Origin of the sequence: Saccharothrix sp. CCNWYY140 (assembly GCF_037401995.1) — a bacterium.
Taxonomy (GTDB): domain Bacteria; phylum Actinomycetota; class Actinomycetes; order Mycobacteriales; family Pseudonocardiaceae; genus Actinosynnema.
This window is the reverse complement of sequence record NZ_JBBEGC010000033.1, coordinates 1-57671: the sequence shown is the minus strand read 5'-3', so window position 1 is coordinate 57671 and position 57671 is coordinate 1. Positions and strand designations below refer to the sequence as shown.

Sequence of the window (57671 nt, the reverse complement as noted above, 5' to 3'; positions counted from 1 at the left end):
GTGCCGGTCAACGCCACGCCACCATCGGGCAGCTCGACGACCGCGCCGAGCAGGGGGTGGTCAGCCGGATCGAGCCCCGCACCGGCGACATCGGCCGAGCCACCGGGCGACAACCAGAACCGCTCACGCTGGAACGGGTACGTGGGCACGTCAACCGGCGGGACCGGGTTGCGTCCCCACTCCACTTCGACGCCGAGCAGGAACGCCCGTGCGGCGGCGAGGTCGAAGTCGCTCTGGTCGCGTCGCAGCGTGCCCACGGACGGGACGTCCAAGGCGGGCACCAACACCGGATGCGGACTCACCTCGATGAGAACGTGCCCCGCCAACGCCTCCACAGCCCGGTCGAACCGCACCGGCTCCCGCAGATTCCGATACCAGTACTCCGCGTCGGCTCGCTCCACCAACCCGTCCACCACGGTCGAGTAGAACGGAACCCGAGCCTCCAACGGCTTGACGTCCGCCAGATCGCTCAACAACCGCTCTCGCAGCACCTCCACCTGCGCCGAGTGTGCCGCATAATCCACCGGAATCCGCCGGGCTCGTACTTCCTCCCGCGCCAACAACTCGTCCAACGCGGCCGGCTCACCCGACACCACCACACTGGTCGGCGAGTTCACCACCGCAACCGACAACCCAGCCAACACCGGCGAATCCGGCGGCAACGCCACCGACACCATCCCACCAAGGCCGGAAATCGCCACCAAAGCTTTGCTCCGCAACGCAACCACTCGCGCCGCGTCTTCCAGCGACAACGCCCCAGCCACATAAGCCGCCGCAATCTCGCCTTGCGAATGCCCCACCACCGCATCCGGCTCGACACCACGAGAACGCCACAACGCAGCCAAGCCGACCATCATGGCGAACAACGCGGGCTGAACCACATCAACACGGTCCAAGTCGCCGCCATTCAGAACCTCTACCAGCGACCACTCCACGTGCGGCGAAAGAGCCTCGGCGCACGCATCGATCGCCTCGCGGAACACCGGCTCCTTCGCATACAGATCCCGGCCCATCCCAACCCACTGTGCGCCCTGACCCGGGAACACGAACACCGTCCGCCGCTCCTCAGCGACACCGGTCACCACGTCATCCCCGAGAATCACCGCCCGGTGCGCGAACCGGGGGCGCGTAGCCAACGCCTGACCGATTCCCACTGCGTCGGTATGGCTTGCGGCGAACTCGCGGATGCGCCTGACCTGCTCGTGCAAAGCCGATTCCGTCTTCGCCGACACCACCCACGGCAAGTCCGCCGAAGTCACGGGCACTTCCGGGGCCTGCTCCAGGATCACGTGGGCGTTCGTCCCGCTGATCCCGAAGGACGACACCGCCGCCCGGCGCGGACGACCCGTCTCCGGCCACGGCACGGCATCCGTGAGCAGTCGGATGTTCCCGGTGTCCCAGGCGACGTGCGGACTGGGCTCGTCCACGTGCAGCGTCTTGGGCACGACCTCGTACCGCATCGCCTGAACCGTCTTGATCACACCGGCGACCCCGGCAGCGGCCTGCGTGTGCCCGATGTTCGACTTCACCGACCCCAACCACAACGGCTCGGCCCGATCAGCCCCGTACGTGGCCAACAACGCCTGCGCCTCGATCGGATCACCTAGCGAAGTCCCAGTCCCGTGCGCTTCGACGACGTCCACATCGGACGGTCGCAAACCCGCGTTGGCCAACGCCTGCCGGATCACCCGCTCCTGCGAAGGACCGTTCGGAGCCGTCAACCCGTTCGACGCGCCATCCTGGTTCACCGCCGTCCCGGCCAACACCGCCAACACCCGGTGGCCACGCCGGCGTGCGTCCGACAGCCGTTCCAACAGCACCAAGCCCGCGCCCTCACCCCACCCGGTGCCATCGGCGGAGGCCGAGAACGCCTTGCACCGACCGTCCGGAGCGAGCCCGCGCTGACGCGAGAACTCGGTGAACCCCACCGGCGTGGCCATGATCGTGACGCCACCGGCCAACGCCAGGTCGCACTCCCCCGACCGCAGCGCCTGCGCCGCCAAGTGCATCGCCACCAACGACGACGAGCACGCCGTGTCGATGGACACCGCGACGCCTTCCAGCCCCAGCAGGTAGGCGATCCGACCGGACACCACACTGGTCGCCGCGCCGGTGCCGAAGTAGCCCTCCGCGTCCCGCGCGCCGACCCCGTAGCCGGAAGCCCAAATGCCCGTGAACACCCCGGTCTGACTGCCCCGCAACGACGTCGGGTCTATGCCGGCGTGCTCGAAGGTCTCCCAGGCGGTCTCCAGCAACACCCGCTGCTGCGGGTCCATCGCCAACGCCTCACGCGGCGAAATCCCGAAGAACTCGGCGTCGAACTCCGCCACACCATCCAGGAACCCACCCGACCGGGTGTAACTCGTCCCCGCATGATCCGGATCCGGGTGGTACAGCCGCTCCAGGTCCCACCCGCGATCCGCGGGGAACCCGCCGATCGCGTCCACACCATCCGACACCAACCGCCACAAGTCCTCGGGCGACTCCACACCACCCGGCAGCCGGCACCCCATGCCCACGATCACCACCGGGTCGTCGTCCACGGCCTTCGCCACGGTGACGACTTCCTTGCGGGTACCGGCGATCTGGTCGAGCAGGTGGTCGACCAGGCGTTCCGGTGTCGGGTGGTCGAACGTGAGGGTGGCGGGCAGGCGCAGTCCGGTCGCCGACGCCAGCCGGTTGCGCAACTCCACGGCCGTGAGGGAGTCGAACCCGAGGTCCTTGAACGGCCGCCGGGCGTCCACGGCGTCGGGAGAGGCGTGGCCGAGGACGGTCGCGGTGGTGGCGGTGACAAGGTCGCGCAGCGCGGTCCGTCGCTCGGACTCCGGCAGGGACCGCAGGCGGTCCGCGCCGCCGAGGGGCGTGCGCCTGGCCTTGCGCCCGGTGAGGCCGCGCAGGGCGGACGGTCCCGCCGGGGTCCGGGCGGGGTTGAGGGCGACGGGCGCGACCACGGCCCGGTCGGTAGCCAGAGCCGCGTCGAACAGTTCCAGCGCGTGGTCGGTGGCCAGGGGGACGACACCGGACCTGGCTAGGCGCTCTCGGTCGTGGTCGGCGAGGTGCCCGGTCATCCCGCTGCTCTGCGCCCAATATCCCCACGCCAGCGACACCGCGGGCAGGCCGAGCGAGCGCCGGTGCACGGCCAGGGCGTCGAGGAACGCGTTCGCGGCGGCGTACCCGGCCTGGCCGGGGCTGCCCAGGAGTCCGGCGGAGGACGAGAACAGGACGAACGCGGCGAGATCGGCGGTCAGCTCGTGCAGGTGCCAGGCCGCGCGCACCTTGGGCTCGAACACGCGGACCACCTGCTCCGGCGTCAACGCCTCCACCACGGCGTCGTCGAGCACGCCGGCCGCGTGGACCACAGCGGTCAAGTCCGGGATCGACGCCACCAACTCCGCGACCTGCGCACGATCCGACACGTCACACGCCACCACTCGAACATCAACGCCCAGCTCAGGCGCGGTGCCACCACTGCGGCTCACCAGCACCAGACGCCGAACCCCGTGCCGGGCGACCAAGTGCCGAGCCAACTCCAGCCCCAGCGTCCCGGTGCCACCGGTGATCAACACCGTGCCGCCGGACAGGTCGGCGGGTAGGTTGAGGACGATCTTGCCGACGTGCCGGGCCTGGCTCATGTGCCGGAACACGTCCACCGCGTCCCGGACACCGCGGACGTCGATGGGCAGCGGGGTCAGCGTGCCCTCGGCGAACGCGGCCACGGTCGCGGTGAGGATCTCGCCGAGCCGCGCGGGGCCGGCGTCGGCGATGTCGAACGCCGTGTAGGTGATGTCGGGGTGGTCGGCGGCGTCGCGGATGTCGGTCTTGCCCATCTCGACGAACCGGCCGCCCGGGACGAGCAGCCGCAGCGAGGCGTCGGTGAACTCGTCGGCCAGCGAGTTGAGCACCACGTCCATGCGCGGGAACCGCTGCTCGAACTCCAAGGTCCGCGACGACCCGATGTGGTCGTCGTCCAACCCCAAGCCCCGCAACACGTCCCACTTGCCGGGGCTCGCCGTGGCGAAGACTTCCGCGCCCAGGTGGCGCGCCAGTTGGATAGCCGCCATGCCGACACCGCCGGTGCCGGCGTGGATGAGCACCCGGTCGCCGGCGCCCAAGCGGCCCAGGTCCACCAGGCCGTACCAGGCGGTCAGGAACACCACCGGCACCGCCGCGGCCTGCCCGAACGACCAGTCGTCCGGGATCCGTGCCAGCAACCGGTGGTCCGCCACCGCACGCGGCCCGAACGCACCCGGCACCAACCCGAAGACCCGGTCACCAGGCCGGAAAGCCACCCCAGGCCCGACCTCCAGAACCACACCGGCGGCCTCGCCGCCCATCAACGCCTCGCCGGGGTAGACGTCGAGCGCGATCAGCACGTCCCGGAAGTTCAACCCGGCGGCACGCACGGCGACCCGCACCTGACCTGGTTCCAGCGGCGTCTCCGCCACCGGCACCAGCGCCAGGTCGTCGATGCTGCCGGTGCCGACATCCTCCAGCCGCCAAGGGCCGTCCGGAGCGGCGAGCGCCCGGTCCACGCGGGTCAGGCGGGGAGCGAGCAGCACCCCGGCGCGCACCGCGACCTCCGACTCGTCCGCCAGGCTTCCGTCCCACGACCCGTCCGCGTCGACCAGGACGAACCGGCCGGGGTGCTCGGCCTGCGCGGAGCGGACCAGCCCCCACACGGCGGCGTGAGCGGGATCGACGACGTCGCCTGGCACAGCGGCCACCGCACCCCGGGTGACGACGACGAGCGGCGCATCCCCTTGGTGCGCCTGGATGGCCGTCAAGACCTCCAAGGTGCTCCGCAGCGCCGCTTCGGCCGGGTCACCCTCGTGGTCCTGCACGTGGTGCACCACTTCGGCACTCGTCTCCGCGTCCACGGGGTGCCAGGTGAGGTGGTGCAGGTCCTGGGTGTCGGTGAACGCCCGCACCGACAGGGAGTCGATCACGAGGACCGGGTTGCCCTCGGGGTCGGCGGCGGCGATCCGGTAGTGATCGGGGCCTCCTGAAATCTTCACGTGCAGACTGCGCGTGAAGGTTGCACGGAGAACACTTCCGGAGAAGGCGAACGGCAACCGGGCCGGGCCGTCCGGGGCCAGCAGCGCGATCGAGTGCAGGGCCGCGTCCAGCAGGGCGGGGTGCACCGGGAACCGGTCGCCGGCGGGGACCTCCACCTCGGCGTACACCGCGTCACCCGCGCGCCAAGCGGCGGTGACGCCCTGGAACGCGGGTCCGTAGTCGAAGCCCAGGGCGGCGAAGGTGTCGTACAGGTCGGTCACGTCGAGCGGTTCGGCATCCGCGGGGACGACCGGACTCGCCGACACGGGAGGGGCGTCGCCGAGCATGCCGGTGGCGTGCCGGACCCACTCGTCGCCGTGGGAGTGCACGGCGACGGAACGCCGGCCGTTGTCATCGAGGGCTCCCACCACGACCTGGAGTCGCACAGGGGTGTGGTCGAGCACGAGCGGCGCTTCCAGCACGAGTTCGTGCACCGCGCCCGCGCCGACCACCTCGGCGGCGTGCGCGGCCAGCTCCAGGAACGCGGTCCCGGGCAGCAGGACCCGGCCGCGCACGGAGTGGTCGGCCAGCCACGGGTGGGTGGACAGCGACACCGTGCCGGTCAGCGCCGCGCCGCCGTCGGGCAGCTCCACGGCCGTGGTCAGGACCGGGTGGTCGCCGGTCGCGGCGGTGCTCGGGCGCAGCCAGAAGGGCTGCCGCTGGAACGGGTAGCCGGGCAGCGTCGCGGGTGTGACGCCGGCCGGGACCAGCGGGCGCCAGTCCACCTCGACACCCTGCACGTGCAGTCTGGCGAGTGCAGTGTGCAACTCGCGCGGTCGGTCGCGGCGCAGGGTCCCGGTGACCAGGACGTCCCGCCCGTCGGCACTCTCCTCGACCGCCGCTGTCAGCACCGGGTGCGGGCTGACCTCGACGAACACCCCGTGCCCGGTGTCGAGCAGGGTGGTCACCGCGCGGTCGAACAGCACCGGTTCCCGCAGGTTGCGGTACCAGTACTGCGCGTCCGCCCGCTCCACCACCCCATCGCTGACCGTCGAGTAGAACGGGATCCGAGCCTCCAGCGGCGTGATCCCCGCCAGATCGCTCAGCAGCCGGTCCCGCAGCACCTCGACCTGAGGCGAGTGCGCTGCATAATCCACCGGGATCCGGCGAGCCCGCACATCCTCCCGCGCCACCAACGCGTCCAACGCCGCCGGCTCGCCCGACACCACCACACTCGTGGGCGAGTTCACCACCGCAACCGTCAACCCGCTCAACAACGGCGAGTCCGGCGGCAACGCCACCGACACCATCCCACCCAGACCCGAGATGGCCACCAACGCCTTACTCCGCAACGCAACCACTCGTGCGGCATCTTCCAGGGACAGAGCCCCGGCCACGTAAGCCGCCGCGATTTCACCCTGCGAATGCCCCACCACCGCGTCCGGCTCGACACCGCGAGACCGCCACAACGCGGCCAAGCCGACCATCATCGCGAACAACGCGGGCTGGACCACATCCACCCGATCCAAGTCGCCGCCGCTCAGAACCTCCACCAGCGACCACTCCACGTGCGGAGCAAAGGCTTCCGCGCACGCGTCGATCGCCTCGCGGAACACCGGCTCGGCCGCATACAGCTCACGGCCCATCCCGATCCACTGCGCGCCCTGGCCAGGAAACACGAACACCGTCTTGCCGGGCACGCCGACCTCGCCGGTGACCAGGCCGGGCGCACTCGCGCCACGGGCCAGGGCGGCCAGGCTGTCGACGTGGTCGTCCAGGATGACCGCCCGGTGTTCGAAGTGGGTCCGGTTGAGCAGCGCGGCACCGATGCTCACGGCGGGCGCGTCGACCGTGGCGAGGCGTTCTGCGTGCGCGGCGAGCGCCTGCGGCGTGCGGGCGGACAGCAGCCACGACACGTCGCCGTCCACAGTGGACTCGGGCTCGGCCGGGACCTGTTCCACGATCACGTGCGCGTTGGTGCCGCTGATGCCGAACGACGACACGCCCGCGCGGCGGGGCCGGTCGGTGTCCGGCCACGGGGTCGGCTCGGTGAGCAGGGAGACCCGTCCGGCGGTCCAGTCGACGTGGGTCGTGGGCCGGTCCACGTGCAGGGTGCGCGGGAGGACGCCGTGCCGCATCGCCATGATCACCTTGATCACGCCCGCGACACCGGCGGCGGCCTGGGTGTGCCCGAGGTTGGACTTGACCGACCCCAGCCACAGCGGCTCGGCGCGGTCGGCTCCGTAGGTGGCCAGCAGGGCTTGGGCCTCGATGGGGTCACCGAGGGTGGTGCCGGTGCCGTGCGCCTCCACGACGTCCACATCGGACGGTTCGAGCCGGGCGCTGTGCAACGCCTGGCGGATCACGCGTTCCTGCGCGGGACCGTTGGGCGCGGCCAGGCCGTTGGACGCGCCGTCCTGGTTCACCGCGCTGCCCCTGACCACGGCCAGCACGCGGTGGCCGTTGCGCCGGGCGTCGGACAGGCGTTCCAGCAGCAGCAGTCCTGCGCCCTCGCTCCAGCTCGTGCCGTCGGCGGCGTCGGCGAAGGCCTTGACCCGCCCGTCCGGGGCCAGGCCGCGCTGCCGCGAGAACTCCACGAACCCGGCCGGGGTCGCCATCACGGTCACCCCGCCGGCCAGCGCCAGCGTGCACTCCCCGGCGCGCAGGGCCTGCGCGGCGAGGTGGATCGCGACCAGCGACGACGAGCACGCCGTGTCCACCGACACCGCCGCGCCTTCCAGGCCCAGCAGGTAGGACACCCGGCCGGACGTGGCACTGGTGGCGATCCCGGTGGCGAGGAACCCTTCGAGGTCCGGCGGCGGCTGGGCCGCGTACCCGGAGGACCACACGCCGGTGAACACGGCGGTTCGGCTGCCGCGCAACGAGGTCGGGTCGATCCCGGCGTGCTCGAACGTCTCCCAGGCGGTCTCCAGGAGCACCCGCTGCTGCGGGTCCATCGCCAACGCCTCACGCGGCGAAATCCCGAAGAACGCGGCGTCGAAGCCGGCGCCGTCGTCGAGGAACCCGCCCCGGTTGGTGTAGGTGGTGCCAGGTCCGCCGTCCGGGTCGAGGGTGACCTCCCAGCCCCGGTCGGTCGGGAACTCGCCGGTCGCGTCCACGCCCTGCGACACCAGCCGCCACAGGTCGTCGGCCGACCCGACACCGCCGGGGTAGCGGCAGCCGATGCCGATCACGGCGATCGGTTCGCGGGCGGCCTCCTCCACCTCGGCCAGCCGCCTGCTCATCACCCTCAGGTCGGCGGTGGCGCGCTTGAGGTAACCCCGGAGCTTGTCTTCGTCGGCCATGCCCTACTCCCCCGCCTCGCGGTGCTCGCCGGATCGGATGACCTGGGTCTTGCGGTGCTCGTCGTCGAGGATGTCGAACAGCTCGCTGTCGGTGACGTCGTCGAGGTCGTCGTCGGACGAGCCGCGCCTTGCCGTCCACGACGCCAGCAGGTCCGCCAGGCGCGCGGCGATCTCGTCGTGGTCGGCGGTCGTCGCGGTGTCCAAAGTGGACTTGAGCCTGTCGAGCTCGGCCAGCACCGGGTCCGGTGCCGCCGCGCCCAGGCGGTCGCGCACGTGGTCGGCGAGGCGTTCGGGGGTCGGGTGGTCGAAGACCAGCGTGGCGGGCAGCGGCAAGCCGGTCTCGGCGGTGAGCCGGTTGCGCAGCTCGACGGCGGTCAGCGAGTCGAACCCGAGGTCCTTGAACGGCAGGCGCGGGTCGATGGCCGAGGTGTGGCCCAGGACGTGGGCGACCGCGCGCAGCACCACCTCCCGCACGTCCGTGGTCGGGTCGGCGGTGCGGTGGCGCGGGCGGACCATCGAGCGCAGCACCGCGGGCGGGTCGGTGACGCGGCGCAGGGCCGGCAGGTCGAACCGGATCGGCACCAGCGCGGGTTCCCCGGCCGTGATGGCGGCGTCGAACAGCTCCAGGGCGGCGTCGATGTCCAGCGGCGCCACACCCGCGCCGGCGATCCGCCGCCGGTCGACGTCGGTGAGCTTGTCGGTCATGCCGCTGTGCGCCCACTGGCCCCACGCCAGCGACACCGCCGGCAGGCCGAGGGCGTGCCGGTGGGCGGCCAGGCCGTCGAGGAACGCGTTCGCGGCGGCGTAGTTGGCCTGCCCCGGTCCGCCGAGCACCCCGGCGGCCGAGGAGAACAGCACGAACGCCTCCAGGTCGCCGGCCAGCTCGTGCAGGTGCCGGGCGGCGTCGGCCTTGGGTGCCCAAACGGTGGCCAGCCGGTCGGCGTCCAGGGCTTCGACCACACCGTCGTCCAGCACGCCCGCCGCGTGCACGACCGCCGTGACCGGGTGTTCGGCGAGCAGCCGGGCCACGGCGTCGCGGTCGCCCACGTCGCAGGCGACGACCACGGCACCCAACTCGGCGGCCAGTTCGGCGGCACCCGGTGCGTCCGGCCCACGCCGACTGGCCAGGACCAGGCGGGTGACGCCGTGGTGGGTGACGAGGTGGCGGGCGATCACCGCGCCCAGGCCGCCCGTGCCGCCGGTGACGAGCACCGTGCTGTCGGGGCCGAAGGTGGAGGGCAGGGCGGCGAGTTCGGCGCGTTCCAGGCGGGGGACGTGGGTCCGGCCGGCCCGCACCGCCACTTCCGGCTCGTCGCCCACGGCCGGCCTCGGGTCCGCGCTGCCGGCAAGGTCCGCACTGCCGGCGAGGGCAGCGGTGTCAGCGAGGGCAGCACTGCCGGCAAGGTCCGCACCGCTGGCTAGGGCAGCGGTGCCGGCGAGATCCGCGCTGCCGGCGAGATCCGCGCCGCCGGCGAGATCCGCGCCGCCGGCGAGATCCGCGCCGCCAGCAAGGTCCGCGCTGCCAGCGAGGGCAGCGGTGCCGGCAAGGTCCGCGCTGCCAGCGGGGGCGGCGGCGGTGTCGGCGAGGGCGAGACGGCCCGGGTGTTCGGCGGCGGCCGAGCGGACCAGGCCCCAGATGGCGGCGGCCTGCGGGTCCACGTCCTCGCCGTGCACCGATACGGCGTTGCGGGTGACCACCACCAGGCGGGTGTCGCCCGGTGTGGCGAGGAAGTCCTGGAGGGTTCGCAGGGTTTCCGCCGGGTCCGTGGCGTGGTGGTAGTGGTCGGACGTCCGGGCTTGGGGGGTGGGGATCTCGGGCCAGGTGACCCGGTACAGGGCGTGGTCGCGCCGGGCCGCGGGTGCGCGCAGGGTCAGCGACTCGATCGCGGCGGCCGGTTCGCCGGACGGGCCGACCAGGCTGACGCGGTAGGAGTCGGGGCCGGTGGCGGTCAGCCGGGCGCGGGCGGTGGTGCGGCCGGTCGCCCACACGGCCACCCCGGTGAACGAGAACGGGACCTTCGGGCGGTCGTCGGCGATCGTGACGGCTTGCAGGACGGCGTCCAGCAGGGCGGGGTGCAGCGTGAACCGGTCGGCGTCGGCGGGCAGCTCGACCTCGGCGAACAGGTCCTCGCCCGCCCGGCGGACCGCGCGCAGCCCGCGGAAGGTCGGCCCGTACTCGAAGCCCGCGTCGGCCAGGGTGTCGTGGAACCCGTCGAGGTCGACCGCCTCACCGGCTTCGGTCCACAGCTGCGGCGGCGTGCTGTCGGTGGTCAGCGTGCCGGTGGCGTGCCGCAGCCAGTCGCCGTCGGTGTGGGAGTGCACGGTGACACTGCGCCCGCCCTCCGCCGGCGGACCGACCGTGACCCGCACGTCGACCGCGTCCGACACCACCAGCGGGGCCTCCAGCACCAGCTCCCCGACCACCGGGCAACCCACCTGCCGGCCCGCCCGGAGGGCCAGTTCCACGAACGCCGTCCCCGGCAGCACCGCGGACCCCAGGACCGTGTGCTCGGCCAGCCACGGCTGGGTGCCCGGCGACAACCGCCCGGTGAGCACCACGCCCTGATCGTCCGGCAGCTCCACCACCGCCCCCAACAGCGGGTGGTCGGCGGTGCCGAGGCCTGCTCCCGTGACGTCGGCCGCTGCGGTCGGCGTCAACCAGAACCGCTCCCGTTGGAACGCGTACGCGGGCAGGTCGGCGTGCCCGGTCGGCAGGATCCACTCCGCGCCCTCGACCCACGCACGGCCCAACGCGGCGAGGACGCGGTCTTCGTCGTCGCGCCGCATCACGCCGTTGGGCACCAGCGACGGGTGCGGGCCGATCTCCAGCAACGCCGTGACCCCGTTGCCCCGCAACCACTCCAGCGCCGCGCCGAACCTCACCGTCTCCCGCACCTGCCGCACCCAGTACTCAGGCGTAGCCATGTCGGCAGGCTCACCCGCCACGGTGGAGACGATCGGGGTCGTGGGCGGGTGATAGGTCAGGCTTTGAGCGACCTCCGCGAACTCGGCCAACATCGGCTCCATGCGCGGCGAGTGGAACGCATGGCTCACCGACAGCCGCCGGGCCTCCCACCGACTCGCAACCGCCAGCACCGCGTCCTCATCACCGGAGATCACCACCGCGTCAGGCCCGTTGACCGCCGCAATGGCCACACCCTCCGGCAGCACCTCCCGGACTTCCGCCTCCGACGCGCGGACAGACACCATCGCCCCGCCCGGCGGCAACTCCTGCATCAACCGGCCCCGCGCGGACACCAACGTGCAGGCGTCCTCCAAGCTCAACACCCCGGCGATGTGGGCAGCGGCGATCTCCCCGACCGAATGCCCCACCAGGTAGTCGGGAGTCATCCCCAACGACTCGACCAACCGGTACAACGCCACCTCGACCGCGAACAACCCCGCCTGCGTGTACCGGGTCTGGTCGAGATCGACCTCCCACAGCCGCAAGCCGAGCTTCCCGCACACCTCGTCCAAGGCCTGCGCGAACACCGGGTGGGCGTCGTAGAGACCTCGCCCCATGCCGGCCCACTGCGCGCCCTGGCCGGAGAACACGAACGCGGACTTGCCGTCGTGCGCCTCGACAAGAGCGTCACCCCGCGCCACGGCGTCGAGGTCGGCGGCGAGCCGGTCCGGGTCGGTGAGCGCCACCCGGTACGGCAGCCTTGCACGGGACGCGAGCGCCGCACCCGCCGCCGGGTCGTCGACGAAGTCCCGCAGCCGCAAAGCCTGATCCCGCAACGCTTCCGGCGACTTCGCCGACAGCAGCCACGGCACCCACTCCGGGGTGGTGACCGGCTCGGGCTCGGCCTGCTCCAGGATCACGTGGGCGTTGGTGCCGCTGATGCCGAAGGACGACACGCCCGCGCGACGCGGCCGGTCGTGCGCGGGCCACGGTGTCGTCTCGGTGAGCAGCCGCACGTCGCCGCTGTCCCAATCGACGTGCGTGGTCGGCTGGTCGACGTGGAGGGTGCGCGGCAGGGTGCCGTGCCGCATGGCCTCGATCATCTTGATCACGCCCGCGACCCCCGCGGCGGCCTGGGTGTGGCCGATGTTCGACTTCACCGAGCCCAACCACAGCGGCTCCGCACGGTCCTGTCCGTAGGTGGCCAACAGCGCCTGCGCCTCGATCGGGTCACCCAGCGTCGTGCCGGTCCCGTGCGCTTCGACAACGTCCACATCGGACGGTCGCAAGTCCGCATTGGCCAACGCCTGCCGGATGACCCGCTCCTGCGAAGGACCGTTCGGAGCCGTCAACCCGTTCGACGCACCATCCTGGTTCACCGCCGTGCCCCGCAACACCGCCAACACCCGGTGGCCGCGCCGGCGGGCATCGGACAGCCGCTCCAGCAGCACCAGACCCGCGCCCTCCGACCACCCGGTGCCGTCGGCCGCGTCCGCGAACGCCTTGATCCGCCCGTCCGGGGCCAGACCGCGCTGGCGGGAGAACTCCACGAACCCGGACGGGGTCGCCATCACCGTCACCCCGCCCGCCAGCGCCAGGTCGCACTCCCCCGACCGCAGCGCCTGCGCCGCCAGGTGCATCGCCACCAGCGACGACGAGCACGCCGTGTCCACCGACACCGCCGGACCTTCCAGCCCGAGCAGGTAGGACACCCGACCCGAAGTGACACTGGTGGCCGTGCCGGTGGCCAGGTAGCCCTCCAGGTCGGCGGGCTGCGTCCCGCCGCCGTAGCCGGACGACCAGATGCCCGTGAAGACACCGGTCCGGCTGCCGTGCAACGAAGTTGGGTCGATCCCCGCGTGCTCGAACGTCTCCCACGCCGTCTCCAACAACACCCGCTGCTGCGGGTCCATCGCCAACGCCTCACGCGGCGAGATCCCGAAGAAGGCCGCGTCGAAGTCGGTGGCGTCGGCGAGGAACCCGCCGCGCGTGGTGTAGGTGGTGCCCGGACCGCCGTCCGAGTCGTAGCTGACGTCCCAGCCGCGATCGGTCGGGAACTCGCCGGTCGCGTCCACGCCCTGCGACACCAACCGCCACAGCTCCGCCGCCGACCCGACACCGCCTGGGTAACGGCAGCCCATCCCGACCACCACGACCGGATCGCCGGTCACCGCCGCGACCGCCGGCTTCTCGACCTCTCGCCGCGCGCCCAGCAACACTTCGCGCAGGTGCTCGGCCAAGCCGGCCGGTGTCGGGTGGTCGAAGACGAGGGTCGCGGGCAGTGGCACGCCGAGTGCGGCGGACAGGCGGTTGCGCAGCTCGACGGCGGTCAGCGAGTCGAACCCGAGGTCCTTGAACGCCCGGCGCGGCGCGACAGCGTCGGACCGGCCCAGCACGACGGCGGTGTGCGAGCCGACCAGGTCGAGCACCACTGCGTGCTGCTCGGTCTCGGGTAGTGCCGTGAGCCGGTCCGCCCAGCCGGCGTCCGCGGTCCGGCGGGCGCGGCGAGTCAGGCCGCGCAACGCCGGGGCGGTCAGGTCGAGACGGGCGGGCACCAGCGCGGGACTGCCGTCGCCCAGGGCGGCGTCGAACAGGGCCAGCGCGTGTTCGGTGGACATCGGCACGACACCCGAGCGTTCGAGGCGGCGGCGGTCGGCCTCGGTGAGGTGCCCGGTCAGGCCGCTGTCCTGCGCCCACTGGCCCCACGCCAGCGACACCGCGGGCAGGCCGAGGGCGTGCCTGTGGGCGGCGAGGGCGTCCAGGAAGGCGTTGGCGGCGGCGTAGTTGGCCTGACCGGGGCCGCCGAGCACCCCGGCGGCCGAGGAGAACAGCACGAACGCCTTCACGTCGCCGACCAGCTCGTGCAGGTGCCACGCGGCGTCGACCTTCGGCCGCAGCACGTCGTGCAGGCGTTGCGAGGTCAGCGAGGCCACCACACCGTCGTCCAGCACACCGGCCGCGTGGACCACGGCGGTCAGGTCGGGGATCGACGCGAGCACGTCGGCCAGCGCGGCCCGGTCGGTGACATCGCACGCCACGACCGACACGTCCGCGCCCTCGATCTCCACCGTGCCGCCCCGACGACCCAGCAGCACCAGCCGCCGCACGCCGTGCCGGGCCACCAGGTGGCGGGCCAGCAGCAGGCCTAGGGTGCCGGTGCCGCCGGTGATCAGCACGGTGCCGTCCGGGTCGAGTGCGCCGGGTTGCGCGGCGACCCGGTCGAGCCGAGCCGCGAGCACCGCGTCACCGCGCACCGCGACCTGGAACTCGTCGGCCGGCACCCGGACTTCGCCGTCGTGGTCCACGTCCACCAGCGCGAACCGGCCAGGGTGTTCCGCTTCGGCCGCCCTGACCAGACCCCACACCGTCGCGGCGGCGGGGTCGCTCCCGTCTACCGCGCCGCGCGTGACGACGGCGAGCTTGCCGTCCTCCGACGTGCGCAAGAAGTCCTGGACGACGGCCAGGGTCTGTTCGGCGAGGGTGTGCGCGGCCTCAGCCGGGTCAACGCCGGTCGGAGTGATCACGCGGTGAACTATCGTTCCAGGAACGATAGTTGCCGGGACGAGCGAAGTGGTGACGGGCACCCAGTCCAGGCGGAACAGGCGGTGGTCCCTGGCCTGGAAGTCCGCCGTCATCGGCCGCACGGTCAGCGCGTCCACGACGGCCACGGGTTCGCCCGCGTCGGTCGCCAGCACGACCCGGTAGGTGTCGCTCCCGGTCGGGGTGAGCCGGACCCGGGCCGCCGACACACCCGGCTTGAGCACCGCGACCCCGGCGAACGTGAACGGCACGGTACCGGCGGCGACCAGCGTGAGGGGCTGCAACGCGGCGTCGAGCAGGGCCGGGTGCAGGTCGAAGGCGTCCTCGATCGGCAGCGCGACCTCGGCGAGGAGGTCGTCACCGTGCCGCCACACCGCGCGCACACCCTCGAACGCCGGACCGTACTCGTAGCCGCGGGCGGCGAGGTCGTCGTAGAAGCCGGTGAGGTCCACCGGTTCGGCGTCCGACGGCCAGCTCCACTCCGGTGTGCCGGGGACGTCGGCGCCGAGCGTGCCGCGCGCGTGCCGCACCCAGGTGTCGTCCTCGCGGGAGTGGATCGTGACCTCGTCCCCCTTGACCACCACCTGGACGGACACCGGGCCGCCCAGCACCATCGGGCTCTCCAGCAGCAGTTCCCGGACGACGGGCCGGCCGACCCGGCTCCCGGCCCGCAGAGCCAGTTCCAGGAACCCGGTGCCCGGCAGCAGCACGGACCCGTGGACGGTGTGGTCGGCCAGCCACGGCTGGGTCGCCGTGGACAGCCGCCCGGTGAGCACCACACCCCGCCCGGCGGCCAGGTCCACGGCCGCGCCGAGCAGCGGGTGGTCGGTCGCGTCGAGCCCGGCGGCGGTGACGTCCCCCGAGCCCGTCGAGGGGGTCATCCAGTAGTGCTCGTGCTGGAACGGGTAGGTCGGCAGGTCCACCGGAGCGGCGGGCACGGGCCAGCGGACGTCCACGCCGGCGACGAACAGCCGGGCGGCGGCGGTGTCGAAGTCGCTGTGGTCGCGGCGGAGCGTGCCGACGGACGGGACGTCCAGGGCGGGCACCAGCACCGGGTGCGGGCTGACTTCGACGAACAGGTGCCCCGCCAACGCCTCCACGGCCCGGTCGAACCGCACCGGCTCCCGCAGATTCCGATACCAATACTCCGCGTCGGCTCGCTCCACCAGCCCGTCAACCACGGTCGAGTAGAACGGAACCCGGGCTTCCAGCGGCGTGATGTCCGCCAGATCCTCCAACAGGCGCTCGCGCAGCACCTCGACCTGAGGCGAATGCGCTGCATAACTCACCGGGATCCGCCGAGCCCGCACGTCCTCCCGCGCCAACAACGCGCCCAACGCGGCCGGCTCACCCGACACCACCACGCTGGTCGGCGAGTTCACCACCGCGACCGTCAGCCCAGCCAACAGCGGTGAATCCGACGGCAACGCCACCGACACCATCCCACCAAGGCCCGAAATCGCCACCAAAGCCTTGCTCCGCAACGCAACCACTCGTGCGGCATCTTCAAGTGAAAGCGCCCCAGCCACATAAGCCGCCGCGATCTCACCCTGCGAGTGCCCCACCACAGCATCAGGCTCAACACCACGAGAACGCCACAACGCGGCCAAGCCGACCATCATCGCGAACAACGCGGGCTGGACCACATCCACACGGTCCAGATCGCCGCCGTTCAACACCTCTACCAGCGACCACTCCACATGCGGCGCAAGGGCCTCCGCACACGCATCGATCGCCTCGCGGAACACCGGCTCCTGCGCATACAGCTCCCGGCCCATCCCGACCCACTGCGCACCCTGGCCCGGGAAGACGAAGACTGTTGGCCGCTCCTCAGCGACACCGGTCACCACGTCATCCCCGAGAATCACCGCTCGGTGGGGGAAACGGGCGCGCGTGGCGAGAGCCTGGCCAATCCCGATCGTGTCAGGATGGCCCGCCGCGAACTCACGGATGCGCCGGACCTGCTCGTGCAGAGCCGATTCCGACTTCGCCGAGACCACCCACGGCAACTCAGCGACAGTCACAGGAGTTTCTGGGGCCTGCTCCAGGATCACGTGGGCGTTCGTCCCGCTGACGCCGAAGGACGACACGCCGGCCCGGCGCGGATGACCGGTCTCCGGCCACGGCATCGCATCCGTGAGCAGTCGCACCTCCCCGGCGGACCAATCCACGTGCGGTGTCGGCTCGTCCACGTGCAGGGTCTTCGGCAGCACACCGTGCCGCAGGGCCATCACCATCTTGATCACACCGGCCACGCCCGCGGCGGCCTGGGTGTGCCCGATGTTCGACTTCACCGACCCCAACCACAACGGCTCGGCCCGATCAGCCCCATACGTGGCCAGCAACGCCTGCGCCTCGATCGGATCGCCCAGCCGCGTGCCGGTCCCGTGAGCCTCCACGGCGTCCACATCGGACGGCCGCAGACCCGCACTCGCCAAAGCCTGCCGGATCACCCGCTCCTGCGAAGGGCCATTCGGAGCGGTCAAGCCGTTCGACGCCCCGTCCTGGTTCACCGCCGAACCGGCCAACACCGCCAGCACCCGGTGGCCATTGCGACGCGCGTCGGACAGGCGCTCCAACAGCACCAGGCCCACGCCCTCGCCCCAGCCGGTCCCATCGGCCGACGCCGAGAACGCCTTGCACCGCCCGTCCGGCGACAGCCCGCGTTGCCGCGAGAACTCGGTGAACCCCAACGGGTTCACGATCACCGTGACACCACCGGCCAACGCCAGGTCGCACTCACCCGACCGCAGCGCCTGCGCCGCCAGGTGCATCGCCACCAGCGACGACGAGCACGCGGAGTCCACTGACAGGGCCGGGCCACGCAGGCCCAGGTGGTAGGCGACCCGGCCGGACGTCACGCTCGGCGAGATCCCAGTGGCCAGGTAACCCTCGGCGTCCCGAGGCGCGAGGTCGGCGTTGCCCCCGTACCCGGAGGACCACAGGCCGGTGTACACGCCGGTTTGGCTGCCCCGCAACGAGGTCGGATCGATCCCAGCCTGCTCGAACGTCTCCCAGGCGGTCTCCAACAGCACCCGCTGCTGCGGATCCATCGCCAACGCCTCACGCGGGGAGATCCCGAAGAAGTCGGCGTCGAACCCAGCCACACCCGACAGGAACCCACCGGACCGGGTGTAACTCGTCCCGGGATGATCCGGGTCAGGGTGGTACAACCGCTCCAAGTCCCACCCACGGTCGACCGGGAAACCGCCGATCGCGTCCACGCCATCCGTCACGAGCCGCCACAAGTCCTCCGGCGAGCCGACTCCGCCCGGCAGACGGCATCCCATGCCCACGATCACCACGGGGTCGTCGTCCACCGCCTTGACGGTCGGGGCGACCACCTCCCGCTGAGTGCCCGCGATCTGGTGACGCAGGTGGTCGGCCAGCTCCTCGGGTGTCGGGTGGTCGAAGACGAGGGTGGCGGGCAGGCGCAGGCCGGTCGCCGACGCCAGCCGGTTGCGCAGTTCCACGGCCGTGAGCGAGTCGAACCCGAGGTCCCGGAACGCCAGCCGGGCGGTGACCGCGGCGGCGTCGGTGTGGCCGAGCACGGCCGCGGTGTGGGTGGTGACCAGTGCCAGCAGGTCGGTTTCCGGTGCGGCGGGCGGTGGGAGTGCACGGGTGGACTTGGTTGTCAGGTGGGCGGTGGTCACGGTGGGCTGGCCGCCGGCCAGGGCCGCGTCGAACAGTGCCAGCGCCTGTTCGGTGGTCATCGGCGCGATGCCGGCGCGGGCGAAGCGCTCCTTGTCCGTCGCGGTGAGGTGCGCGGTCATGCCGCTGCTCTGCGCCCAATAACCCCACGCCATCGACACGGCGGGCAGGCCCAGCGCGTGGCGGTGGCGGGCCAGGGCGTCGAGGTAGGAGTTGGCCGCCGCGTAGTTGGCCTGGCCCGGCGTGCCCAGCACGCCGGCGGCGGCGGAGAACAGCACGAACGCGTCCAGGTCGGCGGTCAGCTCGTGCAAGTGCCAGGCGCCGTCCACCTTGGGCCGCAGCACGCGGTCCAACTGCTCGACGGTGAGCCCGTCCACCACACCGTCGTCGAGCACGCCGGCCGCGTGCACCACCGCCGTCAAGTCGGGGATCGATGCCACCAACTCCGCTACCTGCGCACGGTCCGACACATCACACGCCACCACCCGCACGTCGGCGTCCAACTCCGGCGCGGTGCCGCCACTGCGGCTCACGAGCACCGATCGCCGAACCCCGTGCCGGGCAATCAAGTGCCGAGCCAACTCCAGGCCCAGCGTCCCGGTGCCACCGGTGATCAACACCGTGCCGTCGGACAGGTCGGGCACGGTGAGCACGAGCTTGCCGGTGTGCCCGGCCTGGCTCATCAGCCGGAACGCCTCCGCCGCCCGCCGGACGTCCGTGGTCGCGATCGGCGGCAGCCGGAAGATGCCCTCGGCGAACAACCGCAGCACCTCGCCCAGCACCTCACCCAGGTGCACGGGGTCGACGTCGTTGAGGTCGAACGCCCGGTAGTCCACGCCTTCGGGAGCACGGACATCGGTCTTGCCCATCTCCACGAACCGCCCGCCCGGCGCGAGCAACCGCAGCGAAGCATCGGTGAACTCACCCGCGAGCGAGTTCACCACCACGTCCACCTGCGGGAACCGCTGCTCGAATTCCAAGGTCCTCGACGACCCGATGTGGTCCTCGTCCAACCCCAAGCCCCGCAACACGTCCCACTTGCCCGGACTCGCCGTCGCGAAGACCTCCGCGCCCAGGTAACGCGCCAACTGGATCGCCGCCGTCCCGACACCGCCCGCGCCGGAGTGGACCAGCACGCGGTCACCGGGTCCGACTCGACCCAGGTCCACGAGACCGTGCCAGGCCGTCAGGAAGGCCACCGGCACCGCCGCCGCCTGCCCGAACGACCACCCGTCCGGAACCGGGGCCAGCAACCGGTGGTCCGCCACCGCACGCGGCCCGAACGCGCCCGGCACCAACCCGAACACCCGGTCCCCAGGCTGTAGGGAAACCCCAGGACCGACTTCCACAACCGTCCCGGCGGCCTCACCGCCCAGCAGCGCCGCCCCCGGGTACATCCCCAGCGCGACCAGCACGTCCCGGAAGTTCACGCCCGCCGCGCGCACCCGAACACGCACCTGACCCGATTCCAGCGGCGATTCCGCGACGTCGGCGAACATCAGGTCGTCCAGGCTGCCCGTGCCGGACTCGACCAGCCGCCACGGACCGTCGAGGGACAGCGGTCGCGGGCTGAACGACGTCTGCCGGGGCACGACCGCCGTGCCGCCGCGCACGGCCAGCTCCGGCTCATCGCCCGCCACGGCGGCGGCGGTCGCGGCCTGCTCGGGCGTAGCATCCCCGTCCAGCTCGACCAGCGTGAACCGCCCGGGATGCTCGGCGGCGGCACTGCGGACCAGGCCGCGCACGGCCGCACCCGCCGGGTCGTTCGCGCGGACGGGCACCGCCAGGCGGGCGGGGTCGTCGGAGCGCAGGTGGTCCTGCACGAGGGCCAGGGCCTGCCGGGTGAGGGCGTGCACCGACCCGGCGTCCGGCGTCCCGGTGAGGACCGGCGCCAGTCGCACCGGCACGGGTGCGGACTCGGTCAACGGCACCCAGCCCGTCCGCAGCAGCGTGGTCTGGGCGGCCGGGCGCACGGTGAGCGTGTCGATGGTCGCCACCGGCGCGCCCGCGAGGTCGGTCACGGCCGCGGTGAAGGTGTCCGGTCCGGTGCGGGACAGGTGAACTCGGGCCGTGGAGACGCCCTGCGCGTGCACGGCCACGCCCGTCAGGGAGAACGGCAGGCGCACGCGGTGGTCCGGGTGGAGCAGGATCACCGGTTGCAGCGCCGCGTCCAGCAACGTCGGGTGCAGGCCGAAGCCGGTGCCGTCGGGCACGTGGACCTCGGCGAACACCTCGTCGTCACCGTGCTGGAGCGTGCGGACGCCGCGGAACGCCGGGCCGTACTGGTAGCCAAGGGCCGTGAGGTGGTCGTAGAAGGCGTCCGGGTCGACCTGTGCGCCTGTGGGGGTCCACGGCGACACGGCGGCGGGGCGTTCCGGTTCCAGCGTCCCGGAGGCGTGACGGGTCCACTCGCCGTCGACCCGGGAATGCACCGACACCGGCCGCCGGCCCGCGTCGTCCGGCGCTCCCACGGACACCTGGACGTGGGTGGGTCGATCGGTGAGGGTCAGCGGGGCGTGCAGGACCAGGTCCGCCACGACCGGGTGCCCGAGCGCACGTCCGGCCGTGGTGACCAGCTCGACGAACGCCGTGCCCGGCAACAGGACCGTGCCTTCGACGGCGTGGTCGGCCAGCCACGGGTGGGTGCGGGTGGACAGCCGGCCGGTCAGCACCGCGCCTTCGTCCGGTAGTGGGACGAGGTCGTCGAGCAACGGGTGACCGAGGCTCGACTCCGTGGTGGTCGTGGTGAGCCAGTACCGGGTGCGCTGGAACGGGTATGTCGGCAGGCTGATCCGGCCCGGTGCCGCCGTGGCCAGGTCGTAGCCGTGGGCAATCAGTGCCGCCAGGGCCGTCCGGAAGTCACTGTGACCACGGCGAAGGGTGCCCACGGACGGAACATCCAGTGCAGGCAACAACACCGGGTGCGGGCTCACCTCGACGAACAGATGCCCCGCCAACGCCTCCACAGCCCGGTCGAACCGCACCGGCTCCCGCAGATTCCGATACCAGTACTCGGCATCCGCCCGCTCCACCAGCCCATCGACCACGGTCGAGTAGAACGGAATCCGGGCCTTCAGCGGCCTGACGTCCGCCAGATCCTCCAGCAACCGCTCCCGCACGGCCTCGACCTGCGCGGAGTGTGCTGCATAATCCACCGGAATCCGCCGAGCCCGCACGCCTTCCCGCGCGACCAACTCGTCCAACGCGGCCGGCTCACCCGACACCACCACGCTGGTCAGCGAGTTCACCACGGCGACCGTCAGCCCAGCCAACTCCGGCGAATCCGGCGGCAAGGCCACTGATACCATCCCACCCAACCCGGAGATCGCCACCAAAGCCTTGCTCCGCAACGCAACCACTCGTGCGGCGTCTTCCAGGGAGAGCGCCCCAGCCACATAAGCCGCCGCGATCTCGCCCTGCGAGTGCCCCACCACTGCGTCCGGCTCAACACCACGAGACCGCCACAGCGCGGCCAAGCCGACCATCATCGCGAACAACGCGGGCTGGACCACATCCACACGGTCCAAGTCGCCACCGTTCAGAACCTCTACCAGCGACCACTCCACATGCGGCGCAAGGGCTCGCGCGCACGCGTCGATCGCTTCGCGGAACACCGGCTCGGTCTCGTAAAGGTCCCGGCCCATCCCGACCCATTGCGCGCCCTGGCCCGGGAACACGAAGACGGTCCGCCGCTTCTCAGCGACACCGGTCACCACGCCTGGGTGCTCACGACCCTCCGCCAGCGCATCCAGCGCAGCCGGGTCCAGCACCACCGCGCGGTGGTCGAAACGTGCCCGGACCGCCAGAGCCCGGCCGATCCCAGGCTGCTCAGGACGGTCGGCGAGGAAGTCGCGCAGCCGCGCGGCCTGCCGCCGCAAGGCCTCCGGAGTCTTCGCGGAGAGCAGCCACAGCGGGTCGTCGGTCTCGGCCTCGGAGGGCTCCGGCGCGTGTTCGAGGATGACGTGGGCGTTCGTGCCGCTGATCCCGAACGCGGACACGCCGGCCCGGCGCGGCCGACCGGTCTCCGGCCACGGCAGCGCATCGGTGAGCAGTCGCACGTTCCCGGCCGACCAGTCCACGTGCGGTGTCGGCTCGTCCACGTGCAGGGTCTTCGGCAGGACGCCGTGGCGCATCGCCTCGACGACCTTGATCACGCCCGCCATGCCGGCCGCGGCCTGGGTGTGGCCGATGTTCGACTTCACCGACCCCAACCACAGCGGCTCCGTACGACCAGCGCCGTACGTGGCCAACAACGCCTGCGCCTCGATCGGGTCACCCAGTGTCGTTCCGGTGCCGTGCGCTTCGACAACGTCCACATCGGACGGTTCCAGTCGAGCGTTCGCCAACGCCTGCCGGATCACCCGCTCCTGCGAAGGACCGTTCGGAGCCGTCAACCCGTTCGACGCACCATCCTGGTTCACCGCCGTGCCCCGCAGCACCGCCAACACCCGGTGACCGTGCCAGCGGGCGTCGGACAGGCGTTCCACCAGCACCAGGCCTGCGCCCTCCGACCACCCGGCCCCGTCGGCGGCGGCGGCGAAGGACTTGCTGCGACCGTCCGGCGCGCTCGCGCCCTGCCGGGACATCTCGGTGAACAGCGACGGGGTGGCGTTGATCGTCACGCCGCCCGCCAAGGCCAGGTCACACTCCCCCGACCGCAGCGCCTGTGCCGCCAGGTGCAACGCCACCAGGGACGACGAGCAGCCGGTGTCCAGCGACAGCGCGGGTCCTTCCAGGCCCAGCAGGTAGGCCAGGCGGCCGGAGCCGATGCTGGTCGCCGTGCCGGTGACCTGGTAGCCCTCCAGGTCGTCGGGGATCGGGCCGGCGGCGTACCCGGTGGACCAGATGCCGGTGAAGACGCCGGTCCGGCTGCCGTGCAACGAAGTCGGATCGATCCCGGCGTGCTCGAACGTCTCCCAGGCGGTCTCCAGCAACACCCGCTGCTGCGGGTCCATCGCCAACGCCTCGCGTGGCGAGATCCCGAAGAAGGCCGCGTCGAAACCGGCCGGGTCGGTCAGGAAGCCGCCGTGCCGGGTGGAGGAGGTGCGCGGGCGGGCCGCGGTGGGGTCGTGGAGGCGTTCCAGGTCCCAGCCGCGGTCGTCGGGGAACGGGCCGATGGCGTCCACGCCCTCGGACACCAGCCGCCACAGGTCCTCCGGCGACTCGACGCCGCCGGGGTAGCGGCAGCCCATGCCGACGATGGCGAGCGGTTCGTCGGTGGCTGCGGCTGAGGTGGTGACCGCCGGGGTGTCCTCGCCGCGCAGGTGGGCGGCGAGGCGTTGGGGTGTGGGGTGGTCGAAGACGAGGGTGGCGGACAGCTTCCGGCCCAGTGCCGCGCCGAGGCGGTTGCGCAGCTCGACCGCGGTGAGGGAGTCGAACCCGAGGTCCTTGAACGCCCGGCCGGTGTCGACGGCGTCCGGGGAGGCGTGTCCCAGGACGGCGGCCGTGTGCGTCCGGACCAGCGCCAGGACGTCCAGGCCGGGCCGCGCGACCGGCTCGACGCGTTCCTCGCGGACTCGGGCTTCGGGGAGGTCCGCGAGCAGGGTGCCGGGACGCTGCCGGGTGTAGGCGGGGGCGAACTGCGCCCAGTCCACCGGGGTGACCACCGCGTGCGGCACGTCCTGGTCGAGCACGTCCCGGAGTGCGGCGAGCGCCCGCCCGGAGGGCATCTCACCCAGGCCGAGCAGCCGCCGTTGGCGTTGGACCGACTCCAGCGCGGCCATGCCGCCTTCGGCCCAGATGCCCCACGCCACCGACGTGGTCGCCCGACCTTGCGCGCGGTGCCGGGCGGCGAGGGCGTCGAGGTAGGTGTTGCCGGCCGCGTAGGCGGCGCCGTGGCCGTCGCCCCAGATCCCGGCGGTCGAGGAGAAGAGCACGAAGGTGTCGAGGTCGGGGAGCAGGTCGGCCAGGTTGGCCGCGCCCGTGACCTTGGCGTCGATCACCTCCGCGAACCCGGCCAGGTCGTCGTCGGCCAGTCGGCTCGCCTTGATCGCGCCGGCGGCGTGGAACACCGACCGGACTTCGCCGACCTCGTCGAGCAGGGCGGCCAGCGCGGCGCGGTCGGTGACGTCGCACGCGGCCACCGTCACGCGGGTCCCGGTCAGGCCCAGGTGGGCTGGGTTCACACCGGTGCGGCTGACGAGGACGAGGTGTTCGGCGCCTTGGTCGGCCAGCCATCGGGCCACGCGGGTGCCGAGTGCGCCCGTGCCGCCGGTGATCAAGGTGGTGCCCTCCGGTCGCCAGGTGCGGACCGGTGGGGTCGGTCGGGCGCGGCGGAGTCTGCGGGCGAAGATGCCGTCCTCGCGGATCGACAGTTGGTCCTCCGGGCCGGTGAGCGCGGCGAGCAGTCTGCGCACGGCGGTCGGGTCGGGGGTGTCCGGGACGTCGACCAGGCCGCCCCAGCGGTCCGGGAACTCCAGCGCCGCCGAGAGGCCCACACCCCACACCAGCGCCTGTCGCGGATTGTCGCCGAACGCGCCGCGGGTCACGCACCACAGCGGCGCGGTCCGGTCGCGCACCGCCTCCAGGGTCCGGGCCAGGCCCACGGACACGGCCGGGTGGTCGGGGTGCGGCGACTCGTCGAAGGCCAGGAACGACAGCACGCCGTCCGCGTCGGTCTCGACGATCTCGACACCGTTGTCCCGCAACGCTTCCACCACGGCGTCCACCCACGGATGATCACCGTCCGGCGCGAGCACCGACCAGCGGCCTGTGGGGACTCCAGTGGCGGTCACGGGCGACCAAGCGACCTCGTAGCGCCACGGGTCGGCGGGTGTGGTCGGGGCGAGCCAGTGGGGTTCGTGCTGGAAGGCGTAGGTGGGCAGGTCCACGCGGCCGGCAGGCGGCAGGGCGGGCGTCCAGTCGACGTCCAAGCCGGCGACGAACAGGCGTCCGGCGGCGGTGAGGAACTCCTGGCGCGCAGCCCGGTCGCGGCGCAGGGTGCCGGTGACGACCGTGGCGTCGGCGAGCGCGGGCACCAGCACCGGGTGCGGACTCACCTCGACGAAGACGTCGTGGTTGGCGGACAGCGTGTCCACCGCCCGGTCGAACCGCACCGGCTCCCGCAGGTTCCGGTACCAGTACGCGGCATCCGCCCGCTCCACCAAACCGTCGACGACCGTGGAGTAGAACGGGATCCGGGGTTCGAGCGGACGGATGTCCCCCAGATCATGGAGGAGCCGGTCACGCACCGCCTCCACCTGAGCCGAGTGAGCCGCGTAGTCGACCGGGATCCGCCGAGCCCGCACACCCTCCCGCTCACACACGCCCAGCAGCTCGTCCAGGGCATCAGGCGCACCCGACACCACCACGCTGGACGCCGAGTTCACCACCGCCACCGACAGCCCAGACAACAGCGGCGAGTCCGGCGGCAGGGCCACCGACACCATCCCGCCCAAGCCGGAGATGGCCACCAAAGCCTTGCTGCGCAAAGCGACCACCCGCGCCGCGTCGTCGAGGGACAGCGCCCCGGCCACATACGCCGCCGCGATCTCACCCTGCGAGTGCCCCACGACCGCGTCCGGCTCGACGCCGTAGGAGCGCCACAGCGCGGCCAAGCCGACCATCATGGCGAACAACGCGGGCTGGACCACATCCACACGGTCCAACTCGCCGCCGTTCAAAACCTCGACCAGCGACCACTCCACGTGCGGCGCAAGGGCTTCGGCGCACGCGTCGATCGCCGCGCGGAACACCGGCTCGGTCGCGTACAGCTCCCGGCCCATGCCCACCCACTGCGCGCCCTGGCCCGGGAACACGAACACCGACTTGCCGGTCGCGCGCGGCGACTCGGCCGGTGGGATGGCGAGCAGTTCGGCGTGGTCCGCGCCGACGAGCACCACGCGGTGCGGGAACCTGGTCCGGCCGGCCAGTTCGCGGGCGATCACGGCGACCGACACGTCCGGGTGGGTGTGGGCGTACTCGCGCAGGCGGTCGACCTGGGTGCGCAGGGCGTTCTCGGTCTTCGCGCTCACGACCCACGGCACCGGCCGCTCCGGCGCGGGGTCGGCCGGGGCGGTGTCGTCCGGGGCCTGCTGGAGGACGAGGTGGGCGTTGGTGCCGCTGATGCCGAACGCCGACACGGCGGCCCGCCGGGGGCGACCGGTGTCCGGCCACGGGGTGGGCTCGGTGAGCAGGCGGACGTTGCCAGCCGACCAGTCGACGTGCGGTGTCGGCTCGTCCACGTGCAGGGTTCGGGGCAAGCGGGCGTGGCGGAGCGCCATCACCACCTTGATCACCCCGGCGACACCCGCGGCGGCCTGGGTGTGGCCGATGTTCGACTTCACCGACCCCAGCCACAGCGGTGCGGAGCGGTCGCGGCCGTAGGTGGCCAGCAGGGCGTGGGCTTCGATCGGGTCACCCAGGGTGGTGCCGGTGCCGTGCGCCTCGACGGCGTCCACATCGGACGATCGCAGGCCGGCGTTGGACAGTGCCTGGCGGATCACCCGCTCCTGCGACGGGCCGTTGGGCGCGGTGAGGCCGTTGGAGGCGCCGTCCTGGTTGACCGCGCTGCCCAGGACCACCGCCAGCACCCGGTGGCCGCGGCGGCGGGCGTCGGACAGGCGCTCCAGCAGCACCAGGCCCGCGCCCTCGCTCCAACTGGTGCCGTCGGCGGAGGCGGCGAACGGCTTGCTGCGGCCGTCCGGCGCGAGGCCGCGCTGACGGGAGAACTCGGTGAAGATGTCCGGGGTCGCCATGACCGTGACACCGCCGGCCAGCGCCAGGTCGCACTCCCCGGAGCGCAGTGCCTGGGCCGCGAGGTGCATGGCCACCAACGACGACGAGCACGCGGTGTCGACCGACAGCGCCGGCCCGCGCAAGCCCAGGTGGTAGGCGACCCGGCCGGAGGTGACGCTGGTGGCCGTGCCGGTGACGAGGTAGCCCTCCACGTCCTCCGGGACCGGCGTGCCGACGCCGTAGCCCGACGACCAGATGCCGGTGTAGACGCCGGTCCGGCTGCCGTGCAGGGACGTCGGGTCGATGCCGGCGTGCTCGAAGGTCTCCCAGGCGGTTTCCAGCACCAGGCGCTGCTGCGGGTCCATCGCCGACGCCTCGCGGGGCGAGATCCCGAAGAACTCGGCGTCGAAGCCGGCGACGTCGTCGAGGAACCCTCCCTTACTTACGGCGCTGGTGCGGGCGCTGCGCAGGTCGGGGTCGTGCAGGCGGGCCAGGTCCCAGCCCCGGTCGGTCGGGAAGTCGCCGATCACGTCCCCGTCCCGCTCGACCAGCCGCCACAGGTCCTCCGGCGAGCCGATCCCGCCCGGGAGTCGGCAGCCCATGCCGACGATGACGATCGGGTCGTCGTCGTTTTGGGTTTGGGCCGCTGTGGGTTCGGGGTCGTCGGGTCGGGTGCCGCGGAGGTGGGACAGCAGGGCGGCGGGCGTGGGGTGGTCGTAGATCAGGCCGGAGGGCAGGCGCAGGCCGAGTGCGCTGTTGACGCGTTCGCGCAGCTCGACGCCCATGACCGAGTCGAAGCCCAGCTCCTTGAAGGTGAGCGAGGGGTCGATGTCGGTGGGGTCGGCGTGGCCGAGGACGGCGGCGATGGCGGCGGTGACCTGCTCGCCGGGGTCGGACGGCTCGGGGGCCGGGTCTGGCTCTTCGTGCTGTACCGGGTCTTGCCGCTGTGCCGGGTCTTCTCGCTGTACCGGGTCGTCGATCCAGTGCGGGCGGCGTTGGAAGGCGTAGGTCGGCAGGTCCACCGGGTTCGTGGTCGACGGGAAGGCGGCGGTGAGGTCGACCTGCCCGCCAGCCACGAAGAGCCGGCCCACGGCGGCCAGGAAGTCCGCTCGTCCGCCCTGGTCGCGACGCAGGGTCCCGGTGAGCACGCTCCCCCGCTCGATCGCGGGCGTCAGCACCGGGTGGGGGCTCACCTCGACGAAGACGTCGTGGCCGGCGGCCAGCAACGCGGAGGTCGCCCGGTCGAACCGGACCGGCTCGCGCAGGTTGCGGTACCAGTAGGCGGCGTCCAGCCCGGCCGTGTCCAACGCCCCGCCGGTGACCGCCGAGTAGAACGGCACGCTCCCGGTCCGGGACCGCACATCGGCCAAATCGGCCAGCAGCCTTTCCCGAATGGCCGACACCTGAATCGAATGGGCCGCATAATCAACCGGAATGGCACGCGTCCGAATGCCGAGCCGCGCGCACTCCGCCGTCAACTCCGCCAAGGCGGCCGTCGAACCGGACACGACGACCGAATCCGCCGCATTCACGACCGCGACCGTCAACCGGTCTTCCCAACGCGCGACGAGTTCTTCGGCCGCGCCCACCGGAAGTGTGACGGAGGTCATTCCACCGCGCCCGGTCAACGACGTGAGCGCACGACTGCGCAACGCCACGACCCGGGCCGCGTCGGCCAATGACAATGCGCCCGCGACATGGGCGGCGGCGATCTCGCCCTGCGAATGGCCGACCACCGCATCGGGTTCGACGCCGTGCGAACGCCACAACGCGGCCAGGGAGACCATCATCGCGAACAACGCCGGCTGGACGACGTCCACGCGGTCCAGCGGGCCGTCCCGCAGGACGTCGACCAGGGACCAGTCGGTGTGCGGGGCGAGGGCCTCGGCGCACGCGTCGACCGCGGTGCGGAACACCGGCTCGGTCTCGTACAGCTCGCGACCCATGCCGACCCACTGCGCGCCCTGGCCTGGGAAGACGAAGACCGTGCGTCCCCGCTGGTCGGCGCGGCCGGTGATCAGGCCGGGTGCTTGGCGGCCTTCGGCGAGCGCGTCCAACGCCTGGTCACCGAGGACGACGGCACGGTGGGCGAAGTGGGTGCGCGTGGTGGCCAGGGCTAGGCCGATCCCAGCTGGTGACAGCTCGGGGTGGGCGGCGAGGTGGGCGCGGAGGCGGCCGGCTTGGGCTCGCAACGCCTGTGGTGTCTTGCCGGACACCACCCACGACACCAGGGAGTCATCACCCAGGTCCGGCTCCGCTGGGGCGTCCGGGGCGAGGGCGTCCGGGGCTCGGTCCTCTTGGTCGGGGGCCTCCGGGGCGGCGGCGATGATCACGTGCGCGTTGGTGCCGCCCATGCCGAAGGCCGACACGCCGGCGACCAGCGGCTTGTCCGGACGCGGCCAGTCTGTCTGTGCAGTCTGCACGTGCAGACTGAACGTGCTGATTGCAGTTGCAGGGTTGCGCGTGTGGTGGTGCAGGCTGGCAGGCAGTTGCCGGTGGCGGAGGCTCAGCACGGTCTTGATCAGGCCGACCACGCCGGCCGCGCCCTCCAGGTGACCGACGTTGGTCTTCGCCGAGCCCACCCGCAGCTCGGTCACCCGGCCGGCGTACCCCGCGCCGAGGCCTTCGGCTTCGACCGGATCGCCCACGGGGGTGCCGGTCCCGTGCAGTTCGACGTACTGCACGTCGTCCGGGCCGAGCCCCGCGCGGTGCAGTGCCTCGCGGATGACCTCGGCTTGGGCGTCGGCGCTGGGCACGGTGAGGCTGGGGGTCGCGCCGTCGTTGTTCACCGCGCTGCCCAGGATCACGGCGTGCACCGGGTCGCCGTCGGCGAGTGCCCTGGCCAGCGGCTTGAGCACTACAACGCCGCCGCCCTCGCCCCGCGCAAACCCGTTGGCGTCGGCGTCGAAGGTGCGGCTGCGGCCGTCCGGGGACAGCCCGCCGAACTCCACCGCGCTCGCCTCGCGGTCGGCGGCGAGGTTCAGGTTCACCCCGCCGGCCAGCGCCACGTCGCTCTCACCACGCCGCAGGCTCTCGACCGCGAGGTGCACGGCGACCAGCGCGGAGGACTGCGCGGAGTCGACGGTCAGGCTCGGTCCGCGCAGGTTGAGGAAGTGCGACACGCGGTTGGCGATGATGCCCCGGTTCGTGCCGGTTAGGGTGTGCGGGGTGGGCCGGCTCAGCGCCGCGTAGTCCCCCCAGGTCGCGCCGATGAACACGCCCGTCCGGCCGCCGGCGAGCGTGCCGGGGACGACCCGGGCGTCCTCCAACGCCTCCCACGCCAGTTCCAGCACCAGCCGCTGCTGCGGGTCCAGGGCCGCCGCCTCGCGCGGCGAGATGCCGAAGAACGCCGCGTCGAACCCGGCGACGTCGTCGAGGAACCCGGCCGGCAACCGCCCCGCCCGCCCGTCCGGCGGCGGGGAGACCGCGTCCCGCCCGTCGCGCAGCAGCCGCCAGAACGCGTCCGGGTCCGGCGCCTGGGGCAACCGGCAGGACATTCCGATGATCGCGATCGAACCGTCCCCGGAAATCCCCATCGGGCACCCCTCTTCCGCGCACGCGAATGCGAGCCGTTCGGCGGACGAAAGCAATGCGGCCCACGACAACCGCGGCGTTGAACAGTCGTTGCGCACTTGCAGCGGAATGAGACGAGGTTGAACGTACCTCGCGTTCACCCGGCGCGGCTACGCCAATCCCACGTACCTGGAATCACGCATCGGGATTCCGATACTGCTCCTGGCACCCCGGGCACGCTTCAGCTTCAATGCACCGCGCCCGGAGCCGCCGGAAGCCGCGGTCAGCGCTGAACGGGTATGTGCAATGGGCCAAGTGCCAGCACGGCGCGGAACTCCTTCGGCGGCAACGGACGGCAGAACAGGAAGCCCTGGAAGGTGTCCACCCCCATCCGACGCAGCGCGTGGAACTGGGTCGCGGTCTCCACGCCCTCCGCCACGCACCTGCGGCCCATCGCCCGCGTCATCGGCCGTTCGGCGACAGCCAGGACGCGGCCTCCTTCAACGCCGTCCGCAGCACCCACCGGTCCAACTCGCGCAGCAGGTCGCCCTGCTCAGCCACCGGCAGGAAGATGTCCGGCGGCAGCAGCCCGCGGTCCGGGTGCGGCCAGCGCACCAACGCCTCGGCGGAGTGCACCACCCCGCCCACGCCCACCACCGGCTGGAAGTGCAGCGCCAAACCGTCGTGCGCCAACGCGTCCCGCAGCTGGCCCTCCAGGTGGACCTGCCGGTCGGCGGAGGCGATCAACGCCGCCGACGCCAGCGACACCCGACCCGCACCGGACCGTTTCGCCTCGAACATCGCCGCGTCGGCGAACCGCAGCAAGTCGTCGGCCGTCACCCGCGGCCCGTATGGCACCGCGGCACCAATGGACGCCGACACCCGCACCAACTGCCCGTGCACCGGAACGGCCGTGCGCAACAACCCGGCGACCTTGGTGGCCAACGCCTCCACGCCGCCGACCACTTCGACGTTCGCACAGATGATCACGTACTCGTCGCCGGACAACCGGGCCGCCATGCAGCCCTCGGGAAGGCCGCCTTCCAACCGCCGCGCCAGGGCCACCAGCAGCTCGTCACCGGCGTCGTGGCCCAGGGAGTCGTTGACCCGCTTGAAGTTGTCGATGTCGCAGAACAACACCGCGACCTGCGAACGGTCCTCGGAATCCAGCAGGGTCGTCAGCATCTCCTTGACCAGCGCCCGGTTCGGCAGACCGGTCAGCTCGTCGTGCGCGGTGGGACGGTCCGCACCGTCCGAGCCGTGGAGGCCGAACAGGGTCCACTGGTTCGGCCCCCGGCGCCGGGCCGCGTCCGAGGCCGCGCGGGCTCGGGCGCCGTTCGCCTCCAGGCCGGCGAGTTCGCGTTCCTGCTCGTCCAACAGGCGCTGCACCTGGTCCAGGCCCGCCACCGTGTCGTGGAGGACGTCGTCGTGCGAAGGGATCGCGATGTCCGGCACCGGTCCCACGGCGGACACGCCCGGGTCGTGGACGCCGGCCCGGCGCAGGGTGGTCTCCAGCTGGAGGATCCTTGCTTGAGCCGCTTCGGCGAGGGCGGTTGCCCGGCGGCGCTCCTCCTGGGCCTGTTCGAGTTGGCCTTCGGCGCGCCCGCGTTCCTGCTCGGCGGCCGACAACCGCCCGCGGGTGGCCGCGAGCTCGGCGCGGTGGTCCGCGGCCTCCGCCAGGTACCGGTCGCGTTCCGCGGTGAGTTGGAAGATGAGGGCCGACAGGCGGATGAGCACCATGCGCAGCACCATGATCACCTGGGACGAGCGGTGTTCCACCTGCGCGCTCTCCAGCATCAGCCGCCGGGCGTCGTTCAACTCCTCCATCACGGCGATGAGCCGGCGTTGCGCTTCGATGGTGTCCGCCTGCGCCTGCACCAGCCGGACCTGCGCATCGGGCAGCACCAGGTCGTGGGTGAGGCTGATGGTCGCGTCACGGGCCGCTTGCACGATGATGGCCGGTGACGAGGCCTGAGCGTGCTGCGCGGTCCCGGTGTCCGGCGTCTCGTCCGCGTCGTCCTCCGCGAGCGGGGCGCCGTCATGCATCGGTCGATTGTGCCGCATCCGGCCGGGCACGCCACGGCGCAGTGTCAGGCCGGCGGCGGGGCCGGCGTCATGCCGCGCGGTAGCCAGGGATGTCTTCGATTCGTTCGTACACCGGCAATCCGCGCTCGCGGGCGATCCGCACGTCCTCGTCGGCGCCGGTCGACTCGCCGGGGAGGCGCAGGACGGCGTCGCAGTGTTGGAGGAGTCGTTGTGCAGTGGGGTACATGATGCCTTCCGCCACCGGGTCGATGGGGCTGGTGCCGCCGGCGCCGCGGAGGACCGGCAGGGCCACCCACTCGCCGATCATCGGCACGTGGCCGCTGCGGAAGATCGGCCATGCGGCCTGTTCCAGGCGGGTCAGGTTCTGGGCCATCAAGTGTGGGTCGTCGTTGGTGCCCGAGCGGTAGGGGCCGGCGATGAGGATCAACAGGGGCTTGGCCATTGGCGTACCATAACGTGCAGCAGTCGGAACAAACAAGGAGAAACAGGCATGCTTGCTGCCCAGCGTCGGGATCTGCTGCTCGAACGGCTGCGCGTCGACGGTCGGATCGTGGCCAAGGACCTGGCCGTGGAGTTGGGCATGTCCGAGGACAGCATCCGGCGCGATCTGCGGGAACTGGCTGCCGCCGGGCTGTGCCAGCGGGTTTACGGAGGGGCGTTGCCGGTGTCGCCTGCCATTGCCGACTACACGACTCGGCAAGAACTTGAAGCTTCCGGCAAGGAACGGGTCGCTGCCCGTGCCGCCACACTGCTTGAGCCCAGCACCACCGTGATCCTCGACGGCGGCACGACCACGCTGGCGGTCGTGCGTGCGCTGCCGACGGACTTCGCCGCCACCGTCATCACCCACAGCCCCACCATCGCCAGCGCGCTCGTGGATCACCGGGACGTGGAGGTGTACCTGATCGGGGGTCGCCTGTTCCGGCACTCGATGGTCACCTGCGGTGCGGCGGCCGTCGAGGCGGCGCAAGGGCTGCACGCCGACCTGTTCCTGTTGGGTGTCACGGGCGTGCACGAGAAAATGGGCCTCACCACCGGCGACGCGGACGAGGCTGCCATGAAACGCGCCCTCGCCCGCCAGGCCGCGGACACCTACGTGCTAGCCAGTTCGGAGAAGATCGGCACGGCGTCACGCTTCTCGGTGATCCCCCTGACGGACGTGGCCGGCGTGATCACCGACGCGCCGGCGAGCAACGCGACCCTGCGCGCCCTGGACGTCCCTCTCCTCCATGCCTGAACGGCCCGCGAGCCCTACAGTGTGGGGTGGTGGACGAGCGGCCGGATGTGGTGAGCCGGGCGCGGCAGGCGCACCGGGAACAGGACTGGGTCGCTGCTGCGGCGCATTTCGACGCCATCGCCGCCGAGCGGACAACAGGAGCCGAGCGACCGGCAGGAGGCCGAAGCAGCGGGCTCAGCGCGGATGATCTTGCGGCGTACGCGGATGCCGTGTGGTGGCTTGGGCGGGTCGAGGACAACCTTCGGCTGGAAGCTGCCGCCTGCGAAGCGTTCCTGGCCGACGCCCGACCCCCCGACGCCGCGTGGACCGCTGTCCGCATCGGACTGTTCCTCCTCGGGCGCGGCGACGAACCACAAGGCCTGGGCTGGATCGGGAAGGCCGGCCGACTGCTGGAAGGCGTCCCGGAGTGCCACGCCCACGGGTACCTCCTGCTCCTGACCCGCCTCGAACCCAACCTCCACGCCGGACGCCCGACCGAGGCGGTGGAGGTCGCCCGGCAGGTCCAGGAACTCGGCCGCCGGATCGACCGGCCCGAAGTGGTGGCCCTCGGGCTCAACGGCGAAGGGCGTGCCCTGATCAAGTCCGGTCACGTGGTCGACGGGCTGGCCCTGCTCGACGAGGCCATGATCGCCGTGCTGGACGGTCGGCTGGCCCCGTTCGCCTCGGGCAGCCTCTACTGCCACACCATCGCCACCTGCCACGAGGTTGCCGACCTCCGCCGCATGGCGCGGTGGGTGGACCTGACCGAGCGGTGGCTGGCCGGGTTCCCCGCGGCGGCATTGTTCGGGGGGCTATGCGCGGTGCACCGGGCCCAACTCCACCTCGTGCGCGGCGAGTGGGACGCGGCCGAGCGGACGGCGTTGGGGGTGGCTGCCACGCTCGACGCCACCAGGGTCGACTACGCGGCCGAGGCCTGGTACGTCGCCGCCGAAGCACGCCGGTTGCGCGGCGACCCGAGCGCGGCCGACGCGTACGACGAAGCGCACGCCCGTGGGCGGGACGCGCAGCCGGGACGGGCGCTGCTGCGGCTCCAGGCCGGAGACGCGGCGGGAGCGGTGGCGGCGGTGCGTGCGGCTGTGGCGGCAGCGGGTGCCGATCCCCTGCGCCGCGCTCCCCTTTGCGCTGCCCTGGTGGAGATCGCGATCGCCGCGGGCCAGCTCGACGACGCCGCGCTCGCCGCCGCCGAGGTCGAGGCGACCGCGTCGACGTACGCCACCTCGGGACTCCAGGCGATGGCGGCCACGGCACGCGGCGCGGTGCTGCTGGCCCAGGACCGCGCCGAGGAGGCCCTACCGGCGCTCCGCGACGCCTGCCTGCGCTGGCGGGAACTCCACGCGCCCCACGACGCCGCCGGCACCTGCGTCCTGCTCTCCCGGGCGTACAGGGCACTGGGCGACGACGTGTCCGCCGACGCCGAGGCCGCGCAGGCCGAGGCGACGTACGCACAGCTGGGCACGCACCAACCACCGCCCGGCGGGCTGACCCGGCGGGAGTGCGAGGTGCTGGCCCTGGTGGCGGACGGCCGCTCCAACCGGGAGATCGGCGAGGTCCTGTTCATCAGCGACCGCACAGTGGCCCGGCACATCACGAACATCTTCCACAAGATCGGCGTCACCTCCCGCACCCAGGCCGTCCGCTACGCCCTCGACCGCGGCCTCACCGCCGCCGGGTGACTACGCATTACCGCGTAGGACCGTCCACCGCGGAATGGTCATTCGCACCGATGCCCGCGCACCGCCCCGCTGCCTAACGTCCCTGGTCAGACGCGCTGACCAGCAGCGCAGCGATCGGGACAAGGTGAGAATCATGGAACGCACCCACCGAGCGGTGTCCGCCGACGGCACCGAGGTCGTCGGCCGCGTGCGGGGTCACGGACCGGCCCTGGTCCTGGTCCACGGCGCGATCGGGGACGGCGAGATCGCCTGGGAAGCGCTGCTGCCCCAGCTCACCGACCGGTTCACCTGCTACCTGCCGAGCACCCGGGGCCGCGGCCTCTCCGCCGACCACCCGGACCACTCCCCGGCACGCCTGGAGGAGGACATCACGGCGTTCGTCGACAGCATCGGCGAGCCGGTCCGCCTGGTCGGCTGGTCGGGCAGCGGGGCGTGGGTGCTCGGCGCGGCGGCGCGCAGCCGGTCCGTCGTCGCCGTGGCCGTGTACGAACCGGTCCTGATCCCGGTCATGGACCCGTCAGACCTCGCCGAGACCGCCGCCACCATGCAGCGGGTGGGCGCGGCGGCCGGCGCGGGCAGGCTGGACGACGCGATCCGCGCGTTCGCTCCGTGGATCTGCACCGAAGAGGAGGTCTCAGCCCTTGAGCGGACGGACTTCTTCGAACGGTGGGCGGGCGCGGTGCCCGCGATGCTCCGGTTCCTCCAACACGACGGGACGTACGAGGGTCCACGGGCGACCGACCCCGAAAACCTGGCGCGGGTCACCGTGCCAGTGCTGCTCCTGGTGGGCCGCCACACCCGACTCCACCCGTTCTTCACCGCCTCCGCGCAGTTCCTCGCCCGGCACGTCCCCGACGCGCAGGTCTGGGAACTCCCGGGCCTCGGCCACTTCGCGCCGGTCCTCGCACCGGAGTCGGTCGCCGAGGAACTGGTCACCTTCTTCGAGCCGGCCCGGCAACCGGCGTAGGCCGGCGTTCACAGCGGGGGGATCGGGACCGTCTCCAGGACCGACTCCGCGATGGCCCGGGCCGGCTCCTGGTAGGACCGGGCCAGGGTGCGGAACACCTGTTCGGCGCGGATCGCGGGCCAGTCGGGGGGTAGGTGTTCCGCGGGGAGGCGGGGGTCCTGGCGGACGAGTTGGAGCCATTCCGTGTGCAGCAGGAGTTGGCGGGCCAGGTCGTCGGGGGCGTCGGGGAGCGGGTGGGTGCGGTCCCAGCGGCGGAGGAAGGTGGCGTAGCGGTCGGCGATCGCCGGGACGTCGAAGGCCGTGTGGACGATCTGGTCGGCTTCGGTGGGCTTGGCGGTGCGGGCGGTGAACACCTTGAGGTACTCGTTCAGGTCCAGGTCGCCGACCAGGTTCGGCACGTCCACCACGCCGGGCGCGACCCACAGGCCGTTCTGCAACGGGCCGAAGCCGCCCCACACCAGGCGGGAGCGCAGGTCGTGCCGCTGGCTGCGCCACGACTCGGGCACCGAGAACCCGACCATCGTCCACGTGCCGTCCCAGTCGTCGTTGACGGCGCCGCTGCGCCAGACCCGGTGTTCGCCGTCGCGCAGCACGGCCGCTGAGCGCGCGGTCAAGCCGAAGCACATCCGCCGGCCGTCGCGGTGCCGTGCCAGGAGGTCCCGCTTGACCATGCGGGTCAGGGTCGAGCGCACCGCCTCCTCGGACACCCCGACCCGGGCGAACACGTCGATGACGCTGCCGGAGAACACCGCGACCCCCCGGTCCAGCACGTAGACGCCGAGGAAGCTCAGCATCAGCGACTGGGGCCTGACCTGCGCGTCCTGGGTCGTCGGGTCGCCTGGGGGGATCACCGGACGAGCGTAACCCGCACTCTTCACGCGCCCTCCTCCGCCGGTCAATGTTCGGCACATCGTTGACGGCCGACACAGATCAGCCTAACTTCATGGGCGGCGGAAGGGGTCCCGAATGGATCTGACGGGCAAAGTCGCGATCGTCACCGGCGCCGGACGCGGGCTCGGGTTGGCCTACGCCACCGCGCTGGCCGGCGCGGGCGCCTCGGTGGTGGTCAACGACGCCGACGAGCGGGCGGCGAAGGAAGCCGTCGACGCCATCACGGCGACCGGAGGCGCCGCGGTCGCGGAAGTGGGCGCGGTGGGGCCGAGCGACGTGGCCGACCGCCTGGTCGAGCGGGCCGTCCAGGAGTTCGGCCGGCTGGACCTCCTGGTGACCAACGCGGGCGTCCTGCGCGACCGGGTGCTGTGGAAGATGACCGACGACGACTTCGACACGGTGATCGACGTGCACCTGCGCGGCACGTTCACCTGCGTCCGAGCCGCCGTGCGGCGCATGCGGGAGCAAGGTGACGGCGGCAGCATCGTCGTCGTCGGCTCACCCGCGGGCCAGCGCGGCAACTTCGGGCAGACCAACTACTCCGCGGCCAAAGCGGCCATCGTCGGCATGGTGCGCACCTGGGCGATGGAGTGCGCCAAGGCCGACATCGCCGTCAACGCCGTCATCCCGGTCGCGGCCACCGCGATGACCAAGACCATCCCGGCGTTCGCGCCGTTTGTCGAAGCGGCGGAACTGCGCGGCGAACCCTTCCCGGCGTGGCTGCGCCAGGGCGAAGGGTTCGGCACGCCGGAAGACGTCGCCGGGCTGCTGGTGTTCCTGGCCTCCGACGCGGCCCGGGGCATCACCGGCCAGGCCATCGGCATCGGCGGCGACAAGCTCTCGCTGTGGTCGCACCCGGAGGAAGTCGCCACGGCCTACCACGACGGCGGCTGGGACGCGGACGCCATCGCGACCACATGGGCCACCTCGGTGGGACGGCGACCGGAAACCTACGGCATCCCCGCGCCCCAACCGCCGCGCCAGGAGACGACATGAGCCTGGACATCGACGCACTGGTCGCCATCGACGTCCACACCCACGCCGAGATCTCCGCCCAAGGCCACCCCTCCCTCCCCCACGACCTGCTCGCCGCGTCCGAGAAGTACTTCAAGGCGCACGGCCACCGCCAGCCCACCATCCCGGAAATGGCCGCGTACTACCGGGAACGCCGCATGGCCGCCGTGGTCTTCACCGTCGACGCCGAGCACGCCACCGGACACCCGCCCATCCCCAACGAAGAGGTCGCCCAGGCCTGCGCCGAGCACGCCGACACGCTCATCCCGTTCGCCAGCGTCGATCCCTGGCGCGGCCGGGCCGCCGCACGCACCGCACGGCGACTGGTGGAGGAGCACGGGGTGCGCGGCTTCAAGTTCCACCCGAGCCTCCAGGGGTTCTCCCCCGACGACCGGCTCGCCTACCCGCTCTACGAGGTGATCGAGGAGCTCGGCGTGCCCGCGCTGTTCCACACCGGGCAGACCGGCATCGGCGCGGGCGTGCCGGGCGGCGGCGGCATCCGGTTGAAGCACTCCAACCCCATGCTCGTCGACGACGTCGCCGCGGACTTCCCGGAACTGCGGATCATCCTGGCGCACCCGTCGTTCCCGTGGCAGGACGAGGCCCTCGCGGTGGCCACGCACAAGCCGCACGTCCACATCGACCTGTCCGGCTGGTCGCCGAAGTACTTCCCGCCGCAGCTGGTCCGCTACGCGAACTCCCTGTTGCAGGACAAGGTCCTGTTCGGCTCCGACTACCCCGTCATCACCCCTGACCGGTGGCTGGCCGACTTCGCGGAGTTGGACGTCAAGCCCGAGGTCCGGCGCAAGATCCTCAAGGACAACGCCGCCCGCCTCCTGGGCCTGGCCAAGGACTGAAGGGGTGCCTCATGCGCAACCAGGGCATCGGCTCGTGGACCGCGCGGCGGGTCCGCAAGACACCGGACAAGGTGGCGGTGGTCCACGAAGGCCAAGCGTCGACCTATCGGCAACTGCACGACCGGGTCCTCCGGCTGGCACACGGCCTGCGCGGGCTCGGTGTGCGCAAAGGCGACCGGGTCGCTTACCTCGGACCGAATCACCCCGCCTTCCTGGAGACGTTGTTCGCCACCGGTGTGCTCGGCGCGGTGTTCGTGCCGCTCAACACACGGCTGGCACCGGCAGAGGTCGCGCACATCCTGACCGACTCCGGCAGTGACGCGCTGATCTACGCGCCGGAACTGGCATCCCTCGTCCAAGCCGCCGGCCCGCTGCGGCTGATCGCCCTCGACCACCCGGCCGAGGGTGAAACCTCCTACGAGGACCTGATCACCGCCTCGGCGGCCGACCCGATCGACGAACCGGTCACGCTCGACGACCTGTGCCTGATCATGTACACCTCGGGCACGACCGGGCGGCCCAAGGGCGCCATGCTCACCCACGGCAACCTCACCTGGAACACGGTCAACGTGCTGGTCGACATCGACCTGGCCGCCGACGAGGTGACGCTGGTGGTCGCGCCGCTGTTCCACACCGCCGGCCTCAACATGACCTGCCTGCCCACGCTCATCAAAGGCGGCACGGTCGTCCTCATGTCCGCCTTCGACCCCGTCAAGGTGCTCGACCAGGTCGAAACCCACCGCGTCACCTACATGTTCGGCGTCCCCACCATGTACAACGCGATCGCCGCCTGCCCCCGGTGGGAGGACGCGGACCTGTCCAGCCTGCGGCAGGTCAACTGCGGCGGCGCGCCCGTGCCGGAGGCGACCATCCGCACCTACCAGCGGCGCGGCCTGTCCTTCAGCCAGGGCTACGGCATGACCGAGACCTCCCCCGGCGCCCTGTACCTGACCAAGGAGATGAGCCTGGCCAAGGCCGGGACCGCCGGGGTGCCGCACTTCTTCACCAACGTGCGCGTGGTCGGGCCGGACCTCGCCGAGGTCGGACCCGGCGAGAAGGGCGAGATCGTGGTCAGCGGCCCGACCGTGATGCGCGGCTACTGGCGCAACCCCGACGAGACCGCGCAGGCCTTCGGCCCGGACGAGTGGTTCCACTCCGGCGACGTCGCCACCCCGGACGAGGACGGCTACATCACCGTGGTCGACCGCCTCAAGGACGTGATCATCTCCGGCGGCGAGAACATCTACCCCGCCGAGGTCGAGAGCGCTCTCCACGAGCATCCCGCGATCGCCGAGTGCACCGTGATCGGCGTCCCGGACGACCGGTGGGGCGAGGTTGGCCGGGCGGTCGTCACGGTCCGGCCGGGCGCGGAGGCGACCAGCGGGCCGGAGGTCCTGGCGTTCCTGCGGGACCGGCTGGCCGGTTACAAGATCCCCAAATCGGTGGTGTTCGTGGACGAGTTGCCGCAGAGCGCCACCGGGAAGCTGCTGAAGAAACTCGTGCGCGCCCGTTACGGCGGGAGCTGACCGTCCACAGGAGACACATGCAGACCACCGCAGAGGGCGTGGCAGGGCTGAAAGCGCTGGCCGGCGCCGACCTCGGGCACACCGAGTGGTTCGAGGTCACCCAGGACCGGGTGAACCTGTTCGCCGAGGCCACCAACGACCACCAGTGGATCCACACCGACCCCGACCGGGCGGCGGGCGGACCGTTCGGCGGCACCATCGCGCACGGCTACCTCACCCTGTCGCTGATCATCCCGCTGTTCACCGAACTGCTCACCATCAACGGCGTGACCATGAGCGTCAACTACGGGCTCAACAAGGTCCGCTTCCCCTCCCCCGTGCGGGTCGGCGCGAAGATCCGGCTGCACGGCGTCGTCGCCGGCGTCACCGAGGTCAAGGGCGACGGCGTGGAGATGCTGATCGACTTCACCATCGAGGTCGACGGCGGCGACAAGCCCGCGTGCGTCGCCCAGGCGGTGCTCCGCCACTACACCTGAGGTCCGCGCCGCGGACCGGCAGCACACCCGCCCTCGCAGCGGAGGCAATCATGGCAATGACGCCGTCCCCATCCGGACCGGGCTCCAGCGGAACGCGGTCCATCGGCCGGATCGCGGGCACGAGTTTCGTCGGCACCGCGATCGAGTGGTACGACTTCTTCATCTACGCCAACGCCGCCGCGTTGGTCTTCGGCAAGCAGTTCTTCCCCTCCTTGTCGCCCCTGGCGGCCACGCTGGCGTCGCTGTCCACGTTCGCGGTCGGCTTCCTGGCCCGGCCGCTGGGCAGTGTCCTCATGGGACACTTCGGCGACCGCGTCGGCCGCAAGTCGATGCTGGTCACCTCACTGCTGGTGATGGGTGTGGCGACCGTGCTCATCGGCCTGCTGCCGACCTACGCGCAGATCGGGGTGTGGGCGCCGATCCTGTTGGTGACGCTGCGGTTCGCGCAAGGCCTCGGCGTAGGCGGCGAGTGGGGCGGCGCCGTGCTCGTCGCGGTCGAGCACGCGCCGGGTGCCCGCCGCGGTTTCTACGGCAGCTTCCCGCAGATGGGAGTGCCGGCCGGCATCATCCTGTCCAACCTGGTGTTCCTGACGACGAACTCGGTGCTGGGACCCGAGCGGTTCGCCGCGTGGGGCTGGCGGGTGCCGTTCCTGCTCAGCGCGGTGCTGATCGTGATCGGCCTGTACATCCGGCTGCGGCTGGAGGAGTCGCCGCTGTTCCTCGCGGCGAAGAAGGCGCGGACGGATTCGCGGATGCCGGTCGTGGAACTGCTGCGCGACCACTGGCGGCGGGTCGTGCTGGCGGGTCTGGCGTTCATGGCCGCCAACACCATCGGTTACATCACCCTGGTCTACGTCCTGTCCTACACCACCGGGCCGTTGAAGATGTCGCGCAGCACGGTGCTGCTGCTGGTGCTGCTCGCCAGCGTCGTGCAGCTGGTGGCCACGCCGGCGTTGTCCGCGCTGTCCGACCGGCTCGGCCGCCGCAAGGTCTTCCTGGCCGGCGCGGTCCTGTCCACGCTCTGGGCGTGGCCGCTGTTCCTGCTGCTGGACACCCGCAGCCCGGCGGCCGTGCTGGTCGGTCTGGTGGTGGCGGTGACGTTCCTGTCCGCGATGTACGGCCCGCAGGCCGCCATCGCCGCCGAGTTGTTCCCGACCCGGGTGCGCTACAGCGGCGCGTCGCTGGGGTACCAGCTCAGCGCGATCGTCGGCGGTGGGCTGGCGCCGTTGATCGCGACCTCGCTGTACGCCGCGACCGGCACGTCGCTGTCGACCGCCGTATACCTCGCCGTGATCTGCCTCGTCAGCCTCGTCGCGATCGTGTTCGTGCCGGAGACCCACCGCGCCGACCTGGACGATCCGACGCCCCGCACCATGCCACCGCAGGAGGTCGCTCAACCATGACGTTCGCGCGCAACCAGTGGTACGTGGCGGCTTACGGCCGCGAGATCGGGCGCGAGCTGTTCGCCCGGACCGTCCTGGGCGAGCCGTTGGTCTTCTACCGCAGCGAGGAGGGGGAGGTGGTGGCGCTGGCGGACCGGTGCGTGCACCGGCGCTACCCGCTCTCGGAGAGCAGGCTGGAGGGCGACACGATCGTCTGCGGCTACCACGGCTTCACCTACGACAAGGCCGGCGCCTGCGTGTTCGTGCCCGGCCAGGCCCGCATCCCGCGCACCGCGCGGGTGGCGTCCTACCCGGTGGTGGAGCAGGACTCGTTCGTGTGGGTGTGGATCGGCGACCGCGACCGGGCCGACCGGTCGCGGATCCCCCGCGCGCCCTGGCTCGCCGACCCCGGCTACACCACGGTGAGCGGCATGGAACCGCTGGCGGCGCGGTACGAGCTGCTGGTGGACAACCTGATGGACCTGTCGCACGAGACCTACCTGCACGGCGGGTACATCGGCACCCCCGAGGTGGCCAACACGCCGATCACCACCGAGGTCGACGAGGACAACGGGGTCATCTACGTCAGCCGGCACATGGCCGACGCCGCCTGCCCGCCGTTCTACGCCAAGTCCACCGGGATCGAGGGCCGCATCACGCGCTGGCAGGACATCGAGTACCACCCGCCGTGCCTGTACCTGCTGCACAGCCGGGTCGCGCCGGTCGGCGTGCTGCCCGAACCCGACGGCACCGACCCGCACGGCTTCCACGTCGAGGTCGTCTACGCCATCACCCCGGAGACCGAGCACAGCACGCACGACTTCTGGGCCGTGGCCAGGGACTTCGCGCTGGACGACGAAGGCGTGTCGGAGTTCCTGCGGGAGAGCAACCGCACGGTGGTGCTCCAGGACGTCACCGCGCTGGACTTGCTGGAACGCGTGATCGCCGCCGAGCCGCTGGGCTACCAGGAGCTGTCGATCAACATCGACACGGGTGGCCTGGCGGCCCGGCGGATCCTCAAGCGCATGGTCGCCGAGGCCTCCGAGGTGGCCCCGGTATGAGCCACCGGGTCGCGATGTTGCGCGGCGACACCGTCTACCGCGTCCACTGGGAACCGGGCACGGACCTGCTGGTGGGCGTGTGCCACTGCGGCGCCGAGCACGACTCGGAGGACCCGGTGGCGCTGTGGGACTGGTTGTTGTCCCACCCGGAGGGCCACGACCGTGGCTGACGTCGAGGTCGTGGTGGGGCGCAGGGAGGTCGTCGCCGAGGACGTCGTGCGGCTGACCCTGCGCCACCCCCACGACGCCCCTCTGCCGCCGTGGACCCCGGGTGCCCACGTGGACCTGGTCCTGGGTCCGGACCTGGTCCGCCAGTACTCGCTGTGCGGCGACCCGGCGGACCGCTCGGCGTACCAGGTGGCGGTGCTGCACGAGCCTTCCGGCCGTGGCGGCTCGCGGCACGTCCATTCCGAGCTGACCGAGGGTCGCGGGGTCCGCCTTCGCGGGCCGCGCAACCACTTCCCGTTGGTGCCGGCGGAGCGTTACCTGTTCATCGCCGGTGGTATCGGGATCACTCCGATACTGCCGATGATCAGGGAGGTCGCCGCGCGCGGTGCGTCGTGGCGGTTGCTGTACGGCGGGCGGAGGCGCTCGTCGATGGCTTTCGCGGACGAAGTGCTGAGCCAGTACGGCGATCGGGTGCTCGTGCGACCCGAGGACGAGACCGGTTTGCTGGACCTGGACACGTTCTTGGAGGCCGAGGCCGAGGTCTACTGCTGCGGCCCCGAACCCCTCCTGGCCGCCGTCGAACAACGCTCCCCCGCCCGACTGCACGTCGAACGCTTCACGCCCAAGGCCACCAACGGCGAGCGCACGTCGTTCGACGTGGAGCTGGCACGGTCGGGTCGGACCCTGGTCGTGCCGGAGGACAGGTCGATAGTGCAGGTCCTGGAGGAAGCCGGGATCGAGGTGCTGTCGTCGTGCCGGGAGGGAACCTGCGGCACGTGCGAAACCGGTGTGCTGGAAGGCCTCCCGGACCACCGGGACTCCGTCCTCGACGCCGGCGAGCGAGCCGCCGGCGACGTGATGATGATCTGCGTGTCCCGCGCCCGCGGCCCACGCCTGGTCCTCGACCTGTGACCGGTGCTCAGAACGGCGCGGTGGCGGCGCCCCACGTGCGGCGCCAGTCGGCCCGCAGGCCGGTCGCCGCCAGCGAGCCGAAGTCGACGCCCTTGAACGGCGCCGACACGTACCGCACCTCGTCGTGCTCCGGACCCCGGCGGCTGACGGTCACCAGGGCCAGGCGGTAGTTCGGCGCGGCGTTCTGGGCGGTGACCACCTCGTTGTGGGTGACGTAGAAGTCGGCCGCGCCCTCCAGGCGGGCTTTGACCTCGATGCGGATCGACGGACCGTCGTCGGGCGGCGTGGAGAGGATGTCGTAGCCGGGGTTGTTGGCCGCCTGCTCCTGCGGGTTGCGGCCCAACGCCCGTTCGGTGGCGAGGACCTTCTCCACGCCGCGCCGCTCGACCTCCTCGGTCTCCTTGGCGCGGATGGGGGCGTCCCGCGGGATCTCGTTCTCCACCATCGCCAGCGGCACGACGAGCGCGGCCGTGGTGATCTTCGGCGGTGCCGTGGTCAGGTGGGCCTGCCGGTCGAGCAGCGCCAGGCGCGCGTGGCGGCGTGCCGAGAGGTCCTGGGCTTTGCGCAGGAGGCTGTCCGCGGTCTCCTTGGGCTTGTCGCCCGCGCGTTCCCGGCGCCGTGCCACCTCGGCTTCGGCGCGCAGGCGGTCGGACTCGGCGGTGAGCCGCTGGTCGACCCGCGCCCGCGTGCGCTCCACCTCCGCGAGCCGGCGCGGCGCGACCTCGGCGAGGTAGTCCTTCAACCGGTGACCGATGATCCACGACCTGGCCTGGGACTCGGCTTCACCCAGCCACGGCAGCTCGCGGGCCGCCTTCACCGCGACCGTGGCGGGCGCCGGCACGCAGTCCAGGTAGGGCGCGGGGCCGGCCGGGGTCACCCGCCCGGCGGAATCGACGTAGGCGTAGCCGAAGCGGCGGGCGATGGACTGGTCGGTCCCGTCGACCACCTCCTCCAGCACACCCACCAGCAACCGGGGTTCCTCGACCGCGTCGGACACCAGGACGGTGCCCCTGGTCAGCACATCGCGCAGTTGGGTGGTGGTGAGGCCGACGACCGCGTCGTACAGCGGGTGCCCCGGCGCGAGCAGGTCGGCCCGCGGCGCGCCCTCCACCGCGATGCGGTCCAGGTCGAACGTCACCCGGTCGTAGTGCGTGCTCACCGGTCCGTGCTTCACGACGGCGCGCACGGCGGGCGGGACGTGGGTCACCTCGTACCGGCCGGGTTCGCGCCGGACGATCCGGCCGCCCAGCCGCTGGAAGGCGTTGCGGAACGACCACTCGACGTAGTGCGGTTGGAGGCGGCGCGCGGTGGCCTCCTCCATGAGCCGACGCACCTGCACGAGGTCGGTGTCGGACATGACCTCCCGCGTCAACGCCCGGTCTTCGAGCAGTTCGCTGAGCCCGTGGGCGACCGAGGCGTCGATCACCTGTTCCATCCTGGCCCGCGTCTCCGGCCGGTCCCCGTAGCGGATGGCCTCGATCAGCAGGTCGCGCAGCGGCGTCTCGTCGAAGGCCGCGCCCAGCACGTCGAACACCTTGCCGCCGTAGGCCTTGCGCTGCTCCTCGACCTTCTGGAGCAGGCGGGTGAACACCTCGCCCTCGCGGGTGTTCGAGGCCACCAGGTTCCACAGGTGGCACACCTCGGTCTGGCCGATGCGGTGGATGCGGCCGAAGCGCTGCTCGATGCGGTTCGGGTTCCACGGGAGGTCGTAGTTGACCATCAGGTGGGCGGCCTGGAGGTTGAGGCCCTCCCCCGCCGCGTCGGTCGCGAGCAGGACGCGGCAGGCCGGGTTCTTGGTGAACTCCTCGGTGATGGCACGCCGTTCGGCGCGCGGCACGCCGCCGTGGATCGCCTGCACGGCCCGGTGCCCGCCGTACAGCGCGCGGATCTTGCGGCCCAGGTAGTCCAGCGTGTCGCGGTGCTCGGTGAAGATGATCAGCTTGCGCGGGCGCGCGGCGCCGGGGTGGATGAGGTCGTTGTCCTCCAGAATCCTGCGCAGCTCGACCCACTTGCGGTCGGTGTCCAGCTCCCGCACCCGCCCGGCGACGTCGACCAGGTGGCGGAGTTCGGCCAACTCGGCGTCCAGTTCCTCCACCGTGCGGGCCGTGGTGGCCGCGTCGAGCAGCTCTTCCTCGACCCGTTCGACCTCCTCCGCGCCGCGCTCATCGTCGTCCCAGTCGGTCGGGTCCACGGTGGTGTCGTCGATCGCGCGGCGACCGAGCAGGAGGTCGTCGCGCCTGGTCGTCAGCCGCTCCACCCGCCGGACCAGTGACTGGTGGATGGCCTGGGGACTGGACGCCAGGCGGCGCTGGAGGACGGTGAGGGCGAATCCGACCGTGTTGCGGCGCTTGTCCTCCAACCGCTCGGCGCGGTTCATGCCCTCGCGCACGTAGTCGGTGACGCGCTCGTAAAGGTCCTGTTCGGCCGCCGTGAGCTCGTAGGGCACCGTCTGGGCGACGCGTTCGGGGAACAGCGGCTTGCCCTCGAAGGTGAGCAGGTCTTCCTTCACCGTGCGCCGCATCAGGCCGCTGGTGTCGGCGTTGTGGACACCGGCCTTGAACCTGCCCTCGAAGCCGTCGCGCTCCAACAGCGTGAGGAAGAGCTGGAAGTCCTCCTCCTTGCCCGAGTGCGGCGTCGCCGTCATCAGCAGCAGGTGTCGGGTGCGGTCGCGCAGGGCCTCGCCGAGCTGGAAGCGCCGGGTCTTGTCGAGCTTGCCGCCGAAGTAGTGCGCGCCCATCCGGTGCGCCTCGTCCACGACCACCAGGTCGAACTCCGCTTCGTAGACCTGGGCGGTGAGCCGCTCGTTGCGCGCGAGCTGGTCCATGCGGGCGATGAGCAGCGGGTGGTGCTCGAAGACGTTGGCGCCGTACGCGGCGTCCGCCATCTCGGTGGTGAGGATCTCGAAGCGCAGCCCGAACTTGAAGTACAGCTCGTCCTGCCACTGCTCGACCAGTCCGCCGGGCGCGACGACCAGGCAGTGCCGCACGTCGTCGCGCAGCAGCAGTTCCTTGACGTAGAGGCCGGCCATGATCGTCTTGCCCGCGCCCGGGTCGTCGGCCAGCAGGAACCGCAGCGGCGCCCGCTCCAGCATCTCCCCGTACACCGCCCGGATCTGGTGCGGCAGGGGCCGGACGTCACTGGTGGCCACGGCCGTCATCGGGTCGTACAGGCCCGCCAGAGAGATCCGCTGAGCCTCGGCGACGAGCCGGAACTGCTCCGCGTCGGCGTCGAACGGCCTGCTGCCCGCGTCGGACGGCGCGAGGCTGGCCTCGTCCTCCCGGAACAGCAACCGCTGACCGACCTGGTTGTCGGCGGTCTTGTAGACCACCTCCACGGCGTCGGAACCGTGCCACAACGCGGCGACCACCGCGACCACCTCGCCGGGCACTACCCCCGTCACCCGGACACCGGACGCGAGTTCCTCCAGCCGCACTGGCCACCTCCGACTCGAACCTCTCCCCGACTCCACATCGGAGAGGGCGCGGAATGCGTTATCGTGCGACGGGGCATGGACAGAACAGAACGCGATTCACTCCGCAGGATTGCGGACGAATTCACCGAATGGGTGGATCTGGCCGCACGGACGCGGTCCTGGCGCGAAGCGGTGTCCACCGCCGCCGCGCAGGGCGAGCAGGCGTTGCGGGCACGGGCGGTCGACGTCGCCAGGGGCGGTCAACCCGCCTGGCGCGTGGTGCCGCTGGAGCGGGCCGACGTGGCCGTGGTGCGCGCCCTCGCAGACCGCGCGAACCTGCCCGAACCGACGACGTCCGACAGCGAGCTGCTGCGTCTGCTCTCCGGACCGGTGTCGAAGGCGCTGGGCGAGGTGACAGCGCTGTTCGGCGTCCGCCGCCTGTTCAGCGGAGCGGCGAAGAAACAGGCCGCGACCGCCGCTGCGGAGTTCCTGCGGGCGCGGCACGCGGAAGCGGTCGACGTGCCCGCGCGCCTGCACCGCCTGGGCGGGTTCACCGGGCGGGTGGACAGCGGCACCCTGGGGCTGGACGCGTTGTTCCGGCCGGAGTTGCGCTTCGGCCTGCTCCCCCGGGATGCCGCCGGGCCGGAGATCGTCGACCGCGCGCAGTTCCAGGGCCTGCCCGAAGCGCTCGACGCCATCGGCCGGGCCGTGGCGAACGAGACCGTGTTCCGCGACGCCGTCACGGCGGCGGCCACCGTGGTGCGCCGCGGGGAAGTGCGCCGCGTGCTGGAGAAGATGCCGGTCGACGCCCTGGGCCGCGCCACCCGCGAGCGCCTGCGGCTCGGCCCGCTCGCCGACGCGGGCATCACCACCGTGCACGAGGTGCTGCGCCGCGACATGGGACTCCAGGCGCTGCCCGGCGTCGGTGAGACCTCCGCCCGACGGATGGTCGGCGCGGCGCAGACGCTGCGCAAGACGACGTTCGACGAGATGCCCGTCCGCATCGACATCGCCCACCGCCACCCCGAGACGACGGACCTGCTGCGCCGCCTCGCCGAGTGGGACGCCGCCCGGCAGACCCGCGGCGCGGCGGCCGACCTCGAACGCGCGACCGAACTCGCGGCCCTCCGCAACGTCCTGCGCACGGGCGCGAGCCACTTCGCCGTGATTCCGACCAGGTCCACGCCGGTGGAAGGGCTGCGGGAAGGCGTGCGGATCGTGCGCCGCCGCGCCGAACTGCTCGCGTCGGCCACCGCGCCGCGCGGGAAGAGCCGCGTCGCCGACCCGTGGGACGACTTCCTGGCCCGGCCCGCCGACTACTTCGCGATGCTGTCCGAACTCGGGTTCATCACCGAGGACGAGAAGTCGGCGCAGGGCGACCTGCCCGAGGAGATCATCGCGGCGGTGCGGGACCAGGCGCTCAGCGGTGAGCACCTGGTGGCGTCGCTGCGCGGCTACCAGAGCTTCGCCGCGCGCTTCGCCCTGGTCCAGCGCAAGGTCGTCATCGGCGACGAGATGGGCCTGGGCAAGACGGTCGAGGCCATCGCCGTCCTCGCGCACCTGCGCAGCCAGGGCGAGAACACCTTCCTCGTCGTGTGCCCCGCGGCGGTCGTGACGAACTGGATGCGCGAGCTGAGCCGCAAGTCCAAGCTGCACCCCCACCGGCTGCACGGCCCGGAACGCGACCGCGCGGCGCGGACGTGGCTGCGCGACGGCGGTGTCGCCGTCACCACCTACGAGACGCTGGCCTGGGCCGAACCGCTGCTGGCGCAGGTCCGCGACCTGTCCTGCGTCGTGGTGGACGAAGCCCACTACATCAAGAACCCCCAGGCCCAGCGGACCCGGCGGACCGCCGCCCTGGTCGGCCGGGCGCGACGCGCGATCCTGCTCACCGGCACACCGCTGGAGAACAAGGTCGACGAGTTCCGCAACCTCGTGTCCTACCTGCGCCCGGACCTGCGCGTGAAGGCGTCCGACCTGGAACCCCGGGCGTTCCGGCGCGAGATCGCCCAGGCCTACCTCCGCCGCAACCAGGAGGACGTGCTCACCGAACTCCCCGAGCTCATCGAGGTCGAGGAGTGGCTGCCGATGGGCGCGCAGGACCGCATCCGCTACCGGAAGGCGGTGCTCAACGGGAACTTCATGGAGATGCGCCAGGCGGCCATGCTGGAGGGCGACCGCTCCGCGAAGCTCCAGCGGCTGCTGGAGATCGTCGAGGAGGCCGAGGACAACGGCCGGCGGGTCATCGTGTTCTCCTACTTCCGGGACGTGCTCAACCTCGTCGCCCGCGCCCTGCCGGGACCGGTGTTCGGCCCCCTGTCCGGCGGCGTCCCGGCCACCAAGCGGCAGGAGATGGTCGACGCGTTCTCGGCGGCCCGGCACGGCGCGGTGCTGGTCGCCCAGATCGAGGCGGGCGGGGTGGGCCTCAACATCCAGTCCGCCTCCGTCGTGGTGATCTGCGAACCCCAGCTCAAACCGACCACCGAGGCCCAGGCCATCGCCCGCGCGCACCGCATGGGCCAGGTGCAGTCCGTCCAGGTGCACCGCCTGCTCTCCGAGGACAGCGTGGACCAGCGGATCACCGAACTGCTGGCCGGCAAGCGACAGATCTTCGACGACTTCGCGCGGGTGAGCGACATGGCCCGCTCCAGCCCAGACGCGGTGGACCTGTCGGAGGCCGAACTGGTCCGCGAGGTCATCGCCGCCGAGCGCAAACGACTCGCGGCTGAACGCGCCTGAGCGCGCCGCGCGGCCCGAGGGCGGGTCGCGCGGCGCGTCAGGGGGTCATGCGCTGGTGATGGTCCAGTGGTTGTTCGGGCTGGAGTTGGGGGTCCACATCGCGCAGGTGGCTCCCACGGTCGCGTCTCCCATGCCGTCCAGTGCCGTGCCGGTGCCGCGGTTGACGATCTGGTAGCGGCCGTTGCCGACGCTGGTGAGGCGCCACTGCTGGTTGTTGCCGCCGTTCCACGGGGCCTGCTGGACCGGTGCGCCGTTGGCCGAGTTGCCCCAGCTGTCGGCGACCATGCCGTTGGTGCGGTTGACGATGCGGACGTAGCCGCCGCCCACGTCCACCAGCTGCCACTGGAGGTTCGTGCTGCTGTCCCAACTCCACTGCTTGACGCGCGAGCCGGAGGCGACGTTGCCGCCGCTGTCCAGGACCAAGCCGGTGGCGGCGTTGGTGATCCGAGCCCAGCCCGTCGGCAGCGGGGCCGCGCCCAGCTCGGGGATCTGGCCGGAGAAGGTCAGCTTGACCACGTAGGCCGGGGCGGCGAACGGAGGTGTGGAGGACGGCATGGTCAGGTGCAGGGCGGTGCCGTCCTGGGTGCGGTTGGGCAGGTCGGTGTAGGAACCCGCGGTTGCGTTCAGCAGGCGGGCCGACACCAGCGAGCTTAGGTTGATGCGATTGGCGTTGAGGGTCGTGATGTCCAAAGTGGATCCCGGCCACCCCAGCACGGTGGCGTAGAGGACCGTGTTGTCCTTGCTGCGGGTGAACCGGATGTCCCGGTTCGTGCCCGCCCTCGGCTCGGTGAACGAACCGCCGCCCATCTGCGTCGGTCCCTCGCCGAAGCTGGACCACGCACGGGTGGCGTAGATCGACTCGCCGAAGCGCTTGAGGTAGTCGCCGATCCCCAACAGGATCGACCGCTGCCCGGCCGGGATGGTCCCGTCCGCCATCGGCGCGATGTTCAACAGCACGTTGCCGTTCTTGCTGACCCGGTCGACCAGCGAGTGCACCATCGCGTTCAGCGAGTAGTACCCGATGCCGACCGTGTAGCACCAACTGGAACTGGAAATGCTGTCGTCGGTCAGCCAGTACGGGTGCTGGAGACCCGCGGGACCACCGCGTTCGTAGTCGAACACCTCGCCGCGGTTGTTGAAGCCGTCCTTGTAGGTGGCGACGACGTCCTTGTTCCACGCCACCGCACGGTTGTAGTAGTGGGCGAGGAACTCCAGCCGCCGCGACTCGTCCACCTCGTCGAGGTTGAAGTCCTGCCAGAGGATGTCGGGCTGGTAGCCGTCCACGACCTCCTTGAGCTTGTCCACCCACAACTGGTTCTGCGCCGCCGGGCCGAGCTGGCCGTACAACTTGCGCAGGCTCGCGTCCGACTGGGCCGGGACCCGCTCGAAGAACCCGGTGGAGTTGTACGCGTGGTGCATGGCCAGCAGGAGCTTCATGCCCTTGCGCCGGATGGCGTCGGCGTGCAACCGCACCAGGTCCAGTTTCGGGCCGGTGCGCACGGAGTTCCACTCGTTGACCGTGCTGTTCCACATCGAGTACCCGTCGTGGTGCTCCGCGACCGGCCCCGCGAACTTCGCCCCCGCGTCGAGGAACAACTGCGCCCACTCGTCGGGGTCGAAGTTGCCGCCCGCCGAACGCAGCTTGGGCGCGAACTGCACCCAGTTCCCGGCCTTGTCCCGGGCGCCGTTGATGAAGTTGTGGTACGGCCACGCCGAAGGGTCGCCGTAGGTGTCGATGTGGTGCCGGTTCTCGTTGGACCCGCTGAAATACATGTTGCGCGGGTACCACTCGTTCGCGAACGCGGGGACGCTGAACACGCCCCAGTGGAAGTAGATGCCGAACTTGGCGTCCTGGAACCACTCCGCCGCCGGCGGGTGCTGGTCCACCGACGCCCAGGTGGGCGTGTAGCTGCTCGGGCCGACGGTGCCGCGGGCCGAGCCGGCCCCCAGCAGGCCGGTCGCCGCGCCGATCCCGGTAGCGCCGGCCGCGGCGATCAACCGCCTGCGGGACAATCCGTTCGATTCTGAGGACATCACGGTGGTCCTTTCAGGCGTGGGGTCAGCGCAGGGTCCACTGCTGGTTGGACTGGCCGTTGCAGGACCACAGGATCAGCTTGGTGCCGTTCGTGGTGCCCTGGCCGTTCGCGTCGAGGCACAGGTTGGACTGGACGCCGGTGATGGTGCCGTTGGAGTTGACGTTCCACTGCTGGTTGGTCTGGCCGTTGCAGTCCCACACGACGACCTGCGTGCCGTTGGTGGTGCCCAGGTTGTAGGCGTCGAGGCACTTGCCGTTGACCGTCAGCTGCCGGGACGCGGTCTGGGTGAAGGACTGCTGGGGCTGGCCGTTGCAGTCCCACAGCTGCGCCTGTGTGCCGTTGGCGCCCCCGTTCGGCACGTCCACGCAGCGGCCCGACTGCGCGCCCACGATCGCGCGTCCGGTCGGTGTGCCGTCGGTTCCGCTCACGGTGAGCAGCACGGCCTCACCCGCCGGGACCGACGCGGTGTACCCGGAGGCGAAGCTGCCGCGGTCGGTCGCCGCCCACACGTCCCGCACGGAGGCCGATCCGGTCAGGCCCAGCGACGACCACCGGGCGGCGATGTTCGCCGTCGAGGAGGTGCGGTTGAGCAGCACGACCGCGCGCTTGCCCGTGCCCGACAAGACCTTGCTGTAGACCTGGAGACCCGCGGCGTCCTCGGCGACCTTGGTCCCCTGCCGCCCGGACGGGTCCTGGTCGATGGCGATCATCTCGCGGTTGGTCAGCGTGGCGCGGGTGGCGGCGGTCATCTCGGTGAGCTTGTTCCCGGCGATCAACGGCGCGCCGACGATCGCCCACAGGCTCACGTGGGTGCGGTTCTGGGCGTCGGAGAAACCGGGCATGCCGGCGATGAGCATGTCGGGGTCGTTGTAGTGGCCGGGGCTCTGCGCGCTCGCGTGCTGCGCGGAGTCGAAGTTGCGCAGGACCCGGGCCATGTCCGGGCGCTCGCCGTAGAAGATGATGTCGTGGCTGGTGCGCCACAGGTTCGAGATGCCCGGCGCCCAGTTCCACGGCTGGTTGTCGCCCCACTCGCACACCGAGAACACCATCGGCCGACCGGTCTGCGCGGTGGCACGGGCGATGGAGTCGCTGATCGCGGTGTAGGTGTCGCGGGCGTTCAGGCCCTCGGCGTTGCCGCCGCACCAGTCCACCTTGACGTAGTCGAAGCCCCACCGGGAGAACTGGAGGAAGTCCTGGTCGTAGTGGCCTTCGCTGCCGGTGCCGGGGTAGGCGGGGTGCCCGGTCGGGTAGTAGTAGCCGCAACCGTTGCGACCGGCGTCGGTGTAGATGCCCGCCTTGAGGCCCTTGCTGTGGATGTAGTCGACGATGGCGGTCATCCCGCCGGGCCACTGCGCGGGGTCGATCGTGATGTTGCCGCCGGCGTCCCGGGTGCCCTTCCACCACCCCTCGTCGATGTTGACGTACTCGTAGCCGGCGTCCTTCATGCCGGACGCCACGAGCGCGTCGGTCTGCTGCTTGATCAGGTTCGCGTCGATCGCGCCCGCGAAGCTGTTCCAGGAGTTCCAACCCATCGGTGGTTTCGTGATCGGGGCCGCGCCCGAGGCGGCCGACGCGGCGGGCGGGCCGACCAGCAGCCCGATCACCAGGCCGCACACCAGTGCGACCACCCGAGACTTCACCCAGCGGTTGCGGAACATGGGTATCCCTTCGGTCCAGCGTCATCGCCGGTAGGGATGTGAACGCTAACGAAGCCTGTTCGAGCCGAACAGGGGTGACGTCTCAGGTGGCCGCCTGTAAACGATTATCCGTTTGAGCTAAAGCGTGTTAGCGCGAACATCACCGTGCGCGGTGAGCACATAGCCCTCCGGTCCGACGAAGGAGAACATCGGCCCAAAGGGGCTCTCCGTGATCGGCGTCAGCACCTCGACCCCGGCCTCGGTGAGCCGGCCGTGGAGCGCGTGCGCGTCCTCGGCCCGGAACCACATCACCACGCCCAAGCCGGGCCGCGGGGTGTCGGCGAGGTCGACGCCCGGGAGGGGCGCGCGCAAGGCGAACGTGGTCGGCTTGGTGTCGAACACGACGGCGTGCGGCGGCGACACGGCGACTCGGCGCAGGCCCAGGTGCTGCTCGCAGAACGCCGCCGCCGCGTCGAGGTCGCGCACTTGCAGGGCGACGAAGGTGGGGCCGTCGATGGTGGCGGGCACAGGGCCGGCGGTCACGGGTTTCCTCGTTTCGTCGATGTCAAAGCTTTGACATATCGGAGACTAGGTCGAGGCGGACCGGATGTCAAAGTTCTGACATGATGGCGGACATGTCGCCCCAGCCGCCCCACCCCGCCGACGACATCACCCAGCACGTCGGATACCTGCTCAAGCGCGCGCAAGCCGCCCTGCGCGCCGCGATGGACAAGGTCCTTCGCGAGCACGGCCTGACCGTGCCGCAGTACTCCACCCTCGAACTCCTCGCCCTGCACCCGGGCATGTCCAACGCCGACCTCGCCCGCGCCACCTTCGTCACCCGGCAGTCGGGCAACGTCGTCCTGCGCGGCTTGCAGGACGCCGGACTGATCACCCGGCCCACCACCACCGACCACGGCCGAGCCCTGCCCGCGCACCTCACCGACGAGGGCCACGCGCGCCTGGCGGAGGTGCAGGCCGCCGTCTACGCCGTCGAAAAGCGCATGGTCGAGGCGATCCCGCCCCAGCGCATGACGGCGCTGCTCGCCGACCTCGACCGCATCGCGACCGCCCTGGAACGGGGAACCACTCAATAGACGGGTATACGCAATAGCCCGCGATACCCGTTGTTCAGCCGTGCGCAGTGCCGATGCTGGGTCGCATCCTGCTACGGCTGAAGGAGATTGGTTACGCATGTCCACCTCACACGGGCGAGGCAAGCGCATGGCCGGTCTGTGCGCCGGCATCGCCTCGACCATCGCACTGACGCTCAACGGTGTCGGTGTCGCACAGGCAGCTGAAGGCCGGGTCCTGGGTGCGGGCGCTCCGGGCGCCATCGAAGGCAGTTACATCGTTGCCCTGCACGACGTGCCGGGCGCCCAGGCCGCCGCGGTGTCCGCGCAGGCGACAGGCCTCGCCGAGCGGTACAACGGCAAGGTCGCCCAGATCTACTCCGCCGCGCTGCACGGCTTCTCGGTGCAGATGACCGAGCGCCAGGCCAAGCGGCTCGCCGCGGACCCGGCGGTGCGACACGTCGAGCAGAACTCGATGGCGCACGCGACCGAGACGTGGGGCCTGGACCGCGTCGACCAGCGGGACCTGCCGCTGGACAACGCCTTCGCCGCGCCGAACGACGGTTCCGGGGTCAAGGCGTACGTGCTGGACACCGGCATCGACTTCACCCACCCCGACTTCGAGGGCCGGGCGACCAGCGGCTACGACTTCATCGACAACGACAGCGACGCCCGGGACTGCCACGGCCACGGCACCCACGTGGCCGGCACGATCGGCAGCAAGACCTACGGCGTGGCGAAGAACGTCGAACTGGTCGCCGTCCGGGTGCTGGACTGCAACTCCAGCGGCCCGTGGGACAAGATCATCGCGGGCATCGACTGGGTCACCCGCAACGCCCCGACCGCCGCGGTGGGCAACATGAGCCTCGGTGGCAGCCGCACCACGTCGGTCGACACGGCCGTCACCAACTCGGTCAAGGCGGGCGTCGCGTGGGCCGTCGCGGCGGGCAACGCGGGCCAGAACGCCTGCAACTACAGCCCGGCTGCCGCGGAGGGCGTGCTGACCGTCGGGGCGACGGACAACGCGGACAAGCGCAGCGTGTGGAGCAGCAACTCGGGGTCCAACTACGGCAGTTGCGTCGAGCTGTTCGGGCCGGGCACCTCCATCACGTCCACCACCAAGGGCGGCGGCACCGGCCAGATGAGCGGCACGTCGATGGCAACCCCGCACGTGGCGGGCGGCCTGGTGCTGGCGACCAGCGCCGACCCGGCCATCTCGGTGGCCGACGCCAACGCCAAGGTGCTGGACACGGCGACCACCAACAAGGTCACCGACCCGAAGGACTCCCCCAACCGGCTGCTCTTCGTGGACGACCTCGGCACCCGCGACCCGGGCGCGCCGAAGGCCTCGTTCACCGCGGCCTGCTCGTCCACGACCCCGTCCTGCACCTTCGACGCGTCGGCGTCGTCCGACCCGGATGGGTCGATCACCTCCTACACCTGGGAGTTCGGCGACGGGACGACCGGCACCGGCATCAGGCCGGCCCACACCTACGGCACAGCCGGCGCCTACACGGCGAAGCTGACCGTGACCGACAACGCCGGCAAGACCGCCACCACGTCGAGGCGGGTGCAGGCCGGCCCGCAGCCCCCGACGGCGTCCTTCACCGTGTACTGCTACCAGGCCGGATGCGACTTCAACGGCACCGCGTCGACCGACCCGGACGGTGACATCGCCTCCTACACCTGGAACTTCGGCGACGGGACAACCGGCACCGGCGCCACCACCAAACACACCTACCCCGCCCGCACGGGCACCTACTCGGCGCAGCTCGTAGTGACCGACCGGACGGGCGGCAAGGGCACCATCACCAAGCCGATCCAGTGCAACGTGTACGGCTCCCTGACCTTCTGCTTCGGCCCGTACTACTAGGCACCCCACCCAGAGCACCGGAGGTGCTCTTCGGCGGAGCCGGCAAGCGGCAGTCCACCGAGGAGGACACAGCGCAACTTGGGCTTCTTGCTTGTGTCATCCCCGT

General features: G+C 71.6%; 22 protein-coding genes and 1 pseudogene (1 of these 23 running past the window's edge). 14 read left to right on the top strand and 9 right to left on the bottom strand.

The genetic code is table 11. From position 1 onward, the window contains the following. From WBN91_RS17275 to WBN91_RS17260, 4 genes and pseudogenes are all read right to left on the bottom strand, one after another. Positions 1-8300: the beginning of an SDR family NAD(P)-dependent oxidoreductase gene (locus tag WBN91_RS17275; protein WP_337724839.1), read on the bottom strand. Its footprint begins 8593 nt before the window's first position; 8300 of the gene's 16893 nt are visible here — the first part of the coding sequence; it begins with the start codon at positions 8298-8300; the stop codon falls past the left edge of the window. A 3-nt stretch (positions 8301-8303) separates the two neighbouring features. Then, positions 8304-30608 carry an SDR family NAD(P)-dependent oxidoreductase gene (locus WBN91_RS17270; RefSeq protein WP_337724838.1) on the bottom strand — a complete coding sequence of 7435 codons (22305 nt, stop codon included), beginning with the start codon at positions 30606-30608 and terminating at the stop codon, positions 8304-8306. 260 nt (positions 30609-30868) lie between these two features. Continuing rightward, positions 30869-31815 (bottom strand): annotated as a pseudogene (locus WBN91_RS17265) (diguanylate cyclase domain-containing protein); the annotation flags it as partial. A gap of 883 nt (positions 31816-32698) precedes the next feature. Next, on the bottom strand, positions 32699-33073 hold the full coding sequence (locus WBN91_RS17260; RefSeq protein ID WP_337724837.1) for a DUF4406 domain-containing protein: 375 nt from the start codon (positions 33071-33073) through the stop codon (positions 32699-32701). Positions 33074-33121: 48 nt separating this feature from the next. Here WBN91_RS17260 and WBN91_RS17255 point away from each other — a divergent pair, with 48 nt between their 5' ends. The 3 genes from WBN91_RS17255 to WBN91_RS17245 all read left to right on the top strand — a co-directional run bounded on the left by WBN91_RS17255 (position 33122) and on the right by WBN91_RS17245 (position 36508). Beyond that, positions 33122-33868: a DeoR/GlpR family DNA-binding transcription regulator gene (locus WBN91_RS17255; RefSeq protein WP_337724836.1), complete on the top strand. Its 747-nt coding sequence runs from the start codon at positions 33122-33124 to the stop codon at positions 33866-33868. Between the two features lie 29 nt (positions 33869-33897). Beyond that, positions 33898-35541, top strand: a complete 1644-nt coding sequence (locus tag WBN91_RS17250; RefSeq protein ID WP_337724835.1) for a helix-turn-helix transcriptional regulator — start codon at positions 33898-33900, stop codon at positions 35539-35541. Between the two features lie 133 nt (positions 35542-35674). Continuing rightward, a complete protein-coding gene (locus tag WBN91_RS17245; protein ID WP_337724834.1) occupies positions 35675-36508 on the top strand; it encodes an alpha/beta fold hydrolase in 834 nt (277 codons plus the stop codon). An 8-nt stretch (positions 36509-36516) separates the two neighbouring features. Here the strand turns inward: WBN91_RS17245 and WBN91_RS17240 are convergent, their stop codons facing one another. Next, positions 36517-37359, bottom strand: a complete 843-nt coding sequence (locus WBN91_RS17240; RefSeq protein ID WP_337724833.1) for a PaaX family transcriptional regulator — start codon at positions 37357-37359, stop codon at positions 36517-36519. 115 nt (positions 37360-37474) lie between these two features. Here WBN91_RS17240 and WBN91_RS17235 point away from each other — a divergent pair, with 115 nt between their 5' ends. Genes WBN91_RS17235 through WBN91_RS17200 form a run of 8 tightly spaced genes read left to right on the top strand, consistent with a single transcriptional unit; the run spans position 37475 to position 44795 of the window. After that, positions 37475-38395, top strand: coding sequence for an SDR family NAD(P)-dependent oxidoreductase (locus tag WBN91_RS17235; RefSeq protein ID WP_337724832.1), 921 nt, complete (start codon positions 37475-37477; stop codon positions 38393-38395). Beyond that, positions 38392-39270 carry an amidohydrolase family protein gene (locus WBN91_RS17230; protein ID WP_337724831.1) on the top strand — a complete coding sequence of 293 codons (879 nt, stop codon included), beginning with the start codon at positions 38392-38394 and terminating at the stop codon, positions 39268-39270. Before WBN91_RS17235 ends, WBN91_RS17230 begins: the two co-directional genes overlap by 4 nt. Before the next feature lie 11 nt (positions 39271-39281). Then, on the top strand, positions 39282-40796 hold the full coding sequence (locus tag WBN91_RS17225) for an acyl-CoA synthetase (protein WP_337724830.1): 1515 nt from the start codon (positions 39282-39284) through the stop codon (positions 40794-40796). A 17-nt stretch (positions 40797-40813) separates the two neighbouring features. After that, positions 40814-41272, top strand: coding sequence for a MaoC family dehydratase (locus WBN91_RS17220; protein ID WP_337724829.1), 459 nt, complete (start codon positions 40814-40816; stop codon positions 41270-41272). 56 nt (positions 41273-41328) lie between these two features. Beyond that, positions 41329-42675 (top strand): MFS transporter, encoded by a 1347-nt coding sequence (locus WBN91_RS17215; protein WP_337724828.1) that lies wholly within the window; start codon positions 41329-41331, stop codon positions 42673-42675. Next, on the top strand, positions 42672-43715 hold the full coding sequence (locus WBN91_RS17210) for an aromatic ring-hydroxylating dioxygenase subunit alpha (protein ID WP_337724827.1): 1044 nt from the start codon (positions 42672-42674) through the stop codon (positions 43713-43715). The genes WBN91_RS17215 and WBN91_RS17210 overlap by 4 nt, the downstream gene beginning before the upstream one ends. After that, on the top strand, positions 43712-43885 hold the full coding sequence (locus WBN91_RS17205) for a hypothetical protein (protein WP_337724826.1): 174 nt from the start codon (positions 43712-43714) through the stop codon (positions 43883-43885). Before WBN91_RS17210 ends, WBN91_RS17205 begins: the two co-directional genes overlap by 4 nt. Then, positions 43878-44795, top strand: coding sequence for a PDR/VanB family oxidoreductase (locus WBN91_RS17200; protein WP_337724825.1), 918 nt, complete (start codon positions 43878-43880; stop codon positions 44793-44795). The genes WBN91_RS17205 and WBN91_RS17200 overlap by 8 nt, the downstream gene beginning before the upstream one ends. Positions 44796-44802: 7 nt before the next feature. On the opposite strand, the gene WBN91_RS17195 is transcribed toward WBN91_RS17200, so the two are convergent. Continuing rightward, positions 44803-48228, bottom strand: coding sequence for a helicase-related protein (locus WBN91_RS17195; protein ID WP_337724824.1), 3426 nt, complete (start codon positions 48226-48228; stop codon positions 44803-44805). Positions 48229-48303: 75 nt separating this feature from the next. Here WBN91_RS17195 and WBN91_RS17190 point away from each other — a divergent pair, with 75 nt between their 5' ends. Further along, positions 48304-50946: a DEAD/DEAH box helicase gene (locus WBN91_RS17190; protein ID WP_337724823.1), complete on the top strand. Its 2643-nt coding sequence runs from the start codon at positions 48304-48306 to the stop codon at positions 50944-50946. A 45-nt stretch (positions 50947-50991) separates the two neighbouring features. Here WBN91_RS17190 and WBN91_RS17185 read toward each other — a convergent pair whose 3' ends face one another. The 3 genes from WBN91_RS17185 to WBN91_RS17175 all read right to left on the bottom strand — a co-directional run bounded on the left by WBN91_RS17185 (position 50992) and on the right by WBN91_RS17175 (position 55162). Further along, complete coding sequence (locus WBN91_RS17185; protein ID WP_337724822.1) at positions 50992-52980, bottom strand: alpha-L-fucosidase; 1989 nt, start codon at positions 52978-52980, stop codon at positions 50992-50994. A gap of 25 nt (positions 52981-53005) precedes the next feature. Next, a complete protein-coding gene (locus WBN91_RS17180; RefSeq protein ID WP_337724821.1) occupies positions 53006-54640 on the bottom strand; it encodes a glycoside hydrolase family 27 protein in 1635 nt (544 codons plus the stop codon). Between the two features lie 117 nt (positions 54641-54757). Beyond that, the gene (locus tag WBN91_RS17175; RefSeq protein ID WP_337724820.1) at positions 54758-55162 is read right to left on the bottom strand and encodes a VOC family protein; all 405 of its coding nucleotides are present in this window, start codon (positions 55160-55162) and stop codon (positions 54758-54760) included. A gap of 92 nt (positions 55163-55254) precedes the next feature. Between WBN91_RS17175 and WBN91_RS17170 the strand changes: the two genes are divergently transcribed. Beyond that, complete coding sequence (locus tag WBN91_RS17170) at positions 55255-55716, top strand: MarR family winged helix-turn-helix transcriptional regulator (RefSeq protein WP_337724819.1); 462 nt, start codon at positions 55255-55257, stop codon at positions 55714-55716. 97 nt (positions 55717-55813) lie between these two features. Next, the gene (locus WBN91_RS17165) at positions 55814-57565 is read left to right on the top strand and encodes a PKD domain-containing protein (protein WP_337724818.1); all 1752 of its coding nucleotides are present in this window, start codon (positions 55814-55816) and stop codon (positions 57563-57565) included. Positions 57566-57671 lie beyond the last annotated feature (106 nt).

Bases quoted from the DNA above. Each gene is read 5' to 3' on its own strand.
- WBN91_RS17270 (WP_337724838.1), bottom strand. From the start codon at position 30,608: ATGGGGATTTCCGGGGACGGTTCGATCGCGATCATCGGAATGTCCTGC.
- WBN91_RS17260 (WP_337724837.1), bottom strand. From the start codon at position 33,073: ATGGCCAAGCCCCTGTTGATCCTCATCGCCGGCCCCTACCGCTCGGGC.
- WBN91_RS17255 (WP_337724836.1), top strand. From the start codon at position 33,122: ATGCTTGCTGCCCAGCGTCGGGATCTGCTGCTCGAACGGCTGCGCGTC.
- WBN91_RS17245 (WP_337724834.1), top strand. From the start codon at position 35,675: ATGGAACGCACCCACCGAGCGGTGTCCGCCGACGGCACCGAGGTCGTC.
- WBN91_RS17235 (WP_337724832.1), top strand. From the start codon at position 37,475: ATGGATCTGACGGGCAAAGTCGCGATCGTCACCGGCGCCGGACGCGGG.
- WBN91_RS17230 (WP_337724831.1), top strand. From the start codon at position 38,392: ATGAGCCTGGACATCGACGCACTGGTCGCCATCGACGTCCACACCCAC.
- WBN91_RS17225 (WP_337724830.1), top strand. From the start codon at position 39,282: ATGCGCAACCAGGGCATCGGCTCGTGGACCGCGCGGCGGGTCCGCAAG.
- WBN91_RS17220 (WP_337724829.1), top strand. From the start codon at position 40,814: ATGCAGACCACCGCAGAGGGCGTGGCAGGGCTGAAAGCGCTGGCCGGC.
- WBN91_RS17215 (WP_337724828.1), top strand. From the start codon at position 41,329: ATGACGCCGTCCCCATCCGGACCGGGCTCCAGCGGAACGCGGTCCATC.
- WBN91_RS17210 (WP_337724827.1), top strand. From the start codon at position 42,672: ATGACGTTCGCGCGCAACCAGTGGTACGTGGCGGCTTACGGCCGCGAG.
- WBN91_RS17205 (WP_337724826.1), top strand. From the start codon at position 43,712: ATGAGCCACCGGGTCGCGATGTTGCGCGGCGACACCGTCTACCGCGTC.
- WBN91_RS17190 (WP_337724823.1), top strand. From the start codon at position 48,304: ATGGACAGAACAGAACGCGATTCACTCCGCAGGATTGCGGACGAATTC.
- WBN91_RS17185 (WP_337724822.1), bottom strand. From the start codon at position 52,980: ATGTCCTCAGAATCGAACGGATTGTCCCGCAGGCGGTTGATCGCCGCG.
- WBN91_RS17180 (WP_337724821.1), bottom strand. From the start codon at position 54,640: ATGTTCCGCAACCGCTGGGTGAAGTCTCGGGTGGTCGCACTGGTGTGC.
- WBN91_RS17170 (WP_337724819.1), top strand. From the start codon at position 55,255: ATGTCGCCCCAGCCGCCCCACCCCGCCGACGACATCACCCAGCACGTC.
- WBN91_RS17165 (WP_337724818.1), top strand. From the start codon at position 55,814: ATGTCCACCTCACACGGGCGAGGCAAGCGCATGGCCGGTCTGTGCGCC.